Source organism: Sphaerisporangium sp. NPDC051017 (assembly GCF_040683095.1).
Taxonomy (GTDB): Bacteria; Actinomycetota; Actinomycetes; order Streptosporangiales; family Streptosporangiaceae; genus Sphaerisporangium.
The window spans coordinates 1-56101 of record NZ_JBFBCI010000014.1 but is presented as its reverse complement, the minus strand read 5'-3'; the positions used below and the strand labels follow the sequence as shown (position 1 = coordinate 56101).

At 68.6% G+C, this 56101-nt stretch carries 55 protein-coding genes, 1 tRNA gene and 1 pseudogene; 29 read left to right on the top strand and 28 right to left on the bottom strand.

Annotation, left to right across the window (positions count from 1 at the left end; genetic code table 11):
* Nucleotides 1–96: 96 nt before the first annotated feature.
* Nucleotides 97–993, top strand: a complete 897-nt coding sequence (mshD, locus tag AB0M95_RS14660) for a mycothiol synthase (RefSeq protein ID WP_363763797.1) — start codon at nucleotides 97–99, stop codon at nucleotides 991–993.
* 73 nt (nucleotides 994–1066) lie between these two features.
* Here mshD and AB0M95_RS14655 read toward each other — a convergent pair whose 3' ends face one another.
* From AB0M95_RS14655 to dcd, 3 genes are all read right to left on the bottom strand, one after another.
* Nucleotides 1067–2065 carry an inorganic phosphate transporter gene (locus tag AB0M95_RS14655; protein ID WP_363763794.1) on the bottom strand — a complete coding sequence of 333 codons (999 nt, stop codon included), beginning with the start codon at nucleotides 2063–2065 and terminating at the stop codon, nucleotides 1067–1069.
* A gap of 1 nt (nucleotide 2066) precedes the next feature.
* Nucleotides 2067–2684: a DUF47 family protein gene (locus AB0M95_RS14650; RefSeq protein ID WP_114028298.1), complete on the bottom strand. Its 618-nt coding sequence runs from the start codon at nucleotides 2682–2684 to the stop codon at nucleotides 2067–2069.
* A 470-nt stretch (nucleotides 2685–3154) separates the two neighbouring features.
* Nucleotides 3155–3730 (bottom strand): dCTP deaminase, encoded by a 576-nt coding sequence (dcd, locus tag AB0M95_RS14645; RefSeq protein WP_358525792.1) that lies wholly within the window; start codon nucleotides 3728–3730, stop codon nucleotides 3155–3157.
* A gap of 115 nt (nucleotides 3731–3845) precedes the next feature.
* Between dcd and AB0M95_RS14640 the strand changes: the two genes are divergently transcribed.
* Nucleotides 3846–3919: transfer RNA gene (locus AB0M95_RS14640), tRNA-Gly, on the top strand.
* Between the two features lie 80 nt (nucleotides 3920–3999).
* On the opposite strand, the gene AB0M95_RS14635 is transcribed toward AB0M95_RS14640, so the two are convergent.
* The 7 genes from AB0M95_RS14635 to AB0M95_RS14605 all read right to left on the bottom strand — a co-directional run bounded on the left by AB0M95_RS14635 (nucleotide 4000) and on the right by AB0M95_RS14605 (nucleotide 10659).
* On the bottom strand, nucleotides 4000–4428 hold the full coding sequence (locus AB0M95_RS14635) for a tyrosine-type recombinase/integrase (protein ID WP_363763790.1): 429 nt from the start codon (nucleotides 4426–4428) through the stop codon (nucleotides 4000–4002).
* Between the two features lie 281 nt (nucleotides 4429–4709).
* Nucleotides 4710–6707 carry a caspase family protein gene (locus AB0M95_RS14630; protein WP_363763787.1) on the bottom strand — a complete coding sequence of 666 codons (1998 nt, stop codon included), beginning with the start codon at nucleotides 6705–6707 and terminating at the stop codon, nucleotides 4710–4712.
* A 3-nt stretch (nucleotides 6708–6710) separates the two neighbouring features.
* Nucleotides 6711–7106: a hypothetical protein gene (locus AB0M95_RS14625; protein WP_363763784.1), complete on the bottom strand. Its 396-nt coding sequence runs from the start codon at nucleotides 7104–7106 to the stop codon at nucleotides 6711–6713.
* 659 nt (nucleotides 7107–7765) lie between these two features.
* Entirely contained in the window at nucleotides 7766–8122 is a 357-nt protein-coding gene (locus AB0M95_RS14620; RefSeq protein ID WP_358525813.1) for a helix-turn-helix transcriptional regulator, read from the bottom strand.
* Complete coding sequence (locus AB0M95_RS14615) at nucleotides 8119–8490, bottom strand: type II toxin-antitoxin system RelE/ParE family toxin (protein ID WP_363763779.1); 372 nt, start codon at nucleotides 8488–8490, stop codon at nucleotides 8119–8121. Before AB0M95_RS14615 ends, AB0M95_RS14620 begins: the two co-directional genes overlap by 4 nt.
* Nucleotides 8491–9497: 1007 nt before the next feature.
* Nucleotides 9498–10217, bottom strand: coding sequence for a carbonic anhydrase (locus AB0M95_RS14610; protein WP_358525817.1), 720 nt, complete (start codon nucleotides 10215–10217; stop codon nucleotides 9498–9500).
* 304 nt (nucleotides 10218–10521) lie between these two features.
* Entirely contained in the window at nucleotides 10522–10659 is a 138-nt protein-coding gene (locus AB0M95_RS14605; protein WP_363763776.1) for a hypothetical protein, read from the bottom strand.
* Between the two features lie 33 nt (nucleotides 10660–10692).
* Here AB0M95_RS14605 and AB0M95_RS14600 point away from each other — a divergent pair, with 33 nt between their 5' ends.
* Together AB0M95_RS14600 and AB0M95_RS14595 are read left to right on the top strand one after the other, a co-directional pair.
* Complete coding sequence (locus AB0M95_RS14600; RefSeq protein WP_363763773.1) at nucleotides 10693–11199, top strand: integrase core domain-containing protein; 507 nt, start codon at nucleotides 10693–10695, stop codon at nucleotides 11197–11199.
* Between the two features lie 18 nt (nucleotides 11200–11217).
* Nucleotides 11218–13005: a glycosyltransferase family 39 protein gene (locus AB0M95_RS14595; RefSeq protein ID WP_363763770.1), complete on the top strand. Its 1788-nt coding sequence runs from the start codon at nucleotides 11218–11220 to the stop codon at nucleotides 13003–13005.
* A 114-nt stretch (nucleotides 13006–13119) separates the two neighbouring features.
* Here AB0M95_RS14595 and AB0M95_RS14590 read toward each other — a convergent pair whose 3' ends face one another.
* The 3 genes from AB0M95_RS14590 to AB0M95_RS14580 form a co-directional block, all read right to left on the bottom strand.
* Complete coding sequence (locus tag AB0M95_RS14590) at nucleotides 13120–14373, bottom strand: hypothetical protein (protein ID WP_363763767.1); 1254 nt, start codon at nucleotides 14371–14373, stop codon at nucleotides 13120–13122.
* A 391-nt stretch (nucleotides 14374–14764) separates the two neighbouring features.
* Entirely contained in the window at nucleotides 14765–15115 is a 351-nt protein-coding gene (locus tag AB0M95_RS14585; protein WP_363763764.1) for a PIN domain-containing protein, read from the bottom strand.
* Nucleotides 15116–15181: 66 nt separating this feature from the next.
* On the bottom strand, nucleotides 15182–15427 hold the full coding sequence (locus AB0M95_RS14580; RefSeq protein ID WP_363763761.1) for a hypothetical protein: 246 nt from the start codon (nucleotides 15425–15427) through the stop codon (nucleotides 15182–15184).
* A gap of 482 nt (nucleotides 15428–15909) precedes the next feature.
* Between AB0M95_RS14580 and AB0M95_RS14575 the strand changes: the two genes are divergently transcribed.
* Together AB0M95_RS14575 and AB0M95_RS14570 are read left to right on the top strand one after the other, a co-directional pair.
* Nucleotides 15910–16776 (top strand): alpha/beta hydrolase, encoded by an 867-nt coding sequence (locus AB0M95_RS14575; RefSeq protein WP_363763759.1) that lies wholly within the window; start codon nucleotides 15910–15912, stop codon nucleotides 16774–16776.
* A gap of 118 nt (nucleotides 16777–16894) precedes the next feature.
* Nucleotides 16895–17521, top strand: coding sequence for a methyltransferase domain-containing protein (locus AB0M95_RS14570; protein WP_363763756.1), 627 nt, complete (start codon nucleotides 16895–16897; stop codon nucleotides 17519–17521).
* A 122-nt stretch (nucleotides 17522–17643) separates the two neighbouring features.
* On the opposite strand, the gene AB0M95_RS14565 is transcribed toward AB0M95_RS14570, so the two are convergent.
* From AB0M95_RS14565 to AB0M95_RS14550, 4 genes are all read right to left on the bottom strand, one after another.
* Nucleotides 17644–19275: a multicopper oxidase family protein gene (locus AB0M95_RS14565; RefSeq protein ID WP_363763753.1), complete on the bottom strand. Its 1632-nt coding sequence runs from the start codon at nucleotides 19273–19275 to the stop codon at nucleotides 17644–17646.
* 1 nt (nucleotide 19276) lies between these two features.
* Entirely contained in the window at nucleotides 19277–19747 is a 471-nt protein-coding gene (locus tag AB0M95_RS14560; protein ID WP_363763750.1) for a hypothetical protein, read from the bottom strand.
* A gap of 202 nt (nucleotides 19748–19949) precedes the next feature.
* Complete coding sequence (locus tag AB0M95_RS14555) at nucleotides 19950–20996, bottom strand: LLM class flavin-dependent oxidoreductase (protein ID WP_363763747.1); 1047 nt, start codon at nucleotides 20994–20996, stop codon at nucleotides 19950–19952.
* Nucleotides 20997–21076: 80 nt separating this feature from the next.
* Entirely contained in the window at nucleotides 21077–21223 is a 147-nt protein-coding gene (locus tag AB0M95_RS14550; protein ID WP_363763744.1) for a hypothetical protein, read from the bottom strand.
* A 132-nt stretch (nucleotides 21224–21355) separates the two neighbouring features.
* Here AB0M95_RS14550 and AB0M95_RS14545 point away from each other — a divergent pair, with 132 nt between their 5' ends.
* A complete protein-coding gene (locus AB0M95_RS14545) occupies nucleotides 21356–21757 on the top strand; it encodes a RidA family protein (RefSeq protein WP_363763741.1) in 402 nt (133 codons plus the stop codon).
* 35 nt (nucleotides 21758–21792) lie between these two features.
* Nucleotides 21793–22704: an LLM class flavin-dependent oxidoreductase gene (locus AB0M95_RS14540; protein WP_363763738.1), complete on the top strand. Its 912-nt coding sequence runs from the start codon at nucleotides 21793–21795 to the stop codon at nucleotides 22702–22704.
* On the opposite strand, the gene AB0M95_RS14535 is transcribed toward AB0M95_RS14540, so the two are convergent.
* Nucleotides 22701–22946 (bottom strand): hypothetical protein, encoded by a 246-nt coding sequence (locus tag AB0M95_RS14535; protein WP_358516633.1) that lies wholly within the window; start codon nucleotides 22944–22946, stop codon nucleotides 22701–22703. The genes AB0M95_RS14540 and AB0M95_RS14535 overlap by 4 nt on opposite strands.
* 764 nt (nucleotides 22947–23710) lie before the next feature.
* Between AB0M95_RS14535 and AB0M95_RS14530 the strand changes: the two genes are divergently transcribed.
* The 3 genes from AB0M95_RS14530 to AB0M95_RS14520 all read left to right on the top strand — a co-directional run bounded on the left by AB0M95_RS14530 (nucleotide 23711) and on the right by AB0M95_RS14520 (nucleotide 26925).
* Nucleotides 23711–24766: an alpha/beta hydrolase gene (locus AB0M95_RS14530; protein ID WP_363763734.1), complete on the top strand. Its 1056-nt coding sequence runs from the start codon at nucleotides 23711–23713 to the stop codon at nucleotides 24764–24766.
* 171 nt (nucleotides 24767–24937) lie between these two features.
* Entirely contained in the window at nucleotides 24938–25771 is an 834-nt protein-coding gene (locus tag AB0M95_RS14525) for a ribonuclease HII (RefSeq protein ID WP_363763731.1), read from the top strand.
* A 149-nt stretch (nucleotides 25772–25920) separates the two neighbouring features.
* A complete protein-coding gene (locus tag AB0M95_RS14520; RefSeq protein WP_363763728.1) occupies nucleotides 25921–26925 on the top strand; it encodes a sulfite exporter TauE/SafE family protein in 1005 nt (334 codons plus the stop codon).
* Here the strand turns inward: AB0M95_RS14520 and recQ are convergent.
* On the bottom strand, nucleotides 26872–28746 hold the full coding sequence (gene recQ / locus AB0M95_RS14515) for a DNA helicase RecQ (RefSeq protein WP_363763725.1): 1875 nt from the start codon (nucleotides 28744–28746) through the stop codon (nucleotides 26872–26874). The two genes, AB0M95_RS14520 and recQ, sit on opposite strands and share 54 nt — an antisense overlap.
* A 167-nt stretch (nucleotides 28747–28913) precedes the next feature.
* Between recQ and AB0M95_RS14510 the strand changes: the two genes are divergently transcribed.
* Nucleotides 28914–29231 (top strand): hypothetical protein, encoded by a 318-nt coding sequence (locus AB0M95_RS14510; RefSeq protein WP_363763722.1) that lies wholly within the window; start codon nucleotides 28914–28916, stop codon nucleotides 29229–29231.
* 162 nt (nucleotides 29232–29393) lie between these two features.
* Entirely contained in the window at nucleotides 29394–31343 is a 1950-nt protein-coding gene (locus AB0M95_RS14505) for a Xaa-Pro dipeptidyl-peptidase (RefSeq protein WP_363763719.1), read from the top strand.
* A gap of 76 nt (nucleotides 31344–31419) precedes the next feature.
* On the opposite strand, the gene AB0M95_RS14500 is transcribed toward AB0M95_RS14505, so the two are convergent.
* Together AB0M95_RS14500 and AB0M95_RS14495 are read right to left on the bottom strand one after the other, a co-directional pair.
* Nucleotides 31420–31713 (bottom strand): hypothetical protein, encoded by a 294-nt coding sequence (locus AB0M95_RS14500; RefSeq protein WP_358516641.1) that lies wholly within the window; start codon nucleotides 31711–31713, stop codon nucleotides 31420–31422.
* Nucleotides 31714–32168: 455 nt separating this feature from the next.
* Nucleotides 32169–33419: a transposase gene (locus AB0M95_RS14495; RefSeq protein ID WP_363763716.1), complete on the bottom strand. Its 1251-nt coding sequence runs from the start codon at nucleotides 33417–33419 to the stop codon at nucleotides 32169–32171.
* 246 nt (nucleotides 33420–33665) lie between these two features.
* On the opposite strand from AB0M95_RS14495, the gene AB0M95_RS14490 reads away from it, so the two are divergent.
* The 4 genes from AB0M95_RS14490 to AB0M95_RS14475 all read left to right on the top strand — a co-directional run bounded on the left by AB0M95_RS14490 (nucleotide 33666) and on the right by AB0M95_RS14475 (nucleotide 37971).
* Nucleotides 33666–33848, top strand: coding sequence for an amino acid--tRNA ligase-related protein (locus AB0M95_RS14490; RefSeq protein ID WP_363764010.1), 183 nt, complete (start codon nucleotides 33666–33668; stop codon nucleotides 33846–33848).
* 45 nt (nucleotides 33849–33893) lie between these two features.
* Nucleotides 33894–34808, top strand: coding sequence for an aldose 1-epimerase family protein (locus AB0M95_RS14485; protein WP_363763714.1), 915 nt, complete (start codon nucleotides 33894–33896; stop codon nucleotides 34806–34808).
* A gap of 209 nt (nucleotides 34809–35017) precedes the next feature.
* Nucleotides 35018–36874: an APC family permease gene (locus AB0M95_RS14480; protein ID WP_363763711.1), complete on the top strand. Its 1857-nt coding sequence runs from the start codon at nucleotides 35018–35020 to the stop codon at nucleotides 36872–36874.
* An 83-nt stretch (nucleotides 36875–36957) separates the two neighbouring features.
* Nucleotides 36958–37971, top strand: coding sequence for a zinc-binding alcohol dehydrogenase family protein (locus AB0M95_RS14475; RefSeq protein ID WP_363763708.1), 1014 nt, complete (start codon nucleotides 36958–36960; stop codon nucleotides 37969–37971).
* A gap of 48 nt (nucleotides 37972–38019) precedes the next feature.
* Here the strand turns inward: AB0M95_RS14475 and AB0M95_RS14470 are convergent, their stop codons facing one another.
* The 5 genes and pseudogenes from AB0M95_RS14470 to AB0M95_RS14450 all read right to left on the bottom strand — a co-directional run.
* Nucleotides 38020–38250 carry an NAD-binding protein gene (locus tag AB0M95_RS14470; protein WP_363764007.1) on the bottom strand — a complete coding sequence of 77 codons (231 nt, stop codon included), beginning with the start codon at nucleotides 38248–38250 and terminating at the stop codon, nucleotides 38020–38022.
* A gap of 43 nt (nucleotides 38251–38293) precedes the next feature.
* The gene (locus AB0M95_RS14465; RefSeq protein WP_358516649.1) at nucleotides 38294–38779 is read right to left on the bottom strand and encodes an HIT family protein; all 486 of its coding nucleotides are present in this window, start codon (nucleotides 38777–38779) and stop codon (nucleotides 38294–38296) included.
* 160 nt (nucleotides 38780–38939) lie between these two features.
* Nucleotides 38940–40265 (bottom strand): glycoside hydrolase family 18 protein, encoded by a 1326-nt coding sequence (locus AB0M95_RS14460; protein ID WP_363763705.1) that lies wholly within the window; start codon nucleotides 40263–40265, stop codon nucleotides 38940–38942.
* 272 nt (nucleotides 40266–40537) lie between these two features.
* Nucleotides 40538–40999: a PPOX class F420-dependent oxidoreductase gene (locus AB0M95_RS14455; RefSeq protein WP_363763702.1), complete on the bottom strand. Its 462-nt coding sequence runs from the start codon at nucleotides 40997–40999 to the stop codon at nucleotides 40538–40540.
* A 196-nt stretch (nucleotides 41000–41195) separates the two neighbouring features.
* Nucleotides 41196–41726: pseudogene (locus tag AB0M95_RS14450) on the bottom strand (IS30 family transposase); the annotation flags it as partial.
* A gap of 287 nt (nucleotides 41727–42013) precedes the next feature.
* Here AB0M95_RS14450 and AB0M95_RS14445 point away from each other — a divergent pair.
* From AB0M95_RS14445 to AB0M95_RS14435, 3 genes are all read left to right on the top strand, one after another.
* Nucleotides 42014–42202 (top strand): hypothetical protein, encoded by a 189-nt coding sequence (locus tag AB0M95_RS14445; RefSeq protein WP_363763699.1) that lies wholly within the window; start codon nucleotides 42014–42016, stop codon nucleotides 42200–42202.
* Entirely contained in the window at nucleotides 42199–43743 is a 1545-nt protein-coding gene (locus AB0M95_RS14440; RefSeq protein WP_363763696.1) for a mannitol dehydrogenase family protein, read from the top strand. Before AB0M95_RS14445 ends, AB0M95_RS14440 begins: the two co-directional genes overlap by 4 nt.
* A 178-nt stretch (nucleotides 43744–43921) precedes the next feature.
* Nucleotides 43922–45835, top strand: coding sequence for an alpha/beta hydrolase (locus AB0M95_RS14435; RefSeq protein WP_363763693.1), 1914 nt, complete (start codon nucleotides 43922–43924; stop codon nucleotides 45833–45835).
* Nucleotides 45836–45892: 57 nt separating this feature from the next.
* Here the strand turns inward: AB0M95_RS14435 and AB0M95_RS14430 are convergent, their stop codons facing one another.
* Nucleotides 45893–46084, bottom strand: a complete 192-nt coding sequence (locus AB0M95_RS14430) for a hypothetical protein (RefSeq protein ID WP_363763690.1) — start codon at nucleotides 46082–46084, stop codon at nucleotides 45893–45895.
* 588 nt (nucleotides 46085–46672) lie between these two features.
* On the opposite strand from AB0M95_RS14430, the gene AB0M95_RS14425 reads away from it, so the two are divergent.
* The 7 genes from AB0M95_RS14425 to AB0M95_RS14395 all read left to right on the top strand — a co-directional run bounded on the left by AB0M95_RS14425 (nucleotide 46673) and on the right by AB0M95_RS14395 (nucleotide 53514).
* The gene (locus tag AB0M95_RS14425) at nucleotides 46673–47980 is read left to right on the top strand and encodes an ABC transporter substrate-binding protein (RefSeq protein WP_363763687.1); all 1308 of its coding nucleotides are present in this window, start codon (nucleotides 46673–46675) and stop codon (nucleotides 47978–47980) included.
* Nucleotides 47980–48903 (top strand): sugar ABC transporter permease, encoded by a 924-nt coding sequence (locus AB0M95_RS14420; protein ID WP_363763684.1) that lies wholly within the window; start codon nucleotides 47980–47982, stop codon nucleotides 48901–48903. Before AB0M95_RS14425 ends, AB0M95_RS14420 begins: the two co-directional genes overlap by 1 nt.
* Nucleotides 48900–49721, top strand: coding sequence for a carbohydrate ABC transporter permease (locus AB0M95_RS14415; protein ID WP_358516658.1), 822 nt, complete (start codon nucleotides 48900–48902; stop codon nucleotides 49719–49721). Before AB0M95_RS14420 ends, AB0M95_RS14415 begins: the two co-directional genes overlap by 4 nt.
* Nucleotides 49718–51217 carry a glycoside hydrolase family 13 protein gene (locus AB0M95_RS14410; protein ID WP_363763681.1) on the top strand — a complete coding sequence of 500 codons (1500 nt, stop codon included), beginning with the start codon at nucleotides 49718–49720 and terminating at the stop codon, nucleotides 51215–51217. Before AB0M95_RS14415 ends, AB0M95_RS14410 begins: the two co-directional genes overlap by 4 nt.
* A gap of 80 nt (nucleotides 51218–51297) precedes the next feature.
* Nucleotides 51298–52329 (top strand): LacI family DNA-binding transcriptional regulator, encoded by a 1032-nt coding sequence (locus AB0M95_RS14405; RefSeq protein ID WP_363763678.1) that lies wholly within the window; start codon nucleotides 51298–51300, stop codon nucleotides 52327–52329.
* 290 nt (nucleotides 52330–52619) lie between these two features.
* Nucleotides 52620–52814 carry a hypothetical protein gene (locus tag AB0M95_RS14400; RefSeq protein ID WP_363763675.1) on the top strand — a complete coding sequence of 65 codons (195 nt, stop codon included), beginning with the start codon at nucleotides 52620–52622 and terminating at the stop codon, nucleotides 52812–52814.
* A gap of 133 nt (nucleotides 52815–52947) precedes the next feature.
* Nucleotides 52948–53514 (top strand): DUF4240 domain-containing protein, encoded by a 567-nt coding sequence (locus tag AB0M95_RS14395; RefSeq protein WP_363763672.1) that lies wholly within the window; start codon nucleotides 52948–52950, stop codon nucleotides 53512–53514.
* Between the two features lie 48 nt (nucleotides 53515–53562).
* Here the strand turns inward: AB0M95_RS14395 and AB0M95_RS14390 are convergent, their stop codons facing one another.
* Nucleotides 53563–54738, bottom strand: a complete 1176-nt coding sequence (locus tag AB0M95_RS14390; RefSeq protein WP_363763669.1) for a macrolide family glycosyltransferase — start codon at nucleotides 54736–54738, stop codon at nucleotides 53563–53565.
* Nucleotides 54739–54961: 223 nt separating this feature from the next.
* Here AB0M95_RS14390 and AB0M95_RS14385 point away from each other — a divergent pair, with 223 nt between their 5' ends.
* Nucleotides 54962–55732 carry a class I SAM-dependent methyltransferase gene (locus tag AB0M95_RS14385; protein WP_363763666.1) on the top strand — a complete coding sequence of 257 codons (771 nt, stop codon included), beginning with the start codon at nucleotides 54962–54964 and terminating at the stop codon, nucleotides 55730–55732.
* A 117-nt stretch (nucleotides 55733–55849) separates the two neighbouring features.
* Complete coding sequence (locus AB0M95_RS14380; protein ID WP_363763663.1) at nucleotides 55850–56017, top strand: hypothetical protein; 168 nt, start codon at nucleotides 55850–55852, stop codon at nucleotides 56015–56017.
* Nucleotides 56018–56101 lie beyond the last annotated feature (84 nt).

Below are 56101 nucleotides of genomic sequence, written 5' to 3'. Positions count from 1 at the left end.
AACGAGGTTAGAGATGCGACCCCAGCACAAAACGACCTGGAGGTAACGATTTACCCCACTATCTAATGGCGTCTTTTGCCACATTAGGCTTCCACCATGACCGTACGGGTGAAGATCCGGGAGCGCTTGGCCGACCATGAGGTGACCGACGTGATCGCCCTGGCCGGCGCCGCCGCCGAGGCCGACTCGGCGCAGCCGCTCAACGAGCACGTCATGCTCCGGCTCCGCCACGGAGGCGACCCCGGATCCCGGGCGCTGCTCGCCTACAACGGCGACGCGCTGGCGGGGTTCGCCCACCTCGACCCGCCCGACCCGGACGACGGCACCGCCGGCGAGCTCGTCGTCCACCCCGCCCACCGGCGGCGCGGGGCCGGACGCCTGCTGCTGGAGTCCGCGCTTGCCGAGAGCGGCGGCCGGCTGCGCCTGTGGGCACACGGCGACCACCCCGGGGCCGTGCGCCTCGCCGCGGCCACGGGATTCACCCGCGTCCGCTCGCTGTGGCGGATGCGCCGCCCGCTCGCCGCCCCCCTTCCTCCTGTCGTCCTGCCCGACGGGGTACGGCTGCGCGCGTTCGAACCCGGCGCCGACGAGGACGCCTGGCTCGCCGTGAACGCCCGCGCGTTCGCCCACCACCCCGAGCAGGGCGCGTGGACCGCCGACGACCTGCTGGTACGCGAACGCGAGCCCTGGTTCGACCCGGCCGGGTTCATCCTCGCCGTCCGCGACGACCGGCTCTCCGGCTTCCACTGGACCAAGGTGCACGACGAGGAGGCCGAGCCGATCGGCGAGGTGTACGTCGTCGGAGTGGATCCGTCCGAGCAGGGCGGCGGGCTCGGCCAGGCGCTCACCATCGCCGGCCTGGAGCACCTGCGCTCCCAGGGGCTCGCCCAGGTCATTCTGTACGTCGACGAGGACAACCCCTCCGCCGTCCGCCTGTACGAACGCCTCGGCTTCACGCGCTTCGCCATCGACGTCATGTACCGCCACCCGTAGGCGCTGCCCGAGCAGGTCACCGTCCTGCTCGACGGCCGGCCCGGTCTCCGGGGCGGGCTCTTGGGAGCGTGGCTTACTCGATCACCCAGTGAAGGAAGTGATAGGACAAGGCGGCGACCAGCGCGGCCGCCGGGATGGTCAGCACCCACGCCGTGACGATGTTGCCCACCACACCCCACCGCACCGCCGACAGGCGCTTGGTCGCGCCGACACCCATGATCGCACTGGTGATGGTGTGGGTGGTCGAGATGGGCGCCTTGGCGGCGATGGCCATCGTGTACAGCACGACGGACGCCGCCGTCTCGGCGGCGAACCCATGCGCCGGGGACAGGTGGATGATGCGGCGGCCCAGCGTCCGCATGATGCGCCAGCCGCCGGCGTACGTGCCGAGCGAGATCGCCGCCGCCGCGGCCAGGATGACCCACTGCGGGATCGGGTCCTTCGCCCCCACGTACCCGCCGGTGTAGAGAGCCAGGAAGATCACGCCCATCGTCTTCTGCGCGTCCTGCAGGCCGTGGCCCAGCGCCATGGCCGCGGCGGAGACCGTCTGCGCGTACCGGAAGCCCCGGCCCGCGCGGTGCGGGTTGGCCCGGCGGAAGATCCAGAGAATGGCGATCATGATGATCGCGCCGAGCAGGAAGCCGACGACCGGCGAGAGGACCATCGGGATGACGACCTTCTGCACCACGCCGTCCCAGTGAATGCCGCTGGACGCGGCCAGCGCGGACCCGACGAGCCCCCCGATCAGCCCATGGCTGCTCGACGACGGAAGTCCGAAGTACCAGGTGATGAGGTTCCACACGATCGCGCCGATCAGGCCCGCCCCCACGATCACCAGCCCGTGCGTGCCGCTCGGGGGCTCGATGATGCCCGTGCCGACCGTCCTCGCGACCTCCGTGCTGATGTGCGCGCCGACGAAGTTCATCGCCGCGGCCATGAACAACGCGGAGCGGGGGGTGAGGGCACGGGTCGAGACCGAGGTCGCGATCGCGTTCGCGGCGTCGTGAAAGCCGTTGGTGTAGTCGAACACCAGGGCGATCACGATCACGCCGACGACAAGTGCGAGCTCCACCTCAGCTTTCCTTGACCGCGATCGACTCGATCGTGTTCGCGACGTGCTCGAACGCGTCCGCGGCCATCTCGAGCTGGTCGATGACCTCCTTCATCTTCATGACCGTGAGCGCGTCGTACTCGCCGCTGAACAACTTGGCGAGCAGACGGCGGTAGACCTGGTCGGCCTGGTTCTCCAGACGGTTGATCTCGATCCAGTACTCGTTCAGGTTGTTCATCGACCGCAGGCGCGGCATGGCCTCGGCGGTCAGCTCGGCGGCACGTTCCAGCACCTCGACCTGGCGCACGACCTCCTTGGGGAGGTGGTCGATCTGGTAGAGGCCGATCAGGTCGGCGGCGGCCTCCATGTAGTCCATCACGTCGTCGAGGTTCGAGGCGAGACGGTAGATGTCCTCGCGGTCGAAGGGCGTGATGAAGCTCTCGTTGAGACGGTTCATGATCGCGTGAGTACGCTCGTCGCCGGCGTGCTCGCACGCGCGCATCTTTTCGGCCAGGGCCTCCCTGTCCGAACCCTCACTGATGATCTCCACCAGTAGCCGGGATGCGGTGACGAGATTGTTCGCCGAATCGGCGAACAAGTCGTAGTAGCTGTCCTCACGCGGGGTGAGACGCAGGCGCACGTCGTTCTCCAGATGTGCGGGGACTGTCCGCAGAGAAGAGTAAGGGGTACCGGCTGAAATGCGAAGTTCGCCTCCGCAGCCCCTTCCCGTAACCTTCCCTTCGCTCTGCCGTTGCCCTCCATTCTCCCAAAGACACAGGCGAAAACACGGCTAATAGTCAGACCTCCCCCGCCACGCGCGTCCCATGCGCATCACCCTTTTCGGCGCCCACCCCTGGACACCGGAAGACCTGACCGAAAATACCGACCCGGACGAAGCCGGTGCGCCCCGGGGTCACCCTGACCCCCGTGTCCCGCGCGCCTCGGGGACGCACTCGTACACACGCCGACGGCCGTCCACCCACTGAAGATCCGTCATCCGCGCATCGAATCCCCGCGCCGAGAACGGCGGCAACCCCGAGAAGGCGCCCCCAGCCCTCAAGGAGATACGTCGAACGTCAGACCTGAGCCCGCCGGAAGGTACCCCGAGCCTCAGACCTGAGTTCGGTGGAAGTTGAGGAAGGAGCGGCTGGGGGTCGGGCCGCGCTGGCCCTGGTACCGCGAGCCGTACCGCGCGCTGCCATACGGATGCTTCGCCGGAGAACTCAGCCGGAACATGCACAACTGCCCGATCTTCATCCCCGGCCACAACTTGATCGGCAGCGTGGCGACGTTCGAGAGCTCCAGCGTGACGTGCCCCTCGAACCCCGGGTCGATGAACCCGGCCGTCGAATGCGTGAGCAACCCCAGCCGGCCGAGGCTCGACTTGCCCTCCAGCCGGCCGGCGATGTCGTCCGGCAGCCCGATCACCTCGAACGTCGACGCCAGCACGAACTCCCCCGGATGCAGGATGAACGGCTCGTCCCCGTCCGGCACCACCATCCGCGTCAGCTCCGGCTGCTCGATCGACGGATCGATGTGCGGGTAACGGTGGTTCTCGAAGACCCGGAAGTACCGATCCAACCGGACGTCGACGCTGGACGGCTGGATCATCTCCACGTCGAACGGGTCGATCTTGACCCTGCCCGACTCGATTTCAGCACGGATGTCACCATCGGATAGCAGCACCTCAGCAACCTACCAACCCCTCACCCGACCCAACGGCCCAACTCGGCTCCCTCCCAGGGAGGTGCCACGCGCCAAGTTCCGCTAGAGTTGTCTCCGTCGTCAGCCACTGACCGACGCGGGTGTAGTTCAATGGCAGAACATCAGCTTCCCAAGCTGACAGCGCGGGTTCGATTCCCGTCACCCGCTCCACACACAAAGGCCCAGGTCAGGAAGTGTTTTCCGACCCGGGCCTTGATTGTTTCTCCGGCCTTTTCGATCTTCCGTGCCCGTTACGTGCCCGATGCGTTGTGATCTTCGGTAGGGAATGTCTCGGCGACGAGCTTCCCCATGCTGTCGGCGATCGCCCGGTCCCGCTCACCCTCTGCGTGCAGATAGATCAACGCAGCCCGCGTGGTCGAGTGCCCCATGCGGTTCATCAACTCCCGGAGCGTCGCCCCCGACTGTGAAGCGAACTTGTTCCCCGTGTGACGAAGATCGTGGAAATGGAAGCCGGAAAGCCCCGCGGCCTTGAGCGCCTTGGCCCACGTCCGGCTGAACGTCGGCCGGCGAAGCATCGCCCCCTTCGCGCCCACGAAGACGAACGCTTCCTCATCCGAACCGGTGTGCTTTGCCAGGTGCGCCCGAACCTCTACGTTCACCACCTCGGGCAGCGTGACCGTACGCAGGCCGCCCGCGGACTTGGGCGGCCCGATGGTCACCGACCCATCCTTTAGTTCGGTGGTCCGCCTTCAAGGGCGGCGCTCCGCGCCGCCTCGCGGCCCTGCGCCCGCTCGGCGGCCGGGCATGCGGCCTGGGGGCCGGTCCGCCCGCCGCACGCCCACCACGCCGTACCCTGCGCACTCACCCGTCACAGCGCCGCACCGCCGCCCGTAAGGTTGTCGACGGTCTCGTCCACGGCTCAGGCTATGAGCAGTCGCCGCCAGCCTGACGAGAAGCAGCGTGCACCGCGTCATCCAGTCTGGCCCGCGTCGACCGAATGTCAGCTCTCGGAGGTCCGGGCGACCCTGTTCAGGCCGACGTAGACGACCAGTTCAGGCAGGCCCAGCAGCGCGTAGCCCACCCCGACCAGCCAGGTCAGCGGCAGGATCGCCACCGACACCACCACCCAGACGGGCCGGACCGAGGTCCGCCAGGCCGCTGCGGCAAGGACAAGGAGAGGAACTCCGCCCACGGCGGCATGCAGGTTCCACCAAAGATCGCTGCCCGTCGTAAGAAGTCCGAGGAGCCCCGCAATGAGCAGCCCGGCGATACCGAGCAGGAGCAGTACGGGTTGCCCGCGGCTGGTGTCTCCCCTACCCGGGACGAGCCCCGCGAAGGCGGCCGCAAGCTCCGCGATGAGCAGCCCCGCCATACCGGGGAGGAACAGTGCCCGTTGCTCGCGGCTGGTGTCTCCCCTACCCGGGACGAGCCCCGCGAAGGCGGCCGCGATCGCCACCAGCCAGAGGGACCGGCTCACCTCGGCAATCATTTCGGCCGCGTTGTAGGCGGGGGAGTCTGGGTTCGCGATCGACATGATCAGCACGATCAGCATGGCCACGCCAAACAGCACGTTCAGGGCAAGCGCCGAGCGGCCTGCCGTCGTCTGCCCGAACCCGGGACGGTCAGCCGGTGGAGGTGGAGGCGCCGGTGAAGCAGCCCTGTCGTGCTCCACCGGCATGCCTGCGGGCTCGCCCAGAACGGGGAAAGGTAGCGTGCCGCCAGCACCGGCGGCATGGCCACGCTGCACGTGGTGCGATGCGACCAGCTTGTCCGGCCGGTCCACGAGACGGCGCCGCCGACCAGGCGACCGCTTGAAGGTTTCCGACACAATGAGCGAATCCGCCCGTGACGACTCGGAGGGTTCCCGATGCGGCGGCGACTCGGGCGGCTCCACCGGTGGCGTCCCCTGGGGCTTCTTCACCCTTGCCGAATCGGCGGGATCATGCGCCCCTGCGGAATCGGTGGATTCCTCCACACCCACAGAAGCGGACGCGGCGGGCGCTGTCGCAGCCGAGATCTGGGACTCGGCGTTCGCTTCCGGCTCGGAGGGCTCAGGACCGATGGCCCGCAGACGGGCTGCCGCGGCTGCGGAAACCATCCGACTGTCGTCGTCGACCAGCCGTACGAGTTCCTCGTGCACCCGAGCCCGGACCATGCCGTTGCCGATCCGGTGGAAGTGGTCAAGCGCGTCCAGGACGTTCAGCCGGTCCCTGGCGATCGGACTGCTCAGGGCGTGGCCGATGTGCGGAGGCAGCGACCAGTTGACGTTCCGCGCGATGACAGTGCGGCCTTCGACGTTGTCCTGCCGCTTGGGTCGCTGCTTTGGCATCTCGGCCACGACGCGGTCGTAGACGTAGCCGTACAGTTCGTCGAGGGTGATATCGCCGTCGCCGTCCAGGTCGGCGCGGCCGGTGCGCAGCCCCTCCACCAGGTGACGCGTGAACACCGACTGCGGTGCGTTCCCGTGCAGCATGTCGCCCTCGAAGGCGTACTGCGTGGCGTCGGAGGCGGTGAGGACGGTGCGGCCCCGCCCGCGGAAGTGGTCCAGCGCGTGGACCTCGCCTCCGTCCTTGGTCAGCCGGCCGCCCGGGTAGGCCCCGCTGTAGCAGCAGTCGAGGATCAGGACCTTCCGGCGTGACGCGCACCTCTCCATCGCGTAGTCGATCTGCTCGCCGGAGATGGCGGTGAAGATCAGGCTGTCGCGGCGGGTGTTGCGCGTCGCCAGGTGGAGTCGGCCGTCGTCGTCCTTGAGCCCGTGACCGGTGAAGTACAGCAGGGTCAGATCGTCGCCCCGCCGATCCCGGTAGAAGTCGCCGATGGCCTCTCCGACCCGCTGGTTCGGCTCGTTGACGAGCGTGGTGACCTCGAAGCCGCCGATCTCCGGGTCGCGGAGCACGGCGGCGAGCGCCTCAGCGTCGTGGGCCGGAGCAGTCAGCCGCCGCAGTCCCGGATCGTCGTACGCGTAGGTGGCGATCAACAAGGCGAACCTGCGACCCATACGCTATCCGCCCGAATGCCGCCGGATGAAGGCGTCGATCAGCTCGCGCCGCTCGGCGCCCGTGGCCCGGTCAAGCTCGATGGAGTCGCCGGCGATGGTGACCGCGATCCGGTGTCGTGCCGACTGCCGGTCGAGCCAGTCCTGCAGCACTCCGACGAGTGAGGTGAAAACCCCACCGGAGGCGCTGAAGGCCACCAGGAGCGCGCCCACGGTGACCGGGTCCGCGCTCTTCGCCCCCTCTGGTGCCGGGCTGCCAGGCACTGCCCGGATCGACTCGACATCGAGCTCGTTCAGTTCTCCGCGGAGCCCGCGGGTGAGGCGGTCGACGTCCACATCCGCGTCCGGTCGCAGCTCGACGCACACGCTGATCACACCGTCAGCCTCTGGAACCGCGTTCATCCCGCTCCCTCGCCCGCGCAACCGGGCGGAGCCTTCGCGCGCATCGCCCTACTTATCATCGTTCCGCTCAGTTTCGTTACACCCGATACGCGATGCCAGCGAGTAAGGCCGACGGCCGCAGCGCGTGACGCGGCCAGGGGGCGCTCAGGGGGCAATCCGATGGGCCCGTCCTCCTCGCTGCTTGAGTGTCCCGGCCGCGCCCGCCGAGTCAAGGGCGCCTTCGGCGTCGCTTCGCGATCAGCTTCGCTGACCCTTGACACGGGGGTCCCGTCCTGGGGGACGGCAGCTACAAGAAGGACGGGGGCGGATCAGGGGCTGGGCCCACCGCAGGTCGTGTGCCTGACCGCCGGGCCATTGGTGGGCCATTAAGCAGGGTGACGAGGGGGCAACCACGGTCACTCACGACCGGACTGAACCGCAGGTCACCCGTCCTACAAGGCATGATCAATACAATTCCCAAGCTGACAGCGCGGGTTCGATTCCCGTCACCCGCTCCAACATCAAAGGCTCAGCTCAAGCATGTGAGTCCGAACTGGGCCTTCCTCGTTCCCATGGCGCTGAGGATCTCGGAGCAGAGTCCGTCGCGCGGCTGGAGACTCGCCACTGCGGAACGAGCAGCGGAAGTTAAGGGACTGAGCCTCGAAGTGGCCGCCTTCAAGCTATGCGTTCGCGAGCTGTCGGTGATGCACCGTCAGGGGCTCGATTTCAGTGGTGTCGTCGTCGACGACGAGCTCGACGCGGAACCGAACCCCCATGGCCACACCGAGGCGCAGAAGCGTAGCTATATCTGGTATGCCGCCGCCGCCCTCGATGCGGGACAGAGCAGGTTGAGACATCCCGGCACGCTCCGCTACGACCTTCTGGGACAAGCCTCGGCGCTTACGGATCTCACGCAACTGATCGCCGAGCTCCAGGTCACGGCCCGCATTCTCGTATTCAGGGTGGGACTGCGCATCCGTTTCCATCTGGCGCAGACGCTTCGCCTTGTAGGTTTCCCAACGACTGTGACCCATCATGCGCTCCTCTCGAACACGTGCGTGATGGTGAGGTCGTGCTCTGCCTCGCACCGCTTCTTAGCAGCGATCGCTCGGTCGATGTCGGCAGTCTGCGTCCCATCCTGTGTCTTGCGGAAGACCGTAAGGACGACGATCACTTTGTTGGATGGCTTCCAGAAGGTCAATCGCCAGGTCGTGCGGTCGAGAGCAACACGCAGCTCGTGTACACCTTCGGCATCCTTCAACTTCTTCACGTGATCCCCATCGGGGATGCCGCCAGTGACGAGGTAGTCGTCTACGTTCCGCATAACCCGCTGGTAGAGCGCAAAGGAAAGCCCGTCCAGCCAAGACTCCACCTCCGGCTCTAGATCGATCTCCCACTGAGACATACCCTCAATGATATATGCACTCAATGGTAACTCGCGGCGGGGATGAACACCAGGCCCGACCCCACGTTCGCACCTCGCTCCCGGTTGCTGTCCCAGATCAGCGACTGAACCGCTCCGGGTCTGACACGGCAATCATGATCTGTGAGGAGCCTGCCCCCGTCAGCAGGGCTTGGCAGCATCGCTGGAGTGCCTAGGGGTATGGCAACGGCCACCAGCACCATGATCACTTGTGTAGAACGATCTCACTACGGTGGCCGCAGCGGTCACCGTAGTGCATGAACGACAGCCCTCCAAAGTCAGCGATCTCATGAGCCGCTTCGCGGGCTGTTCCGCCGCAGGGAACCCGCTTGACCTGCCGGAACGTGGTTGAGGGGAGGGTGACGCTCGAAGAGAGCGCCAACTGCTGGTCGCCGACCCAGCACCCTCGGCACAGGCCAGGAGAAGGCCGCCCCGCACCGGAAGGACCACCCGATGCCGAGATGTCGTGCCAGATCCGTGCCAGATAGGACGGGGAACCACAGTCGCTCACGGACACTCACGGTCAACCGGCCCGCTCTGACCTGCATCCCTGTTTCGCTGCTCAGGGCAGCAAGCTCGGTATCCGGTTCCCAAGCTGACAGCGCGGGTTCGATTCCCGTCACCCGCTCCACACACGAAGGCCCAGGTCAGGAGCAGATCCCTGACCCGGGCCTTGATCATTTCTGGCACCTGTTCGATCTTCCGTGCGATTAGCGTGCAATCAGCCCACGGGGACCAGAACGGCGGCCGACCCGCCCTCGTCCTCGTCACCGGCCCGCTCATGTGCCGGTCGATCGCATCCGTGATCGTCTTGTCGGCACCGCGTACGGCGTGCTGGTAGATCATGGCCACTCGGACGTTGTCGTGCCCCATCCGCGCCATCAGGTCCTTGAGCCCTGCACCGGACTCGGCCGCCAGCATGTTGCCGGCCTGACGAAGGTCGCGGCGAGCACCCTCCTTTCGCCGGGCAAGGTTCTATTCCCGCCGGGTCAGACGAGGCGGGTGACCGTGCCGGTGTCGATCGAGTAGTACGCGCCGATGACTTTGAGCTCGCCCTTGGCGATGCGAGGAGCGAAGAGGTTGTCCTTCTTGAGCTGGTTCACCACGTCGACGGTGTTGATGCGGATCATCTTGTCGACGTCGCCGCCCGAACGCGTGTAGGCCGAACGCAGGGCGGAAGCGATCGTGCTCAGCTCGCCAGGCAGCTTCTTGTGCTCGTGCAGCGATTCTGCGGCGGCCGTGACGGCCCCGCAGCGCTGATGGCCGAGCACGACGACGAGCGGGGTGCCGATTTCGGCTGGGCCGTACTCGGCGGCACCTGTCACCAGCGGGTCAATGGTCTGCGCGGCGGTCCGTATCACGAACAGGTCGCCCAGCCCGGTGTCGAAGACCAACTCGGGGGGGACCCGCGAGTCGATGCACGAGAATACGACCGCGAACGGGTTCTGCTTCTGCGCCACCTCCCTGCGGCGATCGGCGTCCTGGTGCGGGTGGGTGGCCGTGCCGTCCACCCAGCGGCGGTTGCCCTCGCGCAGGGTCGCCCACGCCTGGTCCGGGGTGGCGGGACGCTGGTCCGGCGCGGTCCCGTTCGACGGCTGAGCGGTGCGGGCGAATACGGCGGTGCCCGCGGATGCCGCACCGGTCAGGAGGCCTCCGGCGACAATGCCGGCGCGCAGCAGAGCCCGCCGGCTGATCATGTGACTTGGCATGGAACAGGAGTACGCGCTGCTGTCATGCCGACGCGCCAGAAGCCGTAACGCTTAGCGCATCTAATGTTACATATAGTCATGTCTGCCACGATACACCCGTTTCGACTGGCGAGGGTGAGTGCGATGTCGGCGCCCACCTGGTAGTGGTCCGACTGCCGGACGCGGACGCTGGTCCTTCGCACGGGTGAATTCTCGGCGCGCACGTGTCGCAGTCTCGCGAGACGAACGGATCCTCCGAGGGGGGTCGTCCTGTTCCTCGTGATCGCCGCGCTTGCCGGTGCTGACCGACCAGCGCGCGAGCCCATCAGTTCCAAAACTGGATCTTGTACAGTTCCAGCCGGGCGATTGCGTAGGGGAAGCCGGCCTCCTGTTCGGCCTGAAGGATCTTGGTGGCCACCCGTGCAGACCAGGTCGTGTCACTCTGCCCCAGGTCGAACTTCACACCGTGTAGGTAGCTGGACGCCCACTGTCCGACGTGCTGGACGCCCTGGACATGGCACTGTGGCGGCGATCGCGGACTGGCCACAGCGCGGGCCTGGTGCATCACTCCGACGCCGGGTCGCAGTACACCTGGTTCGCCTTCACCGCCCACCTGAGCCGGGCCGGCATCGACGCCTCCGTCGGCACTGTCGGGGACGCCCTGGACAACGCCCTGATGGAATCGGCCATCGGGCTCTACAAGACCGAGCTGATCAAGCCGGTCGGCCCCTGGCGTGATCTGCCGCAGGTCGAGCCGGCCATCGCCGAACGGGTCGAGTGGTACAGCGTCCAGCGACTGCACACCGCCATCGGCCGCGTCCCGCCCAACGAGTACGAAGCCGACTACTACACTCACCACCAACCCCACCAGGCTGTTACGGCCCAGATGATCAGCCTCCATCAAAGTCGGGGCGCTTCAGTCAACAGCGGCCCGGAATCTCTGGCGGCCTTCCATTCTGCGGTCACGAACGCTCTCGCCGGATTCAACATGGAGCACCGTTGATGGAGATAGGGCACCTTGATGGAGCTTGAGATCACAACCCCGGCCTTCGGCACCGGACGCACCGCCCCGCAGCGGCTCGGGGACGAACTCCAGGTGAGCCGCTCGTCGATCCAGGAGGGCCAGGAGGCCCCGCGCGTGCTGGACAGCATGGGGGCCCCGCTCCACGACACACCTGCCCACGTTGTCCCCGAGGTCGCCCCGGCCGGGTGGTCAGCCCGGGACGGTCGCCGGCGTGCCTGGGTGTGCCGAGCTGGTCTCGGCCTCATCATGGTGGTGCAGGCCCTGCTGTCGATGCGGCTGCACAACACCGCCTTCATGGACGAGGCGCTGTACATCTACGCCGGCCACGCGGAGTTCGCGCACATCTTCCACGGGGCTCCGGTGAACTCCTCGTACAGCAGCACCTTCTCAGGTTCACCGATGCTGTATCCCCTGCTCGCGGGGCCCATGGACTCTTTGGGCGGCCTGACCGGGGCACGCGCCCTGAGCCTGTTGTTCATGCTCGGCTGCACGGGCCTGCTCTATTCGCTGACCCGCCGCCTCTTCGAGGAGCGCGTGGGCCTGTTCGCGGCCGCACTCTTCGTGGCCGCCCAGTCGACGATCGTGCTGGGTTGGTTCGCGACCTTCGACTCCGCGGCCCTGTTCCTGCTGGCCTTCGCCGCGTGGATCGTGGTGCGCACCGACCGGGCCAACCCGTTCACGGTCCTGTTCGCCGCACCGATCCTGGTCCTCGCCTTCTGCACCAAGTACGCCGCCGGACTCTTCATCCCCACGGTCGTCGCCCTGGCCGTCATCGTCGCCTGGCCCCATCGGGGCGCCCGCGCGCTCTGGCGCGGGGTGCTGCTGTCAGCCGCCCTGGGAGCCATCGGCGGCGCGGTGCTGTACGGCAGTTCCATCCTGGCGGGCATCCAGTTCACCACCACCTCCCGGGCTCACGGCACCAACTCCACGAGCTCGCTGATCGACGTGTCCGCCGACTGGATAGGGTTGGCCCTCGCCTTGGCGTGCTGGGGCGCACTGTCCTACGTGTGGCGCGGCAGTATCGGCGAGGTCACCTCCGCGGCCCGGAAGGCCACTGGCGAAGAGCCGGGCAGGATCTGGCGTGCGATGCTGGGCCTCCTGCTCTGCGGGACGGGTCTGCTGGCCCCGGCCTACCAGATTCACTTGTCGACCTCCGTGTCCCTCCACAAGCACGTCGGGTTCGGCCTCTTCTTCTTCGCACCGCTGGCCGGGCTGGGCCTCGCCAGGATCGTCGGCCCGCATTTCCGCCGCACCGCGATCGGCCCACGTTTCCGCCGCGCCACGATCGGCGTCGGCCTGCTGATCATCCGCGCCGCGACCGGCCTGCTGATCATCGTGCTTGCGCTCTCCAACGCCATAGAGCAGTCCCAGCGACGCTACGCGACCTGGCCGGACTCGACGCGGCTCGTCGACCTGCTCCGTCCTCACGTGAACGGCAAGGGCCGGTACCTCTCGGACATCGCGCAGGTGCCCACCTACTATTTCCGGGACATCACCAAATGGAATCAGTGGACGGGCACCTACTACCTCAACTACACCGACACCAAGGGCGTCAAGCGCACCGGTGCGGACGCCTTTGCGGCAGCCATCGATGACGGCCGCTACAACTTTGTGGTGCTGCAGAAGCCCGGAGTCTCGAAGTTCGATCCGGCCATCGCGAAGGCCCTGCCGACTAGCGGCAAGTACCGCCTCTACGCGGAGCTGCCATTCTCCACCACCTTCGGGGACGGCTCCTACCAGGTCTGGATGAGGACATCCGATTCGCGTGGAACGTCAGTCAGTTGATCAGCGTGGAGGACTGGCTGAGATCCGACGGCCTCGGCCAAGGTCCAGCGGTTCTTGTCTTCCCGGTGAATCACCAGGCCTTGTGGCGCGCGCTTCGCGCGTCGAGGGGAGACGTCAGGAGATGGTGAGCGCGCCGTTCGCGTTACGGGCGCACGTGACGATCGTGCGGGGCGCGGCGGCGAGGGCGCCGGTCAGGCACTGGCCGAGGGCGGCGTGACCCGCGGCGTTGGGGTGCCACGACTCCTGGCAGGTCTGGAAGTAGGTGACGCAGGTGTTCGCCAGCCGCTGGATGCCGATCTTGTCCCAGCCGGACAGGCTGGTGATGAACGTACCGGACGGCCCGTCCTGCACCCGGAGCGGCGTGGCGAGCGCGCCCGTCGGGCTTCCGGGGTTCTCACAGAGCCGGGCCCCGTCGAAGGCCCTTTGGACGTCCAGCACGCGCAGGTCGGCCGTCGGACGCTCGGCCGCCAGCGTGGAGTAGGCGTTCTTGACCAGGGAGCCGAGGTTCTGGGAGAACACGTGCCCGGGGGCGAGGCTCGCGCGGTGGATCGGGCAGCCGGCGGCGTACCGCTCGGCGCCGAGGGCGCGGAACTTGTCGCGGGTGTCGGTACGGCCGTCCTCGTCCCAGTACTGCGGGGCGACGTCGAGCGGCAGCGGGTTGGTGTACGTCTGCAGGACTACCTGGTGGACGCCGTCGGCGTCGATTTGGTCGAGGGTGTCGAGGATCCGGCGCAGGGCGGCGGTGGTCTCGGTGGTGGCGGCGGCGACCTCGGCGTCACTGGCCAGGTCCGAGACGGTGCAGGGCTCCTGCGGCACCGGGCCGCCCAGGTACGCCCAGAACTCCCACCAGCCCGTCCAGGCGTCCGCGATGAAGCGGTTGGCGCACAGCGTGGCCACATTGCCGAAGGTGAACAGGGCGTTGTTGGAGCCGAGGCCGATGAGGACGACGTCGATGTCGTGGGTCTGGGCGACGGCGCGTAGCTGGTCGAGTTGCGAGGCGACGGAGCGGCCGTTGGCGCGGGCGCTGGAGGGGTTGGCGATGTCGGCGGGCTGACCGCCGGAGCACGCGAGGTTGAAGCGGTCCTGGATGCCGGGGAGTGACGCCTTGAACAACGAGGCGTTCGCCGACCGGTGGCAGAAGTAGGCGTTGCTGTTGGCCGCCGACCAGCCGGGGAATGCCTGTGTCGTCCCGGAGGCGTCGACGACGGGCTGGTAGTCCCCTGCGCCCTCACCGCTGACGAAGCTGTCGCCGAGCGCGACGGCCGCGGTGGGCAGGGCCGCCTGCGCCGCTCCGCCCTGGACGACCTGGATGCCGACCGCGCCCACCAGGAGCGCGGCCATCGCGGCCACACGCCGGAGAACCCTCACAACTCCCCCATTTCCTACTAAATAAGTACGAAATAACGGATATACAGATGACAACACGCCGCGCCGATGGCGTCAAGATCTCCATGAGACCCGGCCGCTTCACCTAAAGAGATCGCGTATCGCCCTGACCGTCAAGCATGCATTTGCTTGCTCAGGTCGAGCATTCAGCGACCGAGCGGGCGAACCAGGTCGGGGACCACTGCATTCGCGACTCGATGTGGTCTTCCGCGTTGCTAAGGAGGGGTACACAATCCCTCAGACTCCCCAGCGGATCGCTCTCTGATGACCGGCCTTATGCGCACGTCAGAGCTCTGCGAGCGGCGATCGATGCACTTCCCAAGCTGACAGCGCGGGTCCGATTCCCGTCACCCGCTCCGCCCGACCGGCCAGGTCAGCTAAGCATTCCTGGCAGAAGTGTGAATGCTGACACATGCCGAGGTCTGATCAGCGTGAAGTCGCGCCGGTCCAGCGTAGCGATGTGTCGGACGTTCAGTCGTTCCGCAATGGCGACTACGGACACGTCAGCCGGATCCAGCCGAGCGTCCCGATAGGTCCGAACCAGTTCTGCCATCCGTCGAACATCGGCTGGGACCAGGTCGACCAGTTCGAACTCCTCAGTTACCAGATCAAGGAACTGTGCGTGTACGCCTGGCCCCATGTGTCTGTTGATGGTCCAACCGGCCTCGATCAAGATGGTTGAAGGCAGCAGGAGCGGCCCTTCCAACTCTTCAAGGAGACGCACGAGGTGTGGTGCTTGTCATCCCGATCGACGACGGCGATCAGGGGCCCGTGTCCAGCAGCGTGGCAGTCACGTTGACCGATTGAACCGCTCCGCTAGCAGGTCCTCGACCTGTTCCGAGAGATTCCCTTCACCAGAGGCACCGATCCCTGCAATGGACAACCGACGACGACGAAGCGGCTGAGAGCGCTCTTCATCCACCGCCTCGGCCAACTCCGGATCTGTCTCCACCAAACGCAGGAGGCGACGCGCCTGGTCCGGCGACAGCCGATCGACCAGGTGATGCAGTTCCTCATGCGCATGCCCGGCGCTCATAGCCATGAGTCTACGCAAGCGTGTCCGCTTGCGTCAGTGACACGCATCTGCCCACCCCGCGATCGCGTAATCGACGAGCACCAGAGCGCACCCATCTCCCCGGACGTGAACGAACCCGCGTCTCCGCAGGGATCTCGCGCGGTCCTGGTGATGGTCACGCTGAGGGGGTACCACGCAACCGCGAGGGATCCCCGGCCGCACGGCGCGCGCCAAGCCGTTGCCGCAGCGTGCGCCGGTCGTTTTGTCGTACCCGGCTGTTAGGTTCGCGCACGTGAACCGTACCGGGCACACCTGTGCCCTGGTGGTCGCATCGCGTCCGCGCTTTGTCCCGGATCGTCCACGATCTCGGGCCACGCCCGCCCTCTGGCCCCTTTGCCCAGGAGCGCGAGTTCGTTGTGCACGGTCACCGAGACAGGACTAAGGTGTTCTCGAACTGGTGTTTGATATCGATGGCATCATGAGCATCGTGAAGGAGCGATCACATGACCGAGCCGAAGACCCACACCCTTGAGGTGCCTGGCGCCGTCGTCCACTACGACGTGCGCGAGGCCGAGGCGAGCGCCGCGCCGACTCTGCTGATGATCGGGTCGCCCATGGATGCCGGCGGGTTCACCAGCCTGGCCGCGCACTTCCCGGACCGTACGGTGGTGACCTACGACCCGCGCGGAATCGGACGTAGCAGGCGGACCGACGGTGCCGTCGAGTCGACCCCCGAACTGCACGCGGACGACCTGCACCGGCTGATCACCGCGCTCGGCGGCGAGCCGGTCGACATCTTCGCCAGCAGCGGCGGCGCCGTCAACGCGCTGGCGCTGGTGGCCCGGCATCCAGAGCAGGTACGCACGCTCGTGGCGCACGAACCGCCGGCCGTCCAGGCCCTGCCGGACCGCGAGCAGGCGCTGGCCGCGGTGGTGGACATCCGCCGGACGTACGAGCGGGACGGTTTCGGACCGGCGATGGTGAAGTTCTTCGCGATCGCCGGCCTGCGCGGCGAGATTCCGGCCGACTTCGCCGACCACCCCGTTCAGAACCCGGCCGATTTCGGGCTGCCGGCGGAGGACGACGGCTCCCGTGACGACCCGCTGTTCGGCCAGAACCTCATGACGTCCACGCACTACGGGCACGACTTCGATGCGCTACGCGCCGCGCCGACCCGCATCGTCGTCGGTGTCGGAGCCGAATCGGAGGGCGAGATGGCGCACCGCGCAGGCTTGGCGGTCGCCGAGCGGCTCGGCACGAAGCCCGTGACCTTCCCCAGCCACCACGGCGGTTTCCTCGACGGCGAGTTCGGCATGAAGGGCGACCCGGACGCCTTCGCCGTCACGCTCCGCCAGATCCTGAGTGAGTAGGTTCAGACCTCGACGCCCTCCCCTGGCGTGAACACGCGCACCTCTATCCAGCGGGCCGAACCTGGATGAGGTAGGCATGAAATGATTCGCGGAGTTCCCGTTCTGGAGGGGGTGCTCGATGCGGGCTACCACCGATGCCGACGTGCGCCGCGTGTTCGACCGGATCGCGGACCGCTATGACGACCAGATGCAGGTCTGGGAGCGACGCCTGTTCCCCGGGAGCCGGGAGTGGGCCGTCGGGCAGGCGCGCGGCCACACGGTGGAGATCGCGGTCGGCACCGGGCTCAACCTGCCGCTGTACGGCGACGACGTCACGGTGGTCGGGGTCGAGCTGTCCGAGCACATGCTGGAACTGGCGCGGCGGCGCGTGGCGCGGGCCGGCCTCGGCGCGCGGGTGGAGTTGCGACAGGGGGACGTGCAACGCCTGGAACTGCCCGACGGCATCGCGGACACCGTGCTGTCCACGTTCACGATGTGCACGATCCCGGACCCCGCAGCCGCGGCGCGCGAGGCCTACCGCGTGCTCAAGCCGGGCGGCCGGTTCGTGCTGTCCGAGCATGGGCCGTCGAGCAACCCGATCATCCGGGCCGGCATGCGACTGGTGGAACCGATGTTCGTGCGGTTCGCAGCCGACTACCTCACCCGCGATCCCCGGCCGTTCCTGGAGCAGGCCGGTTTCCAGATCGAGTCGGTGTCCCGGATGAAAAGCGGTGTCAGCTTCCGGGTACTGGCCATCCGGCCCTGACGTACGGGAAGGTCACCGACGCGTACGACACCCCGTCCTCCGCCTGGGCGGGACGTCGCGATTTCCAGCCCCGGCCGGTGCCCGGGGCCTGCCGGGGCAGGCAGGGCCGTGTCCGGGCGGATCTATTCGGGTTCGTTGCGTTTCTGGCCTCCAATGGTGAAGGGGGTGGTGACTCCCTCGTACATAAGGTGGGCCACCAGGCCTTCGCTGGCGTGGGGCAGGTTGTGGCAGTGGTCCATCCAGATGCCGGGGTTGTCGGCGACGAAGGCGATGTCGTACCACTCGCCGTTGCCGACCTCCAAGGAGTCCACCCACCACGGGCTCCCCGTCGCGCGCACACCGCTGCGGCTCAGCACCACGGCGTGGTGGCCGTGCAGATGCATGGGGTGCGTCTCGCCGCTGTGGTTGCCGATGCGCATCCGTACGACGTCGCCGGACGCCACGACGAACATCGGCACGTCCGGGAACATGTGCCCGTTGACGGTCCACCAGAGCCCGGGACGCCCGTCGAGGAAGCCCGGGCGGCGCCCGATGTCGTACACGAACCGCCGATCGGCGGCGTCCGGGTCGAACCCGATCGGCGCCGGGGTGCCGTAGGACAGCAGGTCGAGCGTCGTGGCGGGCCTGGGGACGGCGGCGGCGTCGTACGTTCGCGAGCCGAGCACGACGCCGGAGGGGCCGCCGATGTGGACCCGCACCGGCGAGCCGTCCGCGGGCATGGTGACCTCGACGTCGGCGCGGCCTCCCGCGGTGACCATCACGGCGGTGTCGCGGACGGGGCCGGGCTCGTGCAGGTCGGTGCCGTCGACGGCGACGAGCCGGTACGGCGCGCCGGCCACCCATACGGGCGTCTGGCCGTTCTCGGTGTTGATCACCCGCACGCGGGCCCGTTCGCCGGGGCGGGCCTCGACCCGGACGTCCCCCTCCCGGCCGTTGACGGTGCGGACGCCGTCGTACAGGTGCAGCAGTGCGACGGCGTCCACTGCCGACGGCCGTGCGGCCGGGGCCACCACCAGCGCGCCGAGCAGGCCGCGGCGGACCTGCTCGTGGGACATCTGGTGGGAGTGGTACCAGAAGGTGCCCGCCCGGTCGGCGACGAAGCGGTAGGTGAACGACCCGCCGACGCCGACCGCGTCCTGGGTGACGCCCGCGACCCCGTCGGCGGCGTTGGGCACGTCGACGCCGTGCCAGTGCAGCGTGATGCCGTCCGGCACCGACTCGTTGACCAGCCGGACCTCGACCAGCTGGCCCTCGGTCGCGTGGATCACCGGGCCGGGCGAGGCGCCGTTCAGCGTGTACCCGTCGATGTGCCGGCCGGTGGCCAGGCGGAACCGCTGCCTGCGCGCGGTCAGGGTGAGTTCGACGTCGGCCGGGCGGCGCGGGTCGGCGATGAGCGAGGTCACGTCGCGCCCGGCCGCCGTGTCGTCGCGCCCCGCCGCCGCGAGGCCGTGCGCGGTGCCGGCGTGCCCCGTGGCCGCGACGTCGTGCCCGGCGTTCCCGCCGTACCCCGCCGCCGCGGCCCCCAGGTGCGCTTCGTGGCCCGACCCGTGAGCGCGGTCGACGGGCGCGCCGCCCACCTGGCCGGCTTCGCGGGAACCGCGCCCGTGGTCGGCGTATCCCATGTCCATCACGGAGTACGTGTCCGGCAGCAGACTGTCCTGCCAGAGCCAGGTCAGCGGGCCGAGCACGGCGAGGGCCGCGGCGCCCGCGACGACGAGACGGGCGCGGGCGCCGCGCCGGCGGGTCGCGTCCATGTCAGCCGACGGACCGGACGCGCGCGTCGTGCCGGGCGGGCGCGGTCACGGCGGCGGCGCGGCCACGGAAGGCGGCGTAGACGGCCGAGCTGAACAGCAGCAACGCGTTGAGGCCGTGCAGCGCGCCGAGGCCGGGGATGTCGTGGCCGAGGATGCCGAGGGAGACCTGGAGCACGACGAGCAGCAGCACGAGGCCGGCCGCCTTCACCGCTCCCGGGATCTTCGTGAAGAACGAGGAGACCAGCAGGAGCAGCGCGACCACCGGGATGACCATGATCCCGTTCATGCCGTGGATCATGAGGCCGATGGCCTCGGGGAACGGCGACGCGTCGCTCTCCATCACCGCCTTGTCGAGCACTCCGCCCTGCTCGACCCACTTGCCCATGCCGGCGTCGGCGAAGACGACCGCCATCGCCTGCACGGCGACTTCGGCCGCGACGAGGTAGGCCAGCACCTTGTAGAGGACTTTCATGACATTGTTCCCATCCGGGCCCGAGTGGCCCTGTCGCCCCGCCGGGCGTGCGTTCCCCCGAAGTGGACCGTGTCCGTCCCCGCACGCCGGGCTTCTTACGCGGGCGACGTTAGGCAGTCGCGCTTGGCGGCCACTTGTCGATGAGTTGGATGGGAATGGGCGCTCAGACGCGTCGCGCGACCCCCTGGGCCCGGTGAGGTGATCAGCCCGCCGGGGTCTCGGACAGGAGTTTCCGGACCCGCGGGACGACCTCCTCGCCGTAGAGGCGGATCGTGGTCATGAGGCTTTCGTGCGGAAGCGTCCCGGAACTGTACTTCAGCTCGAAGCGGTCGACGCCGAGCCCGCGCACGGTCTTCGCGATCTTCGCGGCCACCGTCTCGGGCGATCCGACGTACAGCGCCCCCTCGTCGGCCTCCGCCTCGAACCGGGCGCGGGTCGTGGGGCCCCAGCCGCGCTCGCGGCCGATGCGGTCGTGCATGGCCTTGTAGTGCGGCCACAGTTCCTCGCGGGCCTCCGCGTCGCTCTCGGCGATGTGACCCGGCGAGTGGACGCCGACCGGCAGCCGCGGGACCTCCAGCTCGGCCAGGGCGCGGTGGTACAGGTCGACGTACGGGGCGAAACGCTCCGGCTGCCCGCCGATGATCGCGAGCATCAGCGGCATCTGGTAGCGGGCCGCGCGGACCACGGACTCCGGGCTTCCGCCGACGCCGACCCACGTGCGCAGCCGGCCGGACTCGGTCTTGGGGTACACATGCTGGTCGGTCAGCCCGGCGCGCAGCCGTCCCTGCCAGGTGACCGGTCCCTCGTCGAGCAGGTGGGAGAGCAGGTCCAGCTTCTCCTCGAACAGCTCCTCGTACTGGGAAAGGTCGTAACCGAACAGCGGGAACGACTCGGTGAACGAGCCGCGGCCGAGGATGATCTCCGCCCGCCCGTTCGACACCGCGTCCAGCGTGGCGAACCTCTCGAAGACGCGCACCGGGTCGTCCGAACTGAGGACGGTCACGGCGGTGAAGAGGCGGATGCGCTCGGTGCGACCCGCGATCGTCGCCAGCACCATCTCGGGTGCCGAGACGGCGAAGTCGTCGCGGTGGTGCTCGCCGATGCCGAACGCGTCGATGCCCACGCGGTCGGCGAGCACGGCCTCCTCGACGACGTTGCGGATCACCTGCGCGTACGGCAGGCGCTTCCCGCCCGCGCCGACGGTGACGTCACCGAACGTGTCGATCGCGAACTCAAGTTGTGCGGACATCCCTGACCTTCCTCTCCATCGCGAGCAGTACACGGAACCATGGCACCGTGGCGGGAATTCCTGCGCCCGCGCGTCCGGCGTCAGCGGCCCGTGGCGTCCGGTGGGGCGGGGGTGCGGGTACGTCTGGCGGTGAGTCGGGTCAGCAGGATCGTCGCGCCGACGATCAGGATGGCCGCGCCCGAGAGTACGGCGAATGCCGCCATCACCGCTCGCCCATGTTCCTCCATAAGCACATATTGTCCCCCCGATCTAGGTTCCTTGATCGAGTGGGCACCAACCGCCTTCAGGAGAGCCCCGATGGCCTTCGAGGGTACGCACAGGTTGGACACGGCTTCCGCGGTGCTGTGAGGATGCTCGGCATGACGGAGCGGGTGCTGATCTCCAGCGGGTCGGAGTTCGAGAAGGCCATCGGGTACTCCCGGGCCGTCGTCGTCGACGGGTGGGTGCACGTCTCCGGGACGACGGGGTTCGACTACACGTCGATGACGATCTCCGACGACGTGGTCGCGCAGGTCGAGCAGTGCATGGTGAACATCGAGACGGCCCTGCGCGAGGCGGGCTCGTCCCTCGCCGACGTCGTGCGCGTGACGTACATGCTGCCCGATCCCGCCGATTTCGAGCCCTGCTGGCCGACCCTGCGGCGTTGCTTCGAGGACGCGCGCCCGGCCGCGACGATGATCTCCTGCGGGCTCGTGGACCCGCGCATCCGCATCGAGATCGAGGTCACGGCACGCGTCGGCAGCGGCCGTCGGCGACCGTAACGGGTCCGATGACGTCAAGGAAGGCGGGAATCGCGATGTCAGAGCGGACGATCCTTTTCGGGTTCAGGGTGCCGGTCGAGGTCGGCGCGGTGGCGGAGGTCCTGCGGTGCGCGGCGCTGGCCGACCGCGCCGGGCTGGACCTGTTCGCGACCTCGGACCACCCGTACTACGGCGACCACCTGGAGGCGTACGCCACGCTCGGGTTCGTCCTCGGCCGCACCACCACCATCGCCGGGGTCACCACCGTGACCAACACCCCGACCCGCTCGGCGCCCCTGCTCGCGCGCACGCTGACGTCGCTGTCCGCGCTGTCGGACGGCCGCGTCGTGTACGGCGTCGGCGCGGGCGGCGTGTGGGACGACATCACGAGCTTCGGGGCACCCCGGCTGAGCCCCTCGGCGGCCGTCCGCGCGATGGAGGAGTCGATCCACCTGGTGAGGGCGCTGTCCGGCGGCGGGGAGCCGGTGACCTTCGACGGGGAGTTCTACAAGATCTCCGGCATCACTCCCGCGCCGGTGCCCGCCCCGCCCGTCTGGACCGGCTCGGTCGGCCCCAAATCCCTGGCCGTCACGGGCAGGCTGGCCGACGGGTGGGTGCCCGGCCGTGCCTCCGACTGGCTGAGCGAGCGGTACCGCGCGTCCCGCCCCCTGATCGACGAGGCCGCCGCGGCCGCGGGCCGGGACCCATCCGAGATCGCCACGATCTACTACGTCCAAGGTCATATCACCGACACGCCGCGGTCGGTCACGCGCGACGCCGGCCGCTGGGCCGGCGGCTCCGTCGGCCAGTGGGTCGAGTCGCTGACCGGCGCGGTCCTGGAGCACGGCGCGTCCGGCTTCATCCTGTTCCCGCCGGGAGGCGCCTCGCTCGAGGGCACGCTCATGCGGTGGGCCGAAGAGATCGTCCCCGCCGTCCGCGAGGCGGTCGAGAAGCCCTCTGGCCGCTAGGCGCGCGGCTCCGGCGACTGTCCCTGGACGCCGAGGTCGGCGTCCACGTCGTAGGCCGCGGCCGTGTGATGCCGGGTGGGGTGACCGAGATCGGCGTCCAGGTCGAATGCCACGCTGTCGGCCGCCTCGGCCAGTTCCTCCTCTTCACGGCGCTGCGCGGCGCGCTCGTGGTGCTCGCTGACCCGCTCGGCGAGGCCGTGGAGGAGTCCGTGGTGGCCGTGCTGCTGTTCGGCATCCCTCATGGCCGCCATTGTCGGCGTACGGGCGTGCCGGGACAACCAATGCGGCGTGAAGAGTGACGATCCAGTCCGTATACGCCCATCTTCGGAGCGATGTGTCGGCACGTGTCGCGCCACGGACTCGGCCCGCGGTCAATTCGGTGGCGCCCGTCGCGCGCCGCCTGGGACTGCTGCGCGATGACCGTCCGCTGTGGCGGGAGCTGGGACGGGTGCTCGGGCCGGGCGGGCGCGTCGTCGCCCTGGTCCACGAACCAGGGGCCCGGCCGGGTCTGGCCGGCTCGCCGCCGAGGCGGGGCCGGCGGTGCGCCGGACGGTCGAGGTGAGCCTGTCCGGGGCGCATCCCCTGATCGTGGTGTTTGACCCCCTCACCGTGAGTGCTCGTGAGTACAGGCGTGTCACCGAACTGGGGTGGGGTCGAAACGGCCCTCCCCTATGGATATTTCCGTTCTGTTCGGGAAGCAGTGCCGGATATCGACGCGTGGAACCGTCGATTCCGCAGGTGGTGACGCTTCCACTGATCCTGCTGGGTCTCCAGCGGCCTCAGGTGTCGATGTGAATAGCACGCTCGAAGAAGACGTCGGCATCGTGCGTCGTGCACGCTTCATTCGGACCACATGGTTACGGCAGGTAACTGGCCAGTTCCGCCGACGTCCGAGCATATGGGCGGGCGCGGAGATGGCCGGGGTTCAGCGCACCAAAGAAGTGGACCCTCAGGCTCGAAACCGGACCGGCCCTGTGGTTCGCGGGTCCACGGAAAGGAATTTGCTATGCCGTTGGAGAACAACATCCCGCGCGACACCGGGCGAGCACCGCGCGCACGAGGCCGCGTTCTGAGCGTCGGACGCGTCACGAGCGCGCTGGCCGCGCTGGTGATCGGCCTCTTCGCCATGACCGCCGGCGCCGGCGCGAGCACCGCCGTGCCCGAGCCGTCGACGGGCACGGCAGGCTTTTCCACGATCTTCACCCACGGCAGGGTCACCGTCGACGGCGGCAGCACCCTGCACTACGTCAAGGGCGGCTCCGGCCCCGCCATCGTGCTCATGCACGGCTGGCCGCAGACCTGGTGGATCTGGCGCAACGTGATGCCAGAGCTCGCCAAGACCCACACCGTGATCGCTTTCGACCTGCCGGGCCTCGGGGACTCGACCCCCCAGAACGGCGGCTACGACAAGGCCACCACCGCCAAGCGGATCCACCAGGCCGTCGTCAAGCTCGGCTTCAACTCCGTCGCTCTGCTCGGCCACGACCTCGGCGCTCTCATCGCCTACCCCTACGCCCGTGACTTCCCGAACGAGGTCACCAAGATCGGCGTCATGGAGACCCCGCTCGCCGGGTTCGGCCTGGAGAACCTGTACGGCATCAGCTTCCACTTCAAGTTCAACATGGCGCCGGCGCCCATCCCCGAGACGATCCTCGACAACGACGACGTCCCGACCTACCTCGGCCACATGTTCGGCTTCAGCACCCACCCCGAACTGATCGACAAGACCGCCTACTACGCGGCGTACTCGAGCCCGACCAAGCGCAGCTCCGGCTACGAGTACTACCGGGCCTTCGCAGCGGACGGGGTCAACAACACCGCCAACGCCTCCCGCCGCCTGACCCAGCCGGTGCTCGCGCTCGGTGGCGCGAACTCCTTCGGGCCCGGCGTCGCCGACTCCTTCCGCCTGGTCGCCGACGACGTCCACCAGGTCATCGTCCCCGACTCCGGCCACTACATCCCCGAAGAGAACCCCACCTTCCTGAGCGACTGCGCGAAGCTCTTCTTCGGCCCGCCGACCACCACGCCGCCGCCGGCCTCGCTCGCCGCCTGCGCCCCCTGAGCCCGTACGGCCCGCGCGGCTGACCGTACGGCCCGAACCGTCCACTACCGCTACCCACCGAAGGCCCGGACCCCGATGCCCACCGGGGTCCGGGCCTTCGCCCTTTCCTCACCCGGCCACGGACCGGCCACAAGCCCCGGCACGGACGCCGGGAGCTGCCATGATGAACGGATGCGGACCACACCCACCCCCGAGGACGAGCACGAGGCCATCCCCGGGCTGGAGCCGGCCCCGCGACCGGCGCGGGCCACCCGCACGGGCGGGGCGGCGCGTCGGGAAGCCGGGTACGAGATCGAGCGGGAACTGCGGGGCCGCGGGGCGGTCGCGATCGCGGGGGTGGACGAGGTCGGCCGGGGGGCGTGGGCCGGGCCGGTGCTCGTGTGCGCGGCGGTCGCGGACCTGTCGCCGCCGCCGGAGCTGCCCGGGCGCGGCGACCGCGCCGTGCGGCTCACCGACTCCAAGCTGCTCACGCGGGCCCACCGCGAGGCGTTCGCCGAGATCCTTCCGGGCTGGCTGTCCTGTCACGCCTTCGGGGAGGCGAGCGCGGCGGAGATCGACGAGGTCGGTATGACCGAGGCGTTGCGCCGTGCCGCGGAACGCGCGCTCGGCGCGCTGCCGAGCCGCCCGGACCTGGTGCTCCTGGACGGCGCGCACGACTACCTGCGCAGGCCGTGGGCGCCGGCCTCCGCGGAGGGTGGCGAGGCGTGGCGGGTGCGGTGCGAGGTCAAGGCCGACCAGCGGTCGGTGACCGTGGCCGCGGCCTCGGTGCTGGCCAAGGTGCGCCGCGACCGTCTCATGGAGGCCCTCGGCGCCGACCACCCGGCCTACGGCTTCGCCGACAACGCCGGTTATCCCTCCCCCCAGCACCAGCGGACCCTCGCGAGCGACGGCCCGACCCCCCACCACCGCCTGTCCTGGTCCTACCTGGACGACCTCCCCCAATGGCGCCACCTCAAGAAGACCCGCGCCCCCCAGCCCCCGTCAGGCCAGATGACCCTCCTCTGACTCGAACCCCGCCGTCGCCGGCCAGAGCAAGGTGGGTTTAGCGGGGAATGGGGGGATAAGGGCGGGATTTGGCGCGGGGAGGTTGATGCGGGTTTCGCGATTTGAGACGGGTAATGAAGGTTTTCAGGGGTCTTGGGTAGGTTAAGTGGGTGTCCTTCGACTACACCATGGCCATCGGGTCGTTCCTCGTCGCGATCGTCGTCGGGCTGACCGGCATGGGCGGCGGCGCCTTGATGACGCCCATGCTGGTGACGTTCTTCGGGGTGCCTCCGCTCACGGCGGTGTCGAGCGACCTGGTGGCGGCCGCCGTGATGAAGCCGGTCGGCAGCCTGGTGCACCTGCGCCGGGGGACGGTGAACCTGAGACTGGTCGCCTGGCTGTGCGTGGGCTCGGTGCCCGCGGCATTCTGCGGCGTACTGGTCGCCAAGGCCCTGGGCGACGGCAAGGACGTCCAGGACGTGATCCAGAAGGCGCTCGGGGTCGCCCTGCTCATCGCGGCGGCGGGCCTGGCCGTCCGGGGCTACCTCGCCATGAGGGACCGCGCCGAGGGACGCACGCCCGCCAGCCGCCGCACCGCGCTGCCCGGCGAGCCCGCCGCCACGGACCTGCCGCCGATCACCGTACGCCCGCTTCCGACCGTCCTGGTGGGGATCGTCGGCGGGCTGGTGGTCGGGATGACGTCCGTCGGGTCGGGGTCGCTGATCATCGTTGCGCTGCTGGCGATGTATCCGGTGCTGAAGGCCAACCAGCTCGTCGGCACCGACCTGTTGCAGGCCGTTCCGCTGGTCATGTCGGCGGCGCTCGGGCACCTGCTGTTCGGGGACTTCAAGCTGTCGGTCACCGCGGCCCTGCTCGTCGGCTCGATTCCCGGCGTCTACATCGGCTCGCGGATCTCCTCCCGCGCGCCCGGCGGTTTGATCCGCCGGGCGCTGGCGTTCGTGCTGCTCGCCTCGGCGCTGAAGATGTTCGGCGTGAGCACGATCGCGACCGCGTGGGTGCTGGTCGGTGTGCTGCTCGCGGCCCCGCTCTTCTGGATGTTCCTGCGCACCCGGCACGGCCTTCCGGCCCTACCATGGCCTCGCACGGACACGCGGGCGGAGTCAGACGCCGTCGCCGGCGACCGGATCGGTGAGGGGCGCATCGGCGAGCGCTAAGACGTCCAGGACCTGCCGGCCGTACTTGGCCAGCTTGTTCTCGCCGACGCCGCTCACCTTCCCGAGCTCGTCCGGCGAGGTGGGAGCCACGGCCGCGATCTCGCGCAACGTCGAGTCGTGGAAGATCACGTATGCGGGGACGCCCTGCTCTTTGGCCGTGGCGGCGCGCCAGGCGCGCAGCCGCTCGAAGACCGGAACGGCCTCCTCGGCCAGGTCGGCGGCGGGAGAGGCGGAACGGCGGGGCTTCGGGGCGCGGGCGGGCTTCTCGGGCTCGCGCCGGAACAGGACCTCGCGCCGGCGGCCGAGCACGTCGCCGCTGGCCTCGGTCAGCACCAGCGTGCCGTAGTCGCCCTCGACGCCGAGGAGCCCCTGGGCGAGCGACTGGCGCACCACGCCGCGCCACTCGGGCTCGCTCAGTTCGGTGCCGACGCCGAAGACCGTCAGCGAGTCATGACCGAACTGGGTGACCTTGGGGGTCTGCCGCCCGAGCAGGATGTCGATGATCTGCCCGGCGCCGAACTTCTGCCGCCGCTCGCGTTGCAGCCGGAACACCGTGGACAGAAGCTTCTGGGCGGCGATCGTCCCGTCCCAGGACTGCGGCGGGTCGAGGCAGGCGTCGCAGTTGCCGCAGGTGGTGGCGGCCTGCCCGAAGTAGTCAAGGAGCCGGGCCCGGCGGCACTCGATCGTCTCGCAGAGCGCGAGCATGGCGTCGAGGTGAACCGCGAGGCGGCGACGGTGGGCGTCGTCCCCCTCGGAGGTGTCGATCAGCCGGCGCTGCTGGACGACGTCGCTCAGCCCGTACGCGAGCCAGGCGGTGGAGGGCAGGCCGTCACGCCCCGCGCGGCCGGTCTCCTGGTAGTAGCCCTCGACGGATTTGGGGAGGTCGAGGTGGGCGACGAAGCGGACGTCCGGTTTGTCGATGCCCATGCCGAAGGCGATCGTGGCGACCATGACCAGGCCGTCCTCACGCAGGAAGCGGGACTGGTTCTCGGCGCGAGTGCGGGCGTCGAGCCCCGCGTGGTAGGGCAGGGCCGGAATGCCGTTCTGGACGAGGAACTCGGCGGTCTTCTCGACCGAGGCCCGGGACAGGCAGTACACGATGCCCGCGTCGCCGGGGTGCTCGTCGCGGACGAGCTTGAGCAACTGCCGCCGGGGCTCGTTCTTCGGCACGATGCGGTACTGGATGTTGGGGCGGTCGAAGCTCGCGACGAAGTGGCGCGCCTCGCGCAGGCCGAGCCGGGCGGCGATCTCGGCGCGGGTGGCCTCGGTCGCGGTCGCGGTGAGCGCGATGCGGGGCACCGTCGGCCAGCGCTCCTGGAGCACGGACAGGGCGAGGTAGTCGGGCCGGAAGTCGTGCCCCCACTGGGCGACGCAGTGGGCCTCGTCGATGGCGAAGACGGAGATCGCGCCGCGGGCGAGCAGCGCCAGGGTGGACTCCAGGCGCAGGCGCTCGGGCGCGAGGTAGAGCAGGTCGAGCTCGCCCACGAGGAACGCCGACTCGACCTGCCTGCGGTCTTCGGGCTCCTGCGTGGAGTTGAGGAACCCCGCCCGCACGCCGAGCGCCGTCAGGGCGTGGACCTGGTCCTGCATGAGGGCGATCAGCGGGGAGACGACGACGCCGACCCCGTCGCGCACCAGCGCGGGAATTTGGTAACACAGCGACTTTCCGCCGCCGGTCGGCATGAGCACCAGCGCGTCTTCGCCGCCGGCGACGTGCTCGATGATCTCCTGCTGGCCTTCGCGGAACGAGGCGTAGCCGAAGACGCGGTTCAGCACGCGCAGCGCGTCGTCCGCTCGGGTGTCGGTGTCAGGGGAGGTCACCGCGCCAGTTTACGAGCCCGCTCCGCCCCCGCCGGACGTATGAGCGCGGGTTGTGGACAACCTTTCCTTCGTCCACAGGACGGCGTCCCACCAGGCCGTTCTCGCATTCATATCACCAGGATGTGCATGCCTTTCATGGAATTTCTGGATATGCGATGCTTCGAGCCATGAGCGACCCGGACATCTCCCCCTCGGACGACGTAGACGGCCTACCGGACGCCCAACCCACCGTCCAGCCGAGGAACGGCAAAGTGCCCGGCACCCTGGGCCGCGCGTCGGACGCGGCGCGCGCCGGGGCCGTCGAGGACGCCGGGCTGGTGCGGTCGTGGGGAACCCTCGCTCTGCTGTCGGCCCCGGTGGTCCTCCTCGTCGCCCTGCTGTTCACGCGGGAGCTCCCGCTCAGCCTGGTCGGCGTCGTGCTGATCCTCGCGATGGTCGGGGTCGGCCTGCGCATCGAGGCGGCGATCCGCCTGCGCGACCGCTGACGACCCGCGGCGCCCGCCCCGCCCCTCGCCGCACCCGGCGAACAGATGTGCAGCTATTTACACAGTTTGTCCTCTGGGATACGTGTCTTACATACATGATCCGTGCTGACCCCCCGGAGGCACACCTTGCGGCAATCACATAGATTGCTCTGCGCCCTCGGCGTGACCCTGGCGCTGACGGCGACGACGGGCGGCGTGGCGTCCGCCCAGGCCGGACCCCAGATCACCGTGGCGAACGGGAGGACGCAACCCGTCTTCTCCTACGCCGACGCCATCCGCGAGCACGTCCGCGTCGAAACCCCCATCGACGGCGACGGCGACGGCAAGAAGGACCTCGCGAACGTCGACATCATCCGGCCCCGCGAGACCGACCGGGGCCTCAAGGTGCCGGTCATCATGGACGACAGCCCGTACTACGACAACGCCGGCCGCGGCAACGAGGGCGAGCGCAAGCAGTACGACGCCTCGGGTCAGCCGACGAAGTTCCCGCTGTTCTACGACAACTACTTCGTGCCGCGCGGGTACGCCGTCGTGCTCGTCGACATGCTGGGGACGACCAGGTCAGACGGCTGCGTGGACGTGGGCGGCGCCTCGGACGTCGCGGCGGGCAAGGCCGTGGTCGACTGGCTGAACGGCCGGGTCAAGGGCTACAACCCGGACGGCTCGGTGGCCACGGCGAGCTGGACCACGGGCAAGGTCGGCATGATCGGCAAGTCCTACGACGGCACGCTGGCCAACGCGGTCGCGGCCACCGGCGTGCGGGGCCTGGAGACGATCGTCCCGATCTCGGCGATCAGCAGCTGGTACAGGTACACGCGGATGAACGGCGTGCTCTACACCGACGACTACATGCCCTGGCTCGCCGAGTACATCGACACCGACCCGCCCGCCAAGTGCGCCGCCGTGCGACAGCGGCTGCACGACGAGCAGGACGACGCGACCGGCAACTACAACGCCTTCTGGAACGAGCGCAACTACGTCACCGGCACCCTCGGCGACGTGAGCAAGGTGCGCGCGAGCGTGTTCGCCGTGCACGGGCTCGGCGACCTGAACGTCAAGGCCGACCACTTCACCACCTACTGGGAGGCCCTGGCCAGGCGCGGGGTGCCACGCAAGCTGTGGCTGTCGCAGTACGGGCACGTCGACCCGTTCGACTTCAAGCGCGAGGAGTGGATCGACACCCTGCACGCCTGGTTCGACCGCTGGCTGCACGGCATCGACAACGGCATCACGCGCGAGCCCAAGGTGGACCTGCAGCTCACCTCCGGCCAGTGGGTGAAGCAGGCGGACTGGCCGTCGCGGTCGCTGACCATCCCGCTGTGGCTGCGCCCGGGCGACGACGCGCAGGGTGCCCTCGGCCTGCTGCCCGCCCGCAGGGGCACGACGCTCTCGTTCGTCGACGACCCGAGCCAGTCCGAGAGCAGGATGGTGTCCAACCCGACGGATGTCTCGCCGAACCGGCTGACGTTCCTCACCCCGCCGCTGAAGCGGGCCGTGCGATTCTCCGGCACACCGACCATCGACATCCGGGCCAAGCTCGACCAGCCGGACGCCAACCTCACGGCCCTGGTCGTGGACTACGGCGAGGACTACCGGGTCAACCACGCGTCCGCGGGCGGCATCAGGACGCTCACCACGGAGAGCTGCCACGGGGAGAGCACGGCCGACGACGACGCCTGCTACCGGCAGACGCAGACCGTCATCTCCAAGAGGCCGGTGGAGATCGTGGCCAAGGGCTGGCTGGACGCGCACAACCGCCGCTCCCTGACGACGCCGGACACGCTGACGCCGGGCACGAACTACCAGTTCACCTGGAAGACGCTGCCGGGCGACTACATCGTGAAGCCGGGGCACCGGCTCGCGGTCATCCTGGCCGGTAGCGACGTCACCGAGACGATCCCCGACCAGCCGGCGGCGGCCACGGTCACCGTCGACCTGGCGGCGAGCAAGATCTGGCTGCCGCTCGCCGCCGTGAACTCCGTCGACTCCGTGGACGCGGCCCAGGACGCGAACCCGCCGACCACATTGGACTTCGCGCCCGCTCCGGCGGACGGGGAGTGGCAGGGGCCCAAGGACGTCGTCCTTCCCCTGCAGTCCCGCGACTTCTTCTGACGGGACCGAACCCGACCACACCTGACCGGATGAACCCGGCGGGGGATCGAAGATCCCCCGCCGGACCGGGCCCGCGTCAGTAGACCCGCCCGCTGATGTAGTCGGCCAGCACGCGCGCGGCACCCGCGGCGTCGCACACCAGGTGCCGTTTCTCGGCCGACTGCCAGGAGTAGTACGCGCCGCCGTACCCGACGAAGACCCACAGCGGCAGGCCCACGTCCGGGCGCTGCACCAGCAGCGCGGTCCCGGCGTCACAGAGCTCGGACCTCAGCCCGAGCCGCCCCAGATGGTCACACAGCCGCAGGAGTTCGGCCCCCTCCGCGGGGGCCTCGGGTTTCTCCTCGCGCGCCGCCGTGGTGATCGTTTTCATGCCACGTCCCTCCGACCCCGTAGCGCCGAGACGGTACGTACCTCGGGCAGGCGGCGAGCGACGCGCGCGAGGGACGCGCGGGGAGCGCCCGTGCGGTTGCAGGCCGCGACGGGCGCGCGGGTGCGACGTGGCGCCGCCGGCCACGATGGCCATCGCTGGTCACCACCGAGCGTCGCAGGACCCGCTATCGCCGGATCACCGTACGCATATCCTCAGCCGATCCGCGTTCCCGGCGTCCACCGGGGGACGGGTTCGGTCGTACCGTCGTATTACATGCTTCAAGACAAACACCGCATCTTTCTCATGCAGACCCCAATCCCCACCCCTCATGATTTTTGTCGGGTGCCCCTAGACCGAAACCCCGGTGTCAGGGACCGCCGGCGGGCACCGCCTTAACCTGGGGCGCCCCACGACGACGGAGACGATTGACGCGCTTCCCAGCCAGGGCCGGGAATTCAGTCCGTGCCGCGCGTACACGCGGCACCTCTGTGGCTTCCTGCTTCACTGGGCCGCGCCACCGCGAGCGGTGGTCTGACCTGCCCTCCACCGGGACGGCATCCGCCGTCCCGCCCACGCGTGTGGGAGGCGTTTAACCTCTCCGCCCGTCCGGCGGCGAGGATGTTGATCGCAGCGTTCACATCCCGGTCGTGGACCGCCCCACACGGGCAGGTCCACGACCGGACGCCCAGCGGCATGGATCCGGCCAGGGCGCCGCAGGCCGAGCACAACTTCGAGGAGGGAAACCACCGGTCGATCCGGTGAAAGGCCCGGCCGTACAGGGCGGCCTTGTACTCCAGCATGCCGACGAACGCCGACCAGCCCGCGTCATGAACGCTCCTGGCCAGCCGGGTACGCGCCAGCCCCGCCACGGCCAGGTCCTCCACGACCACCGTTTGGTTCTCACGGATGATCTTTGTGGATTCCCGATGGTGGAACTCACGGCGCGCATCGGCGACCTTGGCATGCTGACGCGCCACGGCGCGGCGGGCCTTGGCCCTGTTGTTCGATCCCTTCTGCTTGCGCGACAGCGCCCGCTGCAGGCGCTTGATCTTCTTCTCGGCGCGGCGCAGGAAACGCGGGGCGTCAATCTTCCGGCCGCCCGTCAACACCGCGAAGTGGCCCAAGCCGAGGTCGACGCCGGTCTCAGCGTCAACCGCCGGGAGGGGTCGTTCGGCGACCTGGACCACGAACGAGGCGAAATACCGTCCAGCGGCGTCCATGACCACTGTCACCGAGGACGGCTCGGACGGCAGGGCGCGTGACCAGCGAACCGGCACGTCCCCGATCTTCGGCAGGCGTAACTTCCCACCTGCCGTCACACAGAACCGGGCGTTCTTCGTGAAACGTATAGCCTGGTGGTTGTCCCTCTTCGACCGGTACCGGGGCGCAGCGACCTTACGACCCTTGCGCTTGCCTGTGATCGAGGCGAAGAAGTTGCGGTAGGCGGCGTTCAGGTCCGCCAGCGCCTGCTGCAACACCGCCGCGGATACCTCACCCAGCCACGCCCGCTCAGGTGTCTTCTTCGCCTGGGTGATCACCCGCTTGGCCAGCTCGCCATCGGAGATGTAGGGCAACCCGGCCGCGTGGGCCTCCTGCCGGGCGCGCAGCCCGTCGTTGAACACCATCCGCGCACACCCGAACGCCCGGGCCAACGCTTGCCGCTGACCGGCACTCGGGTAGAGGCGGGTGTTGTACCGAAGCCGCACACCCAGAAACTTACCATCGGTTTACCGACGATTACACAGAGCCATCATGACCCGCAGGCAGTGCTTTTCGCCTACACGGCGACTTGGTCTCTATCACCAGGTTCCCGGCATTCCGTTTTCACCAAGGCGCACCTGGAACGCACCGAACAGATCATGCGCCACGCGTGCCGATGACCGCGACAGCGAATTGCGCGGGTTCACCCGTGAGGCCGAGCACATCCACCTGTTGGTGAACCTCCTGCCAAGCTGGCCGCCCGGGGCGAGGACCCGGAGGCCTACGCGGGCTACCTGGCGGCGTTCGCCCACGGCATGCCGCCGCACGGCGGGTTCGCGATCGGTCTGGAACGCTGGACGGCGCGCTTCACGAGCGCGGCGAACGTGCGCCAGACGACGCTCTTCCCCCGTGACCTGCACCGCCTGACGCCGTAAGCGCCACTTCGGTGTGAATTGACCCCGGTGGTGTTGAATTGACGGGTGACGACCATCGCGCCCACCGGGGTCCAGCACGTCATCGCCGCCGACGGCTACGAGGCCGTCGTCACGGAGGTCGGCGCGGGCCTGCGCGCCCTGACCTTCGAGGACCGGCCGCTGATCGTCGACTACCCCGAGGACCGGCAGCCGCCCGGCTCGGCGGGGGTGTTGCTGCTGCCGTGGCCGAACCGCGTGGACGGAGGCCGGTACACCTTCGACGGGCAGGAGCGCCAACTCGCGCTCACCGAGCCGAAGTACATGAACGCCGCGCACGGCTTCACCCGGACGCTCCCCTGGCGCCTGGTCTCCGGCGACGAGGCCTCGGTCACCCTCGGCCTGCGGCTGTTCCCGCAGGCCGGCTACCCGCACATCCTGGACTTCACGGTCACCTACGCGCTCGGCGCCTCGGGCCTCCGGGTGGAGCTGACCGCCGCGAACGCGGGCGGCACCGACGCGCCGTACGGCTTCGGCGCGCACCCGTACCTCACGGTGGGCGAGCCGCTGGAGTCGGCCGTGCTGGAGCTTCCCGCCGGGCGGTGGCTCCAGGTGGACGAGCGCAAGATCCCCGTCGGCGGCAGCGACGTCGAGGGCACCGCGTACGACTTCCGGACGGCGCGGCCGATCGACGATCTGGCGCTGGACACCCCCTTCACCGACCTGACCCGCGAGAAGGACGGGCTGGTGCACGTCCGGCTCACCACGGCGGACGGCTCGCGCGGCGTCGAGTTGTGGGCGGGCGAGGGCGTCCCGTGGCTTCAGCTCTTCACCGGCGACAGCCTGACCGGCCCGTACCGCCGCGCCGGGCTGGCGGTGGAGCCGATGAGCTGCCCGCCCAACGCGTTCGGGACGGGCGAGGACGTCATCCGGCTCGGCCCCGGCGACCAGGTGACGCACCACTGGGGCATCGCCGCCCTCTGACCCGCCCTCTTGACCCGCCCTCTTGACCCGCACGGCCGCCCGTTCGTGATCGGTTCTGGCTATGGCCCAGTGGCTTCCACGTCCGGACGACCCGGCATAAAGATGACGTGCGGATCGCGGCGAACGGCGTCAAGAACCGGTACATATGACCATAAATCAGGATTTTGGGCGCAGGATGGAAGGGTAACCGCAGGTAGGAGACGGATGCGATGCCCGCCATCACCCGTGCCACTTCCTTCGGAAGAGCAGCCCTCCGCAAGACCCCTCCGAGGAAGGGCTTCGCCGGCAGGATCGGCACCCCGGACACGGAGAGACACCGCCTCAGCGTCCCCGGCGGCCTCGCCGCGCTCTCGCTCGACGCCCTGGCGTCCGTCGCGTACGGCCCCGAGGCGATCGTGCTCGTCCTCGCGCTCGCCGGCGCGGCTGGGCTCGGCTACGCGGTCCCCGTCACGCTGGCGATCGTGCTCCTGCTGGCCGTGCTGACGATCTCCTACCGCCAGGTGATCGCCAGCTTTCCGCAGGGCGGCGGCGCGTACGGCGTCGCCAAGGCCTACCTCGGACGCCGGGCGAGCCTGGTCGCGGGCGCCAGCCTGATCGTCGACTACGTCCTGAACGTGGCCGTCTCCGTCGCGGCGGGGGTGGCGGCGCTGACCTCGGCCTTCCCCGAGCTGCTTCCGTACACCACCTGGCTGTGCCTGGCCGTGGTGCTCGCCGTGACGCTGGTCAACCTGCGGGGCGTCGGCACGAGCGCACGCGCCTTCATCGGCCCCACGATCATCTACGTCGGCGCGATCTGCCTGGTCATCGTCGTGGGTCTGCTGCGCGCCGCGCCCGCGACCCCCGTCCAGCACGCCGCCCAGGCCCACGGGCTGGAGACGGTCGGCGCGCTGCTCCTGCTGCGGGCGTTCGCCAACGGCTGCGCGGCCCTGACCGGGGTCGAGGCCATCGCCAACGCCGTGCCGACCTTCAGGAAGCCGCGCGTGCGCCGGGCGCAGCGGACCGAGGTCGCGCTCGGCGCCGTGCTCGGGATCATGCTGATCGGCGTGGCCGCCCTCATCCAGAGGTTCTCGATCGGCCCGGTGCACGGGATCACGGTGCTGGCGCAGGTCACGCGGGCCGCGCTCGGGGACGGGCCGCTGTTCTACGTCGTCCAGTTCTCCACCGTGATCCTGCTCGCGCTGGCCGCCAACACCTCCTTCGGCGGGCTGCCCGTCCTGGCGAAGCTGCTGGCCAAGGACAACAACCTGCCGCACTTCTTCGCGCTGCGGGTCGAGCGGCAGGTCCACCGGTACGGCATCGTGTTCCTCGCCGTCACGGCCGCGCTGCTGCTGGTCGGCACGCGCGGCGACATGAACAAGCTCGTCCCGCTGTTCGCGATCGGGGTGTTCGTCGGATTCACCCTGTCGCAGGCGGGAATGGTGCGGCACTGGCTCGCCGAGCGGCCCTCCGGATGGCGGCGGAAGGCCGCGCTCAACGGCTTCGGCGCGCTGATGACCGGCGTCGCCGTCCTCGTGATCGCCGCCACCAAGTTCGGCGAGGGCGGCTGGATCGTCGTCGCCGCCCTGCCGCTGATCGTGCTCGGCATGGAGTGGGTCAACCGGGCGTACGCGCGGATCGGCCGCAAACTGGAGCTGGGCGTGGTGCCCACGCCGCCGAGGCCCCGCCGCTCGGTCGTCGTCGTGCCCGTGCACGCGGTGAACCGGCTCACCCGCGACGCCCTCGCGGCGGCGCTCTCCCTCGGCGACCGCGTCGTCGCCGTCCATGTGACGTATCCGGACGACGAGGACGAAGGCCGGGCGTTGGTCGAGGAATGGGAGCGCTGGCACCCGGACGTCGAGCTCGTCCTGATCCACGACGCCCACCGGCGCCTCGCCCGGCCCCTGGCGACCTACCTGGCCTCGCTGCGTGAGGCCCACGTGTTCGTGCTGATCGCCGAGATCGAGCCCGAGCACGCCTGGATGCGGTTCCTGCAGAACCAGCGGGGCGCCGTCCTGGCGCGGGGGCTGCGCCGGATGAGCGGCGCCGTGGTCTGCCGCATGCGGTTCCGCCTTTCGGCGCTGGCCTGAAATCCGGCGTGAAGGCCGAACTTCTTGCCGGGTGAATCGTTCCCTCCATGGGGTGGGCAACGCGGGCGTGTGAGCATGGGGGCATGGGTGAGACCATGAGCGCCTGGGTGGTGCGGCGGCCCGGGCCGATGGAGACGCGTCCTCTTGAGCGGGTGCGGCTGCCCGTACCGGAGCCGGGGCCCGGGGAGGTCCTGGTCAAGGTCGAGGTGTGCGCCGTGTGCCGCACCGACCTGCACCTCGCCGAAGGCGACCTGCCGCCGAAACGGCCGGGCACCGTCCCCGGGCACGAGGTGGTCGGCCGGGTCGTGGCGCGCGGCCCCGGAGCGGGTCTGCCGGACGGCACGCGGGTCGGGGTGGCCTGGCTGCGGCGGACCTGCGGCCGGTGCCGGTACTGCCTGCGCGGCCTGGAGAACCTGTGCCCCGACTCGCGGTACACCGGCTGGGACGCCGACGGAGGGTACGCCGAGTACACGACCGCGCCGGAGGACTACGTCTACACGCTGCCGGAGGACCGGCCCGCCGAGCGCCTGGCCCCGCTGCTGTGCGCGGGCATCATCGGCTACCGCGCGCTCGCCCGCGCCGACCTTCCGCCGGGCGGCAGGCTCGGCGTCTACGGCTTCGGGGCCTCGGCGCACCTGACCGCCCAGGTGGCGATCGCGCAGGGCGCCTCCGTGCACGTGCTGACCCGGTCCCTGGCGGCGCGGCGTCTGGCGCTGGAGCTCGGGGCGGCCTCGGCGGGCGGCGCGTACGACCCTCCGCCCGAGCCGCTGGACTCGGCCATCCTGTTCGCCCCGGTCGGCGATCTCGTCCCCGTGGCGCTCGCCGCCCTCGACCGGGGCGGGACGCTGGCCGTCGCGGGCATCCACCTCACCGACGTCCCGCCGCTGAACTACCAGGACCACCTGTTCTACGAGCGGGGCCTGCGCAGCGTCACCGCGAACACGCGCGAGGACGGCCGGACGTTCCTCGACCTGGCCACGCGGCACCCGCTGAGCGTCACCACGACCCCGTACCCGTTCGACCGCGCGGACCAGGCGCTGGCCGACCTCGCGGCGGACCGGGTGAACGGCGCGGCCGTCCTCCACATTGGCGGCTGACCCGCCAGGGGACCGAGCCGCCGGACGGGGCCACCAGGACAGGGCCGGTCAGCCGGACGCGCGGTCGCGGACGAGTTCGACGACGGCGCCGATGTCGGCGTCCCCGAAGCCCGCCGCCGCGGCCTGCTCGTACCGGCGCTCGACCAGCCGGGCGAGGGGCAGGGTCAGGCCGTGCGTCTCCGCCACCTCGGCCGGCAGGCGGACGTCCTTGGCGCCGAGCCGGGTCGTGAACCAGCCTTCATGGTCGCCGCCGAGGACGTCGTCCAGGCGGTTGCGCAGCGCGGGCGCGATCGTTCCCCTCCCGTCGGCGCCGGCGCCCGCGTCAGCTTCGGCTGGGCGTCCGCGCGCGGTCGGCCGGCGCGCCCGGGGGTTTGGCGAGGGCCTTCATGGCCTCTCTGAGCACCCACGCCTCCTGGTTGAGCAGCCTGCGGTCGCGCGGCTCACAGTCGGCGTCGATCACGAAGTCGTCCCCCTGGAAGCGCGGGAAGACGTGGACGTGGGCATGGAAGACACCGAGGAGCGAGGGCTCGCCGTCGCCGAGGAACATGGTGATGCCCTCGCAGTGCAGCCCCGAGTGCCGCAGGCCGACCGCGACCCGCTGGGCGATCCGCCACATGTGGACGCCGACCTCCTCGTCGAGGTCTTCGAGCCCGGCGGCGTGGACTCGCGGGATGACGAGGGCGTGCCCCGGGTTCACCGGGTTGCTTTCCATGATCACAATCGTGCGGTCGTCCTGGAAGGCCAGGCTCGCTTCCGCCCTGCCCTCAAGGATGTCGCAGAACGCGCATACATCGCCTGAGCTGTCCATCCTTCAATGATTCCTCGCCCCGAATCGGGACCTTCCGCGGCCCCCGGCGGACGGCGTCACGCGCGCGGCCCTCTGACCAGGCCAGACGGCCCGCCCGCCCGAAAGCCTGCGGGCCCGGCACTCCCTGTGGGGAGTACCGGGCCCGCCTGGTGGTCTTCCGTCAGCGCAGGATCTTGTAGAGCGCCGACGTCAGGGACGCCTTGGCGTCGTCCCCGTCGATCGACCACATCATCGACCCCCCGAGCCCCTTCAGCCGGATGTACACGGCCTTCTGGGCCAGGGACGCCGGGTCGTCGTACGACCAGAACTCGTTGCCGTCGTACAGCCACATCGCGCCGGTGAGCAGGTCGCGGTACCGCTTGCCCGGCTTGCCGGCCAGGACCTTGTAGTCCTCGCTGCCCGCCGCCCAGACGCCCGGCGCGGGGCCGGTGGCCGGGGACCACAGCCCGTCGCCGGTGGCCTTCACGCCCGTCCAGCCCTGGCCGTACGCCGGGACGCCGACGACGATCTTCTTGGCGGGGGCGCCGCGCGACAGGAAGTCGCGGACGGTGGTGTCCACGCTGTACTTGATCGCGTTCGGGTCCCTGCGGTCGGGGAACAGGTTGCCGTTGTGGCCGGTGATCGGGTCCCACGAGCCGTGCAGGTCGTAGCCCTGGACGGTGGCGAAGTCCAGGTTGCGGAACACGTCGCGAACCTCGAAGCCGACGTCGATCTTCGCGGCGGCGGCGGGCAGGAACGCCGTGAGCTGGCTCTTGCGGTCGAAGGCGTTGAGCTGGCGGCGCAGCTCGGCCACGAACAGGGTGAAGTTGCGCTTGTCCTCGGGCCGGATGATGTTGCCGGCGTTGCCCTCGGAGCCGGGCCACTCCCAGTCCAGGTCGATGCCGTCGAACACACCCGCGCCCGCGCCGGCCGCGAGGCCCGGCAGGTTCCCCTTCAGCCACAGGTCGACGCAGGACGCGGCGAGCGCGCCGCGGGCCTGCGGGGTGAGCACGGCGTCGGAGAAGTACTTCGAGCCGGTCCAGCCGCCGAGCGAGATCAGGACCTTCAGGCCGGGGTGGGCGGCCTTGAGCTTCTTGAGCTGGTTGAGGTTGCCGTTGAGCGCCTGGCCGGGCGCGTCGGCGACGCCGTCCACGCTCTGCTCGGCGGAGACCGGCCGCTGCCAGTCGGCCCAGGGGTCGACGGACACGCACTTGAGCGAGGCGTCGACGGCGCCGAACGCGTAGTTGATGTGGGTCAGCTTCGCCGCGGCGCCGCTGGTCTCGACGTCCTTGACCTGGTAGTTACGGCCGTAGATGCCCCACTGGGTGAAGTACGCGACCCGCTTGAAGCGGTCGCCGCCGTCGTGGTCGCGCGTGTGGCTCTTGATGGACGCGGCGGACGCGGACGCGATCGCGTGGGCCGAGGTGGCGGCCTGGGCAGGTATGGCCACCGCGGCGAGCCCGGCGGCGAGCGCCGCTGTGAGAAGGTGCTGGAAAGGTCGTCGCACGGCCGTCTCCACTCGCTGCTCTGGGGAGCTGAATACTCATAGGAAAGTTTCCTATAAGTTTTTCGGATCGTAGAGCCCTCCGTGCGCGGCGTCAATGCACGATCACGCATCGACGCGTCCGTCCAAGATCCCTGCCTCGACGGGAAGCTTCGCGTACGCTCCCGCCGAGCGGGATCCGGGGGAACCCGTCCCGGGGGACCCGTAAGACCTCCCCGGTAAGGACACGCGTTACCTCCCGCGGGAGGGCGCGCCCGCGTCCCGCGGGGAACCGGTCAGGCCAGGCGTGCCGGGAAGCCGCCCGTGGCGATCGGGCCCCAGCTCACCGGGGTCACGCGCAGCAGCGACTTACCCTGGCGCTCCATGGCCGCGCGGTACTCGTCCCAGTCCGGGTGCTCGTCCGCGATCACCCGGTAGTACTCCACCAGCGGCTCCAGCGCCTCCGGCATGTCCAGGACCTCGCAGGTGCCGTCGATCTGCACCCAGGCCCCGCCGAAGTCATCTGAGAGGATCACCACGCTGACGTTCGGGTCGCGGCGCGCGTTCACGGCCTTGGCGCGCTCAGGATAGGTGGACACCACGACGCGGCCCTCGCCGTCCACCCCGCAGGTGACCGGCGACGCCTGCACGCCGCCGTCCCGCCGACGCGTGATCAGGATCGCCTGGTGACGGTCGCGCGCGAAGTCGAGAAGCTGCTCACGGCCGACCACGTCCGTGGTCGCGATCTTCGGACTCATGCCCTCACTGTACGACGTCCCCGCACACCGCCCCGCGTGCCCGCCACCTCGCGCAGGCAGGTGACCGGCCGAAGACCGGTGCGGCCTAAAGCGTGCTGCATTCATCGCGCTGACAGCCGCGTCCGAACCCCAGCCGGCGCTTCTCGGAGTTCTTTGGATCGAGCCGCTTGACCATGCCGTTGGGGCATGGAACAGACTACCGGCGTGAGCTTTGCTGATGAAAATCGCCTGAACCGCGGCCCGCGTGGGCCCCTCTCAACGCCGCGTGCGCGGCCATCTCCGACCCCTGGTCCCACGTGATCGACCTGATCAGCTGGGAGGGCACGTCCTTGACCGTGTCGATCAACGCGCCGCACACCATGTCGGACGTTCGCCCGAACAGAAGCGGGACAATCAGAGCGAAATGGCTCCTGCGCTTAACCAAGGCGCTCGCCGTGCCTGCCCCGTTCTCACCAATGGCGAGGTCTCCCTCCCAATGGCCGGGAATCTGCCGATCTGCCACCTCGGCAGGCCGGTCGTCGATGGAGCACATCCCGACAATCCGGGCTCCCGGTGATCTCTTACGGCCGCGGGGCTTTCGCTGTTCACGACCCGACCGCAAGTCGACGCCGAGCCGTCCCTGCTCCCCCTTGGGCAAGGCGTACATCCAGGTGTAAATCGCCTCGTGCGACACCGTGTCCACCGCCTCTTCGCAGGCCCGCTCGTGCTTGAGACGCCCGGCGATCTGATCGAGGGACCATTATTCGCCAGATTCAAGGCGAAGCACCGCGAAATCTCCTCCCGGTCGGCCATCGTCAGCGAGCGACGCTGCTTCCCCACGGACCACTCCCTCACGGATCTGTCCGTCGAGACCGCCAAGGTCAAAGCCCAACGAGGCAGGACGCCTACTCCTCCAGGTAAGTCCCTGACCCGCCGAACTTCCGAAAGGTCCGATTGCCTTCACCGCTTGGGATCGAACTCCGCGGTCTCGATCAACTATGGCGACGTGCAGGACAACGTGGACGGAGCCCCCTCGTGAATCTCCTCACGGCGACCGTGGCGCGCACCAAGCCGCGGTTCCTCACGAGCTTCGTCGACGCCCGGGGTCAGGTTCTCGCCATCCTCTCGGCGGCCTCGACCATTGCGATCCTTCCCGTCGTGGCGGCGGGCTGGATCGCGCAGAAACAACGTGTCCGTGGACTCGCGATGGGAGCGATCAAATGACACAGCAGAACCAGAAGACGAAGACCTCGCCCCTGTCGCAAAGCGCACTGGCGAAGGTCGCGGCGTCACACCCGGAGGTGGAGCTGCCCGGATACGATCGCGCCTCGGTCCGCGCCGGGATCGTCCACTTCGGTGTCGGAGGCTTCCACCGCGCGCACCAGGCCGTGGTCGTCGACGAGCTGCTCAAGGAAGGCTCGGGTCAGGAATGGGGCATCGTCGGCGTGGGCGTGCTGCCGGGGGACGTCGCCATGCGCGACGCTCTCTCTGCGCAGGACGGCCTGTACACCCTGGTGCGGAAGCACCCCGATGGACGCGTGGACGCCCGCGTGATCGGCAGCATCATCGACTACCTGTTCGCGCCGGACGACCCGGAAAGGGTGATCGAGCTTCTCGCGGATCCGGGGGTCCGCATCGTCTCGCTCACCATCACGGAGGGTGGGTACAGCTTCGACCAGGTCACCGGCGCGTTCGACTCGTCGACGCCCGCCATCCAGGCCGACCTTGCGCCGGGCGCGGTCCCGCAGACGGTCTTCGGGCTGGTGCTCGAAGCGCTCGCGCGTCGTCGCGAGCGCGGCATCGCGCCCTTCACGATCATGTCCTGCGACAACATCCAGGGGAACGGGGACAAGGCCCGGACCGTGTTCTCGGCCTTCGCGTCGCTCCGCGATCCCGAGATCGGACGCTGGGTGATCGACCAGGTCGCCTTCCCCAACTCCATGGTCGACCGCATCACGCCTGTCACCACCGACGAGGACCGCCGGCTCGTGGAGCACGAGTTCGGTATCACCGATCGGTGGCCGGTCGTCGCCGAGCCCTTCTTCCAGTGGGTGCTCGAAGATCGCTTCCCCGGGGGGCGTCCGCCGTACGACACGGCCGGCGTGCAACTGGTCGAGGACGTCGAACCCTATGAGCTGATGAAGCTCCGGCTGCTCAACGCGAGCCATCAGGGCATGGCGTACTTCGGGTACCTCAGCGGTCATCGGTACGCGCACGAGGCGACGGCGGACCCCGCGATCGGGTCCTTCCTCCGCGACTATATGGACCAGGAGGCGACACCGACGCTGCGTCCTGTCCCCGGCGTCGACCTCGACGCCTACAAGACGACCCTCATCGAGCGCTTCGCCAATCCCGCGATCCGGGACACACTGGCCCGGTTGTGCGCCGAATCCAGCGACCGCATCCCGAAGTGGCTGCTCCCCGTGATCAGGGAGCAGCTGCGCGCAGGCGGCGATATTCGTCGCTCCGCGGCGATCGTCGCCAGCTGGGCCCGGTACGCCGAGGGGGTGGACGAGCAAGGCGAGCCCATCTACGTGGTTGATCGCGATGCGGACGAACTGGTCCGCATCGCGCGCACACAGCGCGAGAACCCGATCGCCTTCATCGCGAACAGGAAGTACTTCGGCGATCTCGCCGAGGATGATCGCTTCCGCGAGGTCTATCTCGAGGCCCTGGAATCGCTCATCGAACGAGGTGCGGCGGCGACCGTCCGTGCGCTCGTGGAAGACGGGTCCCGAGGCGAGAACGCGCGTATCGGCGACTGAGCGGCGACCCGCCGGATCCGACGACCCCACGGACCCGACAGGCCCGTGCGGTACTGCGAATAGCACCGCAGCTTTTAGCAAGCCCTAAGAGAAGTATGCAGGTAAAACGTCACTGACACCTTGTGTGTCGGTAAGCGGCTAGTTGTTTCAACTATCAGTTGACCCAGGAAGGTAAATCATGGAACTGAAAGAAGGGCGTATTCCTGCGGAGGCGGGAAGAGCGTTTGCAAAGAGCAAGGTCCTCTCCGTGAAAAATCCTGCGTTCATGCTGGTCATCGCATTGGCTCTCTGCCTTGTCGGCGGGGTGGGAGCAAGCTTGATCAAGACGGTGGGGAATTCTGTCACTATAAAGCAAATAAGCTGGGAAACGCCGTCGGGCCATCTATTGGCCGGTCAACTTTTCATCCCCAAAAATGCGACGGCCGACACTCCCGCGCCCGCAGTCGTGGCAGCTCATGGCGGGAGCCTCAACAGCGAATATCCGGATCAGTACTATATTGAGTTGTCTCGCAGAGGGTATGTGGTCTATTCCATCGACATGTACGGTCATGGACATTCAGACGCCGCGGAACCTCAATACATGTACAACGGCCTTTACGAGGGTGTTCAATATCTGGCCACGTTGCCTTACGTGAATCAATCCGGTATCGGCATCACCGGAAACTCAAATGGTGCGTTTGCCGTAGACATGGCAGTGATGCTGGACAGTGCGGCGGAGAAACATCTGATCGCTTCCGCATTGTATGTGGTCAATGATCCTACAATGGTCAAAGGCCAGGCGTTCGGTGCATTTCTTCAAGAATCGAACAAGGACTATCTCAATGTGTTCGGCAGCCGGGATGTCGGGCTCATCACGGCACAGTACGACGTCACGTTCAACCGCGTTGTGCGTGAGGACGGCACAGTCAGTGCTCCCCGCGATTATCTACACCAGAAGGTTGTCCAGTCTTTCTTGAACTTCGGCAAGGACCCCAGTGGGCTTGAAGAGCGGGACAGCCATACTATTTACAAGGAAAATATCGATGGCAGAGAGGCCATCAGAGTCCTCTACGATGAGCCGATAATCCATCCTTGGAGTCTTATGGATTCAGGCGTGGCAAGCGATAGCCTTGAGTTCTTCGACACATCCTTGCCGGCCCCCGAACCCATCGCCTATGACAATCAGATCTGGCAGTGGAAAACGGTCTTCAGCGTTATCGGTATTATTGGCCTGTTCATGTTCTTGGTAAGCTTCGTTCTCGTCATGCTGAGAACCAAAGCCTTTAGGGTATTGAAGGCGAAGGAGCCGGTACAGATCAGAGAGGTTGACCTCGGGGGAAAGATCTGGTTGTGGACAGGGATGTCTGTAGCTGCGCTGTTCGGCGGGATCTCCTTTGTGATCGTCTACTGGGTATCCGCCATTCACAAGCCGAGCTTCTTCGCTCAGGGGGCATCGTTCTCCATGGGCGCATGGGCGCTGGTCTGTGCTCTTTTTATGCTCTTCATCTTGTTCGTGAACTATCGCACATACGCCAAGAAAAAGGGTCTTGACCTGCGGGAACAGGGCATTATTCTAGCGAAGGGTACGGTTTGGAAGACCGTATTGCTTGGCGTGCTGGCGACTGCGTCCACATACGCCATCGTTTTTCTCGTTGACTATTTCTTTAGAACCGACTTCCACTTCTGGACGGTTCTAGGGTTTAACACCTTCCAGGCCGACAAGATTCTTGAATCCCTAAAATACCTCCCCTTCTTGTTGGTCTTCTATATTATCCTTTCCGTTGCCACCAATGTCTTCAATTACATTCGCATTGACAAGAGGGAATGGGTCAACCTCCTGATAAACGTAGTTTTCAATACCCTCGGTGCACTTTTGCTCGTTGCCTTTGTGTATATCTTCTTTGTTGCCACCGGGAATACGCCTCTGGACGAAATGGGCTTTGCCGTCTTTACTCCAGTCAACGCGGCAATCATTGTGATTGCCATTGTTCCCATTGCAACGATCATCACCCGGCTGGTCTATAAGGCAACCCGCAACCCGTATCTCCCGGCTATCGCGGTGTCCATCATCGTGACCGTCATGACATGCACCAGAGCCGTGACCATGTTGTGAATGGGCTCCGCGCAGTTGTCGGTGTAGTTGGGGTGCGCGGCGTTCGCCGGGTAGGGGTCACGCCCAAGTGACGGCCCTGCCGGTCGCCTTCGGCGCGATCGGGCTGTCGCTGTGGGTCGGCCTCATCGGGTCCGGCTCGATGCCGCTGGTCAAGGCGCTCCTCCCCACCGGTGCGACGACGCAGCTGAGCATCAACGCCTGGAACGGCGGTGTGCCGCTCGGCGGGAACCCCTCGTTTGTGCTTCCCACGCTCGGCTGGATCCTCGTGGCACTGATCATGGTAAGCCTGACCTTCACTGGGAACCCCGCCGATGAGCGAAGGACACGATGCGGCGCCAACGTGGGGTCCCCGCCTCGCTGGGCTTCCCCCGGGGCGTGGACACCCGGTTTCATGCGGCCGGTTCGGTCACCCTGTCAATCGTCACCCGGGAGTGGACGAGGACGAAATCGGCGCCGCCGAGGGTGACCTTGTCACCGAAGTTGGTGATCGACACGGCGGCGTTCTGGCGGGTGAAGGCGGTCGTGAGGCAGGGCAGGTAGACCTCGCAGTTGGTCCGGTCCGCCGATGCCGGCGGCCGCGGAGATCCCCAGATCCCGAGGGCGGCGGCGGTGTCGCGGCCGTCGCGGATCTGGAAGCCGCCGTCCAGGCGGGTTGTTTAACGCTACAATTGATCGCTCATGATCAACCTCACAAGTTAACCCTGTCAAGAGGTGAGCTCCACGGCGGTGGCGCATAACTCCTGGGTAACGCTGCCAAGCTCGCTCTTGACGGGCCAGCACATCTCCAGGTTTCTTGTTTTAGCGCTAAAACAGCGTGTAGGGATCAAGGAGATCACCATGCGGAACCCCCCAGCGTCCAGGCGACTGTTGGCCGCCGGCGTCGTGGCCGTGGGCCTGGCGGCGGCGGGCTGCGGCAGCCCCTCTGCCCCGGCCGCCGACGGCGCCCCCACCCCCACCCCCGTGCAGGATCGCGGCCCGATCACCCTGGCGTCCTCCAAGGACACCACCGGCACCGTACAGGCGCAGCTGGACCGCTGGAACACCGACCACCCGGCGGAGAAGGTCACGCTCGTCGAGCTGCCCGAGAGCGCCGACCAGCAGCGCCAGCTGTTCATCCAGAACGCCCAGACCAAGTCCGACGCCTACACCGTCCTCAACATGGATGTGGTGTGGACGGCGGAGTTCGCCGCCAACCGGTGGATCGACGAACTGCCCGCCGACAAGGTCCCGACCGGGAAGATGATCCCCGCGGTCGTCGAGACGGCCACGTACTTCAACAAGCTCTACGCCGTCCCCTACAACACCAACGGCGGCCTGCTGTTCTACCGCAAGGATCTCCTGGACGCCGCGCACGTCCAGCCGCCGACCACCTGGGCGGAGATGAAGGACGCCTGCGCCAAGATCAAGGCGCTGCCCCAGGGCAAGGACCTGTCGTGCTACGCGGGCCAGTTCGACAAGTACGAGGGCCTGACCGTCAACTTCGCCGAGGCCGTGGACTCGGCCGGAGGCTCCATCGTCGACGCCGAAGGCAAGCCGACGGTCGACACCGACGAGGCCCGGAAGGGGCTGGCGTTCCTGGCCGACTCCTTCAAGGACGGCACGATCGCCAAGTCCGCCATCTCCTTCAAGGAGGAGGAGGGCCGCCGCGATTTCCAGGCCGGCAAGCTGATCTTCCACCGGCAGTGGCCGTATCAGTGGGAGCTGGCCAACAAGAGCGACGGCTCCAGCAAGGTGGCGGGCAAGTTCGGCGTCGCGCCACTGCCCGGCCTCACCGGTCCCGGCAAGTCGAGCCTGGGCGGGCTGAACCTGGCCGTCAGCGCGTTCGCCAAGCACAAGGCGACCGCGCTGGACTTCATCAGCTTCTTCGCCAGTGAGGACAACGCCCGCAAGAACCTGGAGGCCTCCTCGGCCGCCCCGCCCTACGCCGACCTCTACACCGACTCCGAACTGGTGAAGAAGTACCCCTACCTGCCGGTGCTACGCGACTCCATCAACACTGCCGCGCCCCGGCCGCGGGTCGTCGCCTACGGCGACTTCACCGCGGTCATCCAGGAGAACGCCTACGCGGCGATCAGCGGCACCAAGCCGGTGGACCAGGCGCTGACCGACATGCAGGCCGGTCTGCTCAAGGTGGTCTCGAAGTAGTGACGCACACCCTGCCGCGTCCTGTGCCCGGTCTGTCCCGGAACAAGCGCAGGGCGCGGGAGGGACGACTGGCCCTGCTGTTCGTCTCTCCCTCGCTGATCGCGCTGCTCCTGGTCGTCGGCTATCCCATCCTGGCCGCACTGCGCATGTCGTTCGAGGTGTCCAGCACCCGCATCGACCCGGCCACCGGATTCAAGGTCACCAGCACCCGGTTCGGCCTGGCCAACTACGCGGTCGTCGACGGCCGCTTCCTGAACGCCCTGTGGAACACCACCACCTTCACCGTCGTGTCGGTCGCGATCGAGGTCGTCATCGGCGTCGCGATGGCACTGATCATGAGCCAGGAGCTGCGCGGACGGGGTCTGATCCGCGCCTCCATCCTGGTGCCCTGGGCCATCCCCACCGCGGTGTCGGCGCTGCTGTGGCGGTGGATCTTCGCGCCGGACGGCGTCGCGAACGCGGTGCTGTCCGCCGACGTGGTGTGGACCGGTAACGCGTTCTCCTCCTGGGTCGCGGTGGTGGTGGCCGACACCTGGAAGACGGCCCCGTTCATCGGCCTGCTCGTCCTGGCCGGCCTCCAGGCGATTCCACGGGAGGTCTACGAGGCCGCCCGGGTCGACGGATCCAAGCCGTTCACCACGTTCTGGCGGATCACCGTGCCGATGGTGCGGCCGGTACTCGCCGTCGCGGTGCTGTTCCGGATCCTGGACGTCCTGAGAATGTTCGACCTGCCGTATGTGCTGGTCGGTCCGCGCAAGGATTCGGTGGAGACGCTGTCGATGCTCGCCTACGACGAGATGAGCAACCTGCGCTTCGGTCCCGCCTCGGCCTACGCCGCCATCTTGTTCGTTTACGTCGTTGCCGTCGCCTTCGCGTTCGTCCGGTTGTTCGGCGCGGACGTGACCCGCCGGGGGGCCTCATGAACCGTCAGCGTCTCTTGCGGCCCACGGGCGCCGTCGCGCTCGTGGCCTACTGCCTGGCGCCCTTCGCCTGGATGGTGATCTCCAGCCTGCGCCGGCCGGCCGACCAGTTCTCCAACAGCCCGATCCCCTCCCCGGCCTCGCTGGAGAACTACCGGGCGGCCTTCGACCCCTCCAACGGATTCGCAAAGGCTCTGCTCAACAGCGTCGTCGTCGCGGGCATCACCACGATCGCGGTCCTCGTCATGGCCGTGCTGACCTCTTATGCGATCGCCCGCCTGGAGTTCCGGTTCAAAGGACTGATCCTGGCGACGATCATCGGCACCGCCATGTTCCCCGGCATCACCATCCTGGTCCCGATGCTCGAGGCGTTCATCTCGGTGGGCTGGATCAACACCTACCAGGCGATGATCCTGCCCACGATCAGCTTCACGCTGCCGCTGGCGATCTGGACCCTCACCGCCTTCTTCCGTCAGATGCCCATGGAGCTGGAGAAGGCCGCCCAAGTGGACGGATGCGGCCCGTTCCAGGCGTTCTACCGGATCATCCTGCCGCTGGCGGCGCCCGGTGTGTTCACCACGGCGATCTTGACGTTCATCGCCGCGTGGAACGAATTCATGATCGCCGCCAGCGTCGTCAACCGCAAGGACAACATGACCGCCAACGTCATCCTCTCCCTTTTCACCGGCCAGTACGGATTCGACCAGCCGTTCGGCACCCAGATGGCCGCCGGGACGGTGCTGACCCTTCCCCTGGTCGTCCTCGTCTTGATCTGCCAGCGGCGCATCGTGGACGGCCTGACCGCAGGAGGAGTCAAGTGAGCCCCTGGTGGACCAACGCCGTCATCTACCAGGTCTACCTGCGCAGCTTCGCCGACTCCGACGGCGACGGCATCGGCGACCTGGACGGCGTCCGCAGCAGACTGCCCTACCTGCACGACCTGGGCGTCGATGGCATCTGGCTGACCCCCTTCTACACCTCGCCCATGAACGACGGCGGCTACGACATCACCGACCACCGCGACGTCGACCCCGTCTTCGGAACGCTGGCCGACTTCGACGCCCTGCTGGCCGACGCCCACGCCCTGAACCTGCGCATCATCATCGACCTGGTTCCCAACCACACCTCCGACACCCATCCCTGGTTCCACTCCCACGACCGGCGCAAGCGCTACATCTTCCGGCCCGGCCGCGATGGCGGCCCGCCCAACGACTGGGAGTCGGTGTTCGGCGGCCCCGCATGGAGCCCGGCCCCCGACGGCGATGACTGGTACCTGCACCTGTTCGACGCCACGCAGCCCGACCTCGACTGGCATAACCCCGAGGTCGCGGACGAGTACGCCGACATCCTGCGATACTGGCTCGATCGCGGCGTCGACGGGGTCCGCATCGACGTCGCTCACGGCCTCTTCAAGGCCGACGGCCTGCCCGATGTCGGATACGCCGGCCAGGACCATCGCCTGGACGTCCTGCCGTTTTTCGACCAGGACGGCGTCCATGACGTCTACCGTCGCTGGCGCAAGATCCTCGACTCCTATCCCGGGGACCGGATCGGCGTCGCCGAGGCCTGGGCGCCCACCGCCGATCGGCTGGCGCTCTACACCCGGCCCGACGAACTCCACCAGGCCTTCAACTTCCCGTTCCTGCTCGCCCCCTGGCAGGCCCCCGCTGTGCGCGCGGTCGTCGACCGGTCGCTCGCCGCCGGCTCCTCGCCCACCTGGGTGCTGTCCAACCACGATGTGCAGCGGCACCGCACTCGCCTGGGATCAGCGGCCCGCGCCCAGGCCGCCACCTTGTTCATGCTCGCCCTGCCCGGTTCGGCCTACCTCTATCAAGGCGAGGAACTGGGCCTGCCCGAAGTCCTCGACCTGCCCGACGAGGCTCTCCAGGACCCGACCTTCAGTCGCAGCGACGGAGCCGACCGAGGCCGCGACGGGTGCCGCATCCCGCTCCCATGGACCGCGCAGGCACCGGCGTTCGGATTCAGCCAGACCGGGAGGCCATGGCTGCCGATGCCCGCGGACTGGGCCGAGCTTTCCGTGCAGGCCCAGCAGCGCCGCACCGACTCGACCCTCGCCCTGTATCGCCATGCCCTGCGGCTCAGACGTTCCTTCGCCGGAGAGCTGGCTTGGCATGACGCGCCGGAAGGAGTGCTCGTTTTCTCCCGGTCCTCGCTGACGTGCACGACCAATTTCAGCGACCGTGACATTGCGATCACCGCGCCGGGCAGTCCGGTCCTGTCCAGCGCTCCACTGCCGCCGATCCGTGATGACGGGGCCGTGCTCATTCCTAAGGAGACCTGCGTGTGGTGGCAATAGGATGCTTGTCCGCGCTTGGTTCTCCATCATCGGCAGCGTGAGTTCGCGCTCAGTTCTCCGTCGGGAAAGGAAGACCGTTGGTGTCAGGCCGTAATCAGCCGGTTACACTCGCTGATGTCGCGGCCCGTGCTGAGGTGTCGGCGCAGACCGTCTCCAACGTGCTGCACAGGCCCGACCGGGTCCTGCCGAAGACCCGTAAGAAGGTCGAGGCGGCGATCAAGGAACTGGGTTACCAGCCCAACCGCGCCGCCCGGGCCCTGCGGGCCAACACCTCGCACATCATCGGGTTCCGGATCGAGCCCACCTCCACCGGGGCGGTCGGCTCGATCCACGACCGCTTCCTCCATGCTCTCGCCGAGGCCGCCCGCCCTTCCGGCCATCACATCCAGCTGTTCACCGCCGACGACGCCGCCGCCGAGGCGGCGTCCGCGTCGCAACTGTGGCGAGCCGGAGCGGTCGACGCGGTGGTGCTCTACGACATCGTCGCCGACGACCCCCGGCCCGGACTCCTGCTGGACAAGGATGTCCCCTTCGTCTCCTTCGGCCGGACCCTCCTCCGTCCCACCACCTACTCCTGGGTCGACGTCGACGACGAGAACGGCATCCACCAGGCGGTCGACCACCTCGTCTCCCAGGGGCACCGCAGAATCGGCTACATCGGCTGGCCCGAGCACCTGGCCGTCGGCGTGCGCCGTGCCCGCGGCTGGCACGACGCCATGCGCCTGAACGCACTGCCGACCGACCTCGACGCCCGCGCCGACGACACCATCGCCGCAGGCAGGCAGGCCGCCGCCAGCCTCCTCAGCACCCCCGAACCCCCCACCGCGATCATCGCCGCCACCGACACCATCGCCGTCGGCATCCACCACGAGGCCCTGCACCGAGACCTGCGTCCCGGAAAGGACCTGGCCATCATCGGATTCGACGACACACCCACGGCCTACGCCATGGCCATCTCCAGCATCGGCCAGCCCGTCGCAGACGTCGCCCGCGCCATCATGAACCTGCTCCTCGAACTCCTCAACGCACCCCAGGCCCCGCCCACTCAGGGCAGGCTCCTCGCCCCCCGCCTCATCATCCGCGACTCCAGCAGCCGACCATGCCGGCTCTGAGACCACCCATGCGCGCCCCGGGAGCAGCAGACACCTGCCGGGTGGTGCCGAAGCGTGCTTTGCATGCTCCGGCACCACCCGACGGCAACCAGCCGGAGGGCAGGGCGACATCAGATTGAGCAGACAAAGCGATGTCCTTATCATCCTCATTGTCCGACTTTGAATGGCGTGTTAAAATCAATTCTTCGCAATAGCAGCTCACTAAAAGGGGTGTTATGTCGGCGAGGTGGGAAGCAGACGCTTCCGCGTCATTCAAGCGACGACTGGGAAAATCAGCCGCCGAGTTGGGTATGACCGACAATAATCCGTCATGTCCAGACCTGTGGGAGCTCGACAATGGCGACATCGCGGCCATAGGAAGAGACCTGACGGCAGAGTACGCCCACCGTCTCCCCCCAGACGTGAGCATCGGACAGGATGAGGCACTGGTCGTCCTCCCCCGCAAGATGTTGATCGCCGCAAAGGAGGACATCCCCAATGCGTGACCTGCCGCGCTGGTCGACAACCTGTACGTAAAGGCGGCGCCGGCGATCGACCCGCCGTCCACGCCGCATTACGTCGCGGTCCGTCCGTCGCGCGGCGCCGAAAATGTCGGTGCGGACCGCGAGACTTCTCCGCATGGACATCGACGGGTACTGGGCCCTGCTCGAAGGCGCCCGTGCGCATACAGAGGATCTCGACGAGCGTGCCGAGTGGCTGGTCGAGCAACTCGCCCGGCGCACCCCAGCGGAGATCATTGAGTTCGAACTGCGCCACGCGGAGGTGAGGAAGGCCGCCGACACCTGGCCGATGTGGGGCGCCGCCATGCTCCTCAACGATGGCTGGTGCTCCGACGACGTCTTCTGGTACTTCCAGGCGTGGGTGATCGGCCTCGGTCGGCAGGTGTACGAGCGAGCCACCGCCGACCCCGAAACCCTCCTCGACGCGCCCGAGGTCCGGCGCCTGGCGTCCGGCGGCGACGATGCCGAGCCGCCCGAATGGGAGATTCTCGACTACACGGCCAACTACGCGTACGAGCGGGTGACAGGTGAGGAGCATGGCCTCTGGCGTGCTCTGGACGAGCACGGCATCAACCTTCCGACCAGCCCCGCACCTGCCGACGACGGCATCGAGGGAGGCCAGGCCGAGCACGCACGCCACCTTCCCCGGCTCTGCGCGGCCTTCCCCTTAGCCGCCCCCGCGTGAAGCGTCCGGCCCGCGGACCCGCTCAACAGGCCCGCATGCTCGGCTCCCTCAGTGGAGGAACGACTCCACGGCGTCGGCCGCGCGGCCGACGCCGCCGTGTGCCCGTACCGTCGCGCGGATCTCGGCCAGCCTGGTGGCGACCTCGGCCGACTCCGTGACCGCTTCGACCGCCGCGCGCAGCGTCGCCGCGGTGACCTCGCCGGCGGGCAGGTACCTGCCGACGCCGAGTTCCTCCAGGATCGCGGCGTTGCCGAACTGGTCCACGGCCTGGGGGATCGCCACCGTCGGCACCCCGAACCACAGCGCCTCCGTGCAGCCGCCCATCCCCGCGTGGGTGACGAACGCCGAGGAGGCGGCGAGCACGGCGAGCTGCGGTACGGTGCGGTGCACCTCGAACCCGGCCGGGATCGCCCCGAGTGCCGCCAGGTCGGTGTGCGCGCCCACGGCCATCACCACGTGCCAGTCCGAACCCGTGAAGGCGTCGAGACAGGCCCGATAGATGGCGGGCTGGTCGGTATAGGCGGTGCCGAACGACACGAGCAGCACCCGCCGGCCGTTCTCCGGCGGCGTCCAGCTCGTGTCCGCCAGGCGCGCGGGGTCGAGGCACGGCCCCACGAACCGCACGTTCGGCGACACCCGCCCGGCGTTGGGCTGCATCGCCCGCGGGATGAGGGACAGGACGTGCTCGGGGCGCGCCAGCCAGTCCCAGGCGTCCCGCTCGATGCCGTTCTCGCGCAGCCACGCCGTGTACGCCGCATGGTAGCTCCTGCCCGGCTCGGACGTCCGGATCGCGTGCAGAGTCTCGGCCATGTCCTCCTCGTAGCCGTCCCAGGCCACGAGCGTCGGCGAGAGCTGCACGGCCGGGATGCCGTACCGCACGCCCAGCACGGGCGCGGGCAGCCCGCCGATGTCGTACAGCAGCAGGCCGGGCCGGTCGCCGTCGTAGCGGTCGATGAGGCGCGGCAGCACCGCGATGGCCTCGTCGAGGAAGACCCGCATGGCCGTGGCGGGGTCGTCCGGCCAGCTCCGGTCGCCGAGCGGCAGCAGCGACGGGTGGGAGACGATCTCGGCGCCGGTGGGCTCGACCAGCCCGGCCAAGGGCTCCCCGACCGCGTAGCTCACGCGGTGGCCGCGGGCCACGAGTTCCTTGATGAGGGCCAGTGACGGGTAGATGTGACTCGGCGCCGTGCAGCCGATCATGGCGATGTGTTCGCGCGTACGCATGATGTCCTCGTCGGATTCTCGAGATTTCACAAGAAGGTGTTCCGACGGCGCGCAGGAGTTCGCCCCTGCGAGAGGGAATGACTCAGAAGGGGCCGCCCGGCGGCGGGCAGGCCCGGCAGTCGCGCCGCCTCAGGCAGCGCGCATCCGAATCGAGTCGATCACGCCTCGGACACTAGCCCATCTCGCCGGCGGTCCGTGTGGGCCCCGTGCGTGGACAGGGAACGTGGACAATGAACCAGTGCTGAACTACGACCTCGAAGCGCCCACGTACGATCGCACGCGCGGTGGTGACGCCCGGGCGGCGAGCGCCGCCGAGGCCGTGGGGAGCCTGCTGCCTCCCGGCGTCGAGTCGCTGGCCGACCTGGCCTGCGGCACCGGCATCGTGACGGCCCGGTTCCCGGCGCGCCGGGTCGTCGGCGTCGACCTCTCCCCTGGCATGGCCCGCATCGCGTCCGGCCGCCTGCCCGGCCGCGTCACCGTCGCCGACGTCACGCGCGTCCCGCTGGCCGACGCGTCCGTGGACGCCGTGGTGATGATCTGGCTGCTCCACCTGCTGGACGAGACGGCGTCCGCGGCGGCACTCTCGGAGGCGGCCCGCGTCCTGCGCCCCGGCGGAGCCCTGATCACCACGGTGGACAAGGATGCCGCGTACTTCGCCACCCCCTGCGACACCGCCGATCTGATCGTCCCGGTACGCGCCCGCCACCCGGCCCCTCGGTCCGACGCCGCCTCCCGGGTGGCCGGCCTGGTCGCGGCCCTGAACCTGGAACCGGCCGGTGAGACCACATTCCCGGGCAACGGCCAGGGACTCTCCCCCCGGGCCTGGGCGGCCTCCCTACTCGCCCGCCGCCCCGCCTGGACGAAGGCCGCCGACGCCGGCACGCTGACGGAGCTGTGCGACCGCCTCCGGGCCCTGCCCGACCAGGAGACGCCCCGGCCGGACCCGGTGTACCGGCTGGTCAGGTTCACGAAGACGGTGAACCGGACGGTCTGAGATCGGAGACACCCGGTCCGAGGTACGGCCTCGTCTCGGCGTCCCCGGGCACATCGCCGGGCCTTTTCACCGCCTCCAGGTCGCGCGGATGACCGTCGTGTCGGTGAAAATCGCCCCATGACCGCATCGCTCATCGGCGCCATCCGGCTTCCCGACGGCGCCCTGCCCGAGGGCGGGGACGACCCCACCACGGGACGGCTGCTCGCGCCCGCCACCACCGCTCCCCCGGCGGCCGATCCCTACCGGCCGGGCCTCGCCGTCTCGGGGGAGGCGTCCGATCGGTGACGGGCCGCGGGCCGGGGGGGGGGGGGACCGGGGCCCGCGCCCCGGGGCCCCCAACCCCCGGGTGGGGCGGGGGGGGCCCCGGGG

What these genes read in the sequence shown, in the direction of transcription:
- AB0M95_RS14425 (WP_363763687.1), top strand. Translation starts at nt 46,673, where the DNA reads ATGCGGAACCCCCCAGCGTCCAGGCGACTGTTGGCCGCCGGCGTCGTG.
- AB0M95_RS14390 (WP_363763669.1), bottom strand. Translation starts at nt 54,738, where the DNA reads ATGCGTACGCGCGAACACATCGCCATGATCGGCTGCACGGCGCCGAGT.
- AB0M95_RS14560 (WP_363763750.1), bottom strand. Translation starts at nt 19,747, where the DNA reads ATGAAAGTCCTCTACAAGGTGCTGGCCTACCTCGTCGCGGCCGAAGTC.
- AB0M95_RS14400 (WP_363763675.1), top strand. Translation starts at nt 52,620, where the DNA reads ATGACCGACAATAATCCGTCATGTCCAGACCTGTGGGAGCTCGACAAT.
- AB0M95_RS14440 (WP_363763696.1), top strand. Translation starts at nt 42,199, where the DNA reads ATGACACAGCAGAACCAGAAGACGAAGACCTCGCCCCTGTCGCAAAGC.
- AB0M95_RS14500 (WP_358516641.1), bottom strand. Translation starts at nt 31,713, where the DNA reads ATGAAAACGATCACCACGGCGGCGCGCGAGGAGAAACCCGAGGCCCCC.
- AB0M95_RS14535 (WP_358516633.1), bottom strand. Translation starts at nt 22,946, where the DNA reads ATGAGGGATGCCGAACAGCAGCACGGCCACCACGGACTCCTCCACGGC.
- AB0M95_RS14395 (WP_363763672.1), top strand. Translation starts at nt 52,948, where the DNA reads ATGGACATCGACGGGTACTGGGCCCTGCTCGAAGGCGCCCGTGCGCAT.
- AB0M95_RS14415 (WP_358516658.1), top strand. Translation starts at nt 48,900, where the DNA reads ATGAACCGTCAGCGTCTCTTGCGGCCCACGGGCGCCGTCGCGCTCGTG.
- AB0M95_RS14595 (WP_363763770.1), top strand. Translation starts at nt 11,218, where the DNA reads ATGGAGCTTGAGATCACAACCCCGGCCTTCGGCACCGGACGCACCGCC.
- AB0M95_RS14475 (WP_363763708.1), top strand. Translation starts at nt 36,958, where the DNA reads ATGGGTGAGACCATGAGCGCCTGGGTGGTGCGGCGGCCCGGGCCGATG.
- AB0M95_RS14630 (WP_363763787.1), bottom strand. Translation starts at nt 6,707, where the DNA reads ATGGGTCGCAGGTTCGCCTTGTTGATCGCCACCTACGCGTACGACGAT.
- AB0M95_RS14610 (WP_358525817.1), bottom strand. Translation starts at nt 10,217, where the DNA reads ATGCCAAGTCACATGATCAGCCGGCGGGCTCTGCTGCGCGCCGGCATT.
- AB0M95_RS14625 (WP_363763784.1), bottom strand. Translation starts at nt 7,106, where the DNA reads ATGAACGCGGTTCCAGAGGCTGACGGTGTGATCAGCGTGTGCGTCGAG.
- AB0M95_RS14435 (WP_363763693.1), top strand. Translation starts at nt 43,922, where the DNA reads ATGGAACTGAAAGAAGGGCGTATTCCTGCGGAGGCGGGAAGAGCGTTT.
- AB0M95_RS14570 (WP_363763756.1), top strand. Translation starts at nt 16,895, where the DNA reads ATGCGGGCTACCACCGATGCCGACGTGCGCCGCGTGTTCGACCGGATC.
- AB0M95_RS14620 (WP_358525813.1), bottom strand. Translation starts at nt 8,122, where the DNA reads ATGATGGGTCACAGTCGTTGGGAAACCTACAAGGCGAAGCGTCTGCGC.
- AB0M95_RS14580 (WP_363763761.1), bottom strand. Translation starts at nt 15,427, where the DNA reads ATGAGCGCCGGGCATGCGCATGAGGAACTGCATCACCTGGTCGATCGG.
- AB0M95_RS14480 (WP_363763711.1), top strand. Translation starts at nt 35,018, where the DNA reads ATGCCCGCCATCACCCGTGCCACTTCCTTCGGAAGAGCAGCCCTCCGC.
- AB0M95_RS14540 (WP_363763738.1), top strand. Translation starts at nt 21,793, where the DNA reads ATGTCAGAGCGGACGATCCTTTTCGGGTTCAGGGTGCCGGTCGAGGTC.
- AB0M95_RS14525 (WP_363763731.1), top strand. Translation starts at nt 24,938, where the DNA reads ATGCGGACCACACCCACCCCCGAGGACGAGCACGAGGCCATCCCCGGG.
- AB0M95_RS14545 (WP_363763741.1), top strand. Translation starts at nt 21,356, where the DNA reads ATGACGGAGCGGGTGCTGATCTCCAGCGGGTCGGAGTTCGAGAAGGCC.
- AB0M95_RS14465 (WP_358516649.1), bottom strand. Translation starts at nt 38,779, where the DNA reads ATGGACAGCTCAGGCGATGTATGCGCGTTCTGCGACATCCTTGAGGGC.
- AB0M95_RS14550 (WP_363763744.1), bottom strand. Translation starts at nt 21,223, where the DNA reads ATGGAGGAACATGGGCGAGCGGTGATGGCGGCATTCGCCGTACTCTCG.
- AB0M95_RS14565 (WP_363763753.1), bottom strand. Translation starts at nt 19,275, where the DNA reads ATGGACGCGACCCGCCGGCGCGGCGCCCGCGCCCGTCTCGTCGTCGCG.
- AB0M95_RS14455 (WP_363763702.1), bottom strand. Translation starts at nt 40,999, where the DNA reads ATGAGTCCGAAGATCGCGACCACGGACGTGGTCGGCCGTGAGCAGCTT.
- AB0M95_RS14510 (WP_363763722.1), top strand. Translation starts at nt 28,914, where the DNA reads ATGAGCGACCCGGACATCTCCCCCTCGGACGACGTAGACGGCCTACCG.
- AB0M95_RS14615 (WP_363763779.1), bottom strand. Translation starts at nt 8,490, where the DNA reads ATGTCTCAGTGGGAGATCGATCTAGAGCCGGAGGTGGAGTCTTGGCTG.
- AB0M95_RS14530 (WP_363763734.1), top strand. Translation starts at nt 23,711, where the DNA reads ATGCCGTTGGAGAACAACATCCCGCGCGACACCGGGCGAGCACCGCGC.
- AB0M95_RS14575 (WP_363763759.1), top strand. Translation starts at nt 15,910, where the DNA reads ATGACCGAGCCGAAGACCCACACCCTTGAGGTGCCTGGCGCCGTCGTC.
- AB0M95_RS14380 (WP_363763663.1), top strand. Translation starts at nt 55,850, where the DNA reads ATGACCGCATCGCTCATCGGCGCCATCCGGCTTCCCGACGGCGCCCTG.
- AB0M95_RS14555 (WP_363763747.1), bottom strand. Translation starts at nt 20,996, where the DNA reads ATGTCCGCACAACTTGAGTTCGCGATCGACACGTTCGGTGACGTCACC.
- mshD (WP_363763797.1), top strand. Translation starts at nt 97, where the DNA reads ATGACCGTACGGGTGAAGATCCGGGAGCGCTTGGCCGACCATGAGGTG.